Source organism: Streptomyces apocyni (assembly GCF_009739465.1).
In the GTDB taxonomy this organism is placed as follows: Bacteria; Actinomycetota; Actinomycetes; order Streptomycetales; family Streptomycetaceae; genus Streptomyces; species Streptomyces apocyni.
The window spans coordinates 113,520-171,190 of record NZ_WHOM01000055.1 but is presented as its reverse complement, the minus strand read 5'-3'; the positions used below and the strand labels follow the sequence as shown (position 1 = coordinate 171,190).

At 70.8% G+C, this 57,671-nt stretch carries 41 protein-coding genes and 1 pseudogene (2 of these 42 cut by a window edge); 11 read left to right on the top strand and 31 right to left on the bottom strand.

Annotation, left to right across the window (positions count from 1 at the left end; translation table 11 throughout):
• The 4 genes from xylB to exaC form a co-directional block, all read left to right on the top strand.
• On the top strand, positions 1–755 hold the 3' portion of the coding sequence (gene xylB, locus GCN81_RS15660; protein ID WP_156725218.1) for a xylulokinase. It extends 727 nt beyond the left edge of the window; only the last 755 of its 1,482 coding nucleotides appear in the window; its start codon lies beyond the left edge, outside the window; the stop codon is at positions 753–755.
• 61 nt (positions 756–816) lie between these two features.
• Positions 817–2,157 carry an ROK family transcriptional regulator gene (locus GCN81_RS15655; RefSeq protein WP_156725217.1) on the top strand — a complete coding sequence of 447 codons (1,341 nt, stop codon included), beginning with the start codon at positions 817–819 and terminating at the stop codon, positions 2,155–2,157.
• A 154-nt stretch (positions 2,158–2,311) separates the two neighbouring features.
• Positions 2,312–3,598, top strand: coding sequence for a GAF domain-containing protein (locus GCN81_RS15650; protein WP_156725216.1), 1,287 nt, complete (start codon positions 2,312–2,314; stop codon positions 3,596–3,598).
• A 53-nt stretch (positions 3,599–3,651) separates the two neighbouring features.
• A complete protein-coding gene (gene exaC, locus GCN81_RS15645) occupies positions 3,652–5,175 on the top strand; it encodes an acetaldehyde dehydrogenase ExaC (RefSeq protein ID WP_156725215.1) in 1,524 nt (507 codons plus the stop codon).
• A 459-nt stretch (positions 5,176–5,634) separates the two neighbouring features.
• Here exaC and GCN81_RS32745 read toward each other — a convergent pair whose 3' ends face one another.
• The 4 genes and pseudogenes from GCN81_RS32745 to GCN81_RS15620 all read right to left on the bottom strand — a co-directional run bounded on the left by GCN81_RS32745 (position 5,635) and on the right by GCN81_RS15620 (position 7,871).
• On the bottom strand, positions 5,635–5,766 hold the full coding sequence (locus GCN81_RS32745; RefSeq protein WP_267904590.1) for a hypothetical protein: 132 nt from the start codon (positions 5,764–5,766) through the stop codon (positions 5,635–5,637).
• A 615-nt stretch (positions 5,767–6,381) separates the two neighbouring features.
• Entirely contained in the window at positions 6,382–6,825 is a 444-nt protein-coding gene (locus tag GCN81_RS15630) for a peptidoglycan-binding domain-containing protein (RefSeq protein ID WP_156725214.1), read from the bottom strand.
• Positions 6,826–7,569: 744 nt separating this feature from the next.
• Positions 7,570–7,707 (bottom strand): annotated as a pseudogene (locus GCN81_RS15625) (mycothiol transferase); the annotation flags it as partial.
• Positions 7,704–7,871 carry a Tc toxin subunit A-related protein gene (locus tag GCN81_RS15620; RefSeq protein WP_156725213.1) on the bottom strand — a complete coding sequence of 56 codons (168 nt, stop codon included), beginning with the start codon at positions 7,869–7,871 and terminating at the stop codon, positions 7,704–7,706. The gene GCN81_RS15620 and the pseudogene GCN81_RS15625, both read right to left, overlap by 4 nt.
• Before the next feature lie 256 nt (positions 7,872–8,127).
• On the opposite strand from GCN81_RS15620, the gene GCN81_RS15615 reads away from it, so the two are divergent.
• Positions 8,128–8,511 (top strand): ACT domain-containing protein, encoded by a 384-nt coding sequence (locus GCN81_RS15615; protein ID WP_231626744.1) that lies wholly within the window; start codon positions 8,128–8,130, stop codon positions 8,509–8,511.
• Between the two features lie 8 nt (positions 8,512–8,519).
• Here the strand turns inward: GCN81_RS15615 and GCN81_RS15610 are convergent, their stop codons facing one another.
• The 5 genes from GCN81_RS15610 to GCN81_RS15590 form a co-directional block, all read right to left on the bottom strand.
• Entirely contained in the window at positions 8,520–9,767 is a 1,248-nt protein-coding gene (locus GCN81_RS15610; protein WP_156725211.1) for an MFS transporter, read from the bottom strand.
• Positions 9,768–10,266: 499 nt separating this feature from the next.
• Complete coding sequence (locus GCN81_RS15605; protein ID WP_197287659.1) at positions 10,267–11,166, bottom strand: alanine racemase; 900 nt, start codon at positions 11,164–11,166, stop codon at positions 10,267–10,269.
• Entirely contained in the window at positions 11,163–12,275 is a 1,113-nt protein-coding gene (locus GCN81_RS15600; protein ID WP_156725209.1) for a SagB family peptide dehydrogenase, read from the bottom strand. Before GCN81_RS15600 ends, GCN81_RS15605 begins: the two co-directional genes overlap by 4 nt.
• A gap of 373 nt (positions 12,276–12,648) precedes the next feature.
• On the bottom strand, positions 12,649–18,030 hold the full coding sequence (locus GCN81_RS15595) for a non-ribosomal peptide synthetase (RefSeq protein WP_197287658.1): 5,382 nt from the start codon (positions 18,028–18,030) through the stop codon (positions 12,649–12,651).
• Positions 18,031–18,075: 45 nt separating this feature from the next.
• Positions 18,076–25,236 (bottom strand): amino acid adenylation domain-containing protein, encoded by a 7,161-nt coding sequence (locus GCN81_RS15590; protein ID WP_156725207.1) that lies wholly within the window; start codon positions 25,234–25,236, stop codon positions 18,076–18,078.
• Positions 25,237–25,371: 135 nt separating this feature from the next.
• Between GCN81_RS15590 and GCN81_RS15585 the strand changes: the two genes are divergently transcribed.
• Complete coding sequence (locus GCN81_RS15585) at positions 25,372–27,678, top strand: M20/M25/M40 family metallo-hydrolase (protein ID WP_156725206.1); 2,307 nt, start codon at positions 25,372–25,374, stop codon at positions 27,676–27,678.
• A gap of 70 nt (positions 27,679–27,748) precedes the next feature.
• A complete protein-coding gene (locus GCN81_RS15580; RefSeq protein ID WP_156725205.1) occupies positions 27,749–28,486 on the top strand; it encodes a sulfotransferase-like domain-containing protein in 738 nt (245 codons plus the stop codon).
• On the opposite strand, the gene GCN81_RS15575 is transcribed toward GCN81_RS15580, so the two are convergent.
• Entirely contained in the window at positions 28,473–30,020 is a 1,548-nt protein-coding gene (locus GCN81_RS15575) for an amino acid adenylation domain-containing protein (RefSeq protein ID WP_156725204.1), read from the bottom strand. The two genes, GCN81_RS15580 and GCN81_RS15575, sit on opposite strands and share 14 nt — an antisense overlap.
• Positions 30,021–30,186: 166 nt before the next feature.
• Between GCN81_RS15575 and gntD the strand changes: the two genes are divergently transcribed.
• Genes gntD through GCN81_RS15565 form a run of 3 tightly spaced genes read left to right on the top strand, consistent with a single transcriptional unit; the run spans position 30,187 to position 33,013 of the window.
• Entirely contained in the window at positions 30,187–31,278 is a 1,092-nt protein-coding gene (gntD, locus tag GCN81_RS15570) for a guanitoxin biosynthesis L-enduracididine beta-hydroxylase GntD (RefSeq protein WP_231626743.1), read from the top strand.
• A gap of 41 nt (positions 31,279–31,319) precedes the next feature.
• On the top strand, positions 31,320–31,760 hold the full coding sequence (locus GCN81_RS31880; protein WP_197287657.1) for a VOC family protein: 441 nt from the start codon (positions 31,320–31,322) through the stop codon (positions 31,758–31,760).
• Positions 31,757–33,013, top strand: coding sequence for an MFS transporter (locus GCN81_RS15565; protein WP_197287656.1), 1,257 nt, complete (start codon positions 31,757–31,759; stop codon positions 33,011–33,013). The genes GCN81_RS31880 and GCN81_RS15565 overlap by 4 nt, the downstream gene beginning before the upstream one ends.
• 71 nt (positions 33,014–33,084) lie before the next feature.
• Here the strand turns inward: GCN81_RS15565 and GCN81_RS15560 are convergent, their stop codons facing one another.
• The 10 genes from GCN81_RS15560 to GCN81_RS15515 are packed head-to-tail and all read right to left on the bottom strand — an operon-like array spanning position 33,085 to position 45,451.
• Positions 33,085–34,698: a condensation domain-containing protein gene (locus GCN81_RS15560; RefSeq protein ID WP_156725202.1), complete on the bottom strand. Its 1,614-nt coding sequence runs from the start codon at positions 34,696–34,698 to the stop codon at positions 33,085–33,087.
• A gap of 12 nt (positions 34,699–34,710) precedes the next feature.
• Positions 34,711–36,051 (bottom strand): M20/M25/M40 family metallo-hydrolase, encoded by a 1,341-nt coding sequence (locus GCN81_RS15555; protein ID WP_197287655.1) that lies wholly within the window; start codon positions 36,049–36,051, stop codon positions 34,711–34,713.
• Positions 36,044–37,138: an acyl-CoA dehydrogenase family protein gene (locus GCN81_RS15550; protein ID WP_156725200.1), complete on the bottom strand. Its 1,095-nt coding sequence runs from the start codon at positions 37,136–37,138 to the stop codon at positions 36,044–36,046. The genes GCN81_RS15555 and GCN81_RS15550 overlap by 8 nt, the downstream gene beginning before the upstream one ends.
• The gene (locus tag GCN81_RS15545; RefSeq protein ID WP_156725199.1) at positions 37,135–38,292 is read right to left on the bottom strand and encodes an acyl-CoA dehydrogenase family protein; all 1,158 of its coding nucleotides are present in this window, start codon (positions 38,290–38,292) and stop codon (positions 37,135–37,137) included. The genes GCN81_RS15550 and GCN81_RS15545 overlap by 4 nt, the downstream gene beginning before the upstream one ends.
• Positions 38,289–41,558 (bottom strand): non-ribosomal peptide synthetase, encoded by a 3,270-nt coding sequence (locus GCN81_RS15540; protein ID WP_156725198.1) that lies wholly within the window; start codon positions 41,556–41,558, stop codon positions 38,289–38,291. Before GCN81_RS15540 ends, GCN81_RS15545 begins: the two co-directional genes overlap by 4 nt.
• Complete coding sequence (locus GCN81_RS31875; RefSeq protein ID WP_197287654.1) at positions 41,558–42,586, bottom strand: amino acid kinase family protein; 1,029 nt, start codon at positions 42,584–42,586, stop codon at positions 41,558–41,560. Before GCN81_RS31875 ends, GCN81_RS15540 begins: the two co-directional genes overlap by 1 nt.
• Before the next feature lie 16 nt (positions 42,587–42,602).
• Positions 42,603–43,625 carry an N-acetyl-gamma-glutamyl-phosphate reductase gene (gene argC / locus GCN81_RS15530; protein WP_156725197.1) on the bottom strand — a complete coding sequence of 341 codons (1,023 nt, stop codon included), beginning with the start codon at positions 43,623–43,625 and terminating at the stop codon, positions 42,603–42,605.
• Positions 43,622–43,783, bottom strand: a complete 162-nt coding sequence (gene lysW, locus GCN81_RS15525; RefSeq protein WP_197287653.1) for a lysine biosynthesis protein LysW — start codon at positions 43,781–43,783, stop codon at positions 43,622–43,624. The genes argC and lysW overlap by 4 nt, the downstream gene beginning before the upstream one ends.
• 2 nt (positions 43,784–43,785) lie before the next feature.
• Positions 43,786–44,874 (bottom strand): BtrH N-terminal domain-containing protein, encoded by a 1,089-nt coding sequence (locus GCN81_RS15520; RefSeq protein WP_231626746.1) that lies wholly within the window; start codon positions 44,872–44,874, stop codon positions 43,786–43,788.
• Positions 44,864–45,451 carry a hypothetical protein gene (locus tag GCN81_RS15515; RefSeq protein WP_156725194.1) on the bottom strand — a complete coding sequence of 196 codons (588 nt, stop codon included), beginning with the start codon at positions 45,449–45,451 and terminating at the stop codon, positions 44,864–44,866. Before GCN81_RS15515 ends, GCN81_RS15520 begins: the two co-directional genes overlap by 11 nt.
• A gap of 54 nt (positions 45,452–45,505) precedes the next feature.
• Between GCN81_RS15515 and GCN81_RS15510 the strand changes: the two genes are divergently transcribed.
• A complete protein-coding gene (locus GCN81_RS15510; RefSeq protein ID WP_197287652.1) occupies positions 45,506–46,282 on the top strand; it encodes a GNAT family N-acetyltransferase in 777 nt (258 codons plus the stop codon).
• A gap of 5 nt (positions 46,283–46,287) precedes the next feature.
• Here the strand turns inward: GCN81_RS15510 and GCN81_RS15505 are convergent, their stop codons facing one another.
• The 11 genes from GCN81_RS15505 to GCN81_RS15455 form a co-directional block, all read right to left on the bottom strand.
• The gene (locus tag GCN81_RS15505) at positions 46,288–47,274 is read right to left on the bottom strand and encodes a transketolase family protein (RefSeq protein ID WP_156725192.1); all 987 of its coding nucleotides are present in this window, start codon (positions 47,272–47,274) and stop codon (positions 46,288–46,290) included.
• On the bottom strand, positions 47,271–48,110 hold the full coding sequence (locus GCN81_RS15500) for a transketolase (RefSeq protein WP_156725191.1): 840 nt from the start codon (positions 48,108–48,110) through the stop codon (positions 47,271–47,273). The genes GCN81_RS15505 and GCN81_RS15500 overlap by 4 nt, the downstream gene beginning before the upstream one ends.
• The gene (locus GCN81_RS15495; RefSeq protein ID WP_197287651.1) at positions 48,107–49,435 is read right to left on the bottom strand and encodes a DegT/DnrJ/EryC1/StrS family aminotransferase; all 1,329 of its coding nucleotides are present in this window, start codon (positions 49,433–49,435) and stop codon (positions 48,107–48,109) included. Before GCN81_RS15495 ends, GCN81_RS15500 begins: the two co-directional genes overlap by 4 nt.
• Positions 49,428–49,766, bottom strand: coding sequence for a hypothetical protein (locus GCN81_RS15490; RefSeq protein ID WP_156725190.1), 339 nt, complete (start codon positions 49,764–49,766; stop codon positions 49,428–49,430). Before GCN81_RS15490 ends, GCN81_RS15495 begins: the two co-directional genes overlap by 8 nt.
• A complete protein-coding gene (gene lysX, locus GCN81_RS15485) occupies positions 49,763–50,644 on the bottom strand; it encodes a lysine biosynthesis protein LysX (RefSeq protein ID WP_231626742.1) in 882 nt (293 codons plus the stop codon). Before lysX ends, GCN81_RS15490 begins: the two co-directional genes overlap by 4 nt.
• Positions 50,641–51,738: a M20/M25/M40 family metallo-hydrolase gene (locus GCN81_RS15480; RefSeq protein WP_156725189.1), complete on the bottom strand. Its 1,098-nt coding sequence runs from the start codon at positions 51,736–51,738 to the stop codon at positions 50,641–50,643. Before GCN81_RS15480 ends, lysX begins: the two co-directional genes overlap by 4 nt.
• The gene (locus tag GCN81_RS15475; RefSeq protein WP_156725188.1) at positions 51,735–52,478 is read right to left on the bottom strand and encodes a 2OG-Fe dioxygenase family protein; all 744 of its coding nucleotides are present in this window, start codon (positions 52,476–52,478) and stop codon (positions 51,735–51,737) included. The genes GCN81_RS15480 and GCN81_RS15475 overlap by 4 nt, the downstream gene beginning before the upstream one ends.
• Before the next feature lie 280 nt (positions 52,479–52,758).
• Positions 52,759–55,464, bottom strand: a complete 2,706-nt coding sequence (locus GCN81_RS15470; RefSeq protein ID WP_156725187.1) for a helix-turn-helix transcriptional regulator — start codon at positions 55,462–55,464, stop codon at positions 52,759–52,761.
• A gap of 122 nt (positions 55,465–55,586) precedes the next feature.
• Positions 55,587–55,787: an MbtH family protein gene (locus GCN81_RS15465; protein ID WP_156725186.1), complete on the bottom strand. Its 201-nt coding sequence runs from the start codon at positions 55,785–55,787 to the stop codon at positions 55,587–55,589.
• Between the two features lie 269 nt (positions 55,788–56,056).
• Positions 56,057–57,208, bottom strand: a complete 1,152-nt coding sequence (locus GCN81_RS15460) for a hypothetical protein (RefSeq protein WP_156725185.1) — start codon at positions 57,206–57,208, stop codon at positions 56,057–56,059.
• A 56-nt stretch (positions 57,209–57,264) separates the two neighbouring features.
• Positions 57,265–57,671, bottom strand: partial view of a trans-sulfuration enzyme family protein gene (locus tag GCN81_RS15455; RefSeq protein WP_156725184.1) — the 3' portion only. 877 nt of this gene lie beyond the right edge of the window; only the last 407 of its 1,284 coding nucleotides appear in the window; the start codon falls outside the window, past its right edge — the gene reads right to left on this strand; its stop codon occupies positions 57,265–57,267.

Sequence of the window (57,671 nt, the reverse complement as noted above, 5' to 3'; positions counted from 1 at the left end):
CCGCGCTCGGGCTCGGCCTGCGCCCCGGTACGCCCGTGCTCAGCCTGGGCACATCGGGCACCGTGTACACGGTGTCGCGGCAGCGCCCCGCCGACCCCACCGGCACGGTCGCGGGCTTCGCCGACGCGCGCGGCGACTGGCTGCCGCTGGCCTGCACCCTGAACTGCACGCTGGCCGTCGACCGGATCGCGGCCCTGCTCGGCCTGGACCGCGAGGCGGTGGAGCCTGGCGGCGGCGCCACCCTGCTCCCCTTCCTGGACGGCGAGCGGACGCCGAACCTGCCGAACGCCACGGGCCTGCTGCACGGGCTCCGGCACGACACCAGCGGCGGACAGCTCCTGCAAGCGGCGTACGACGGTGCGGTGTTCGCCCTGCTCCAGGCGCTCGACCTGGTGCTCGGCGGCGAAGGCCACGGCGACGGCCACCGCGAAGGCACTGACGCGGACCTCGCCCGGCCCGAAGCTCCGCTGCTGCTGATCGGCGGCGGGGCGCGCGGTACGGCCTGGCAGCAGACCGTACGCCGTCTCAGCGGCCGTGCCGTCCAGGTGCCTGACGTCGACGAACCGGTGGCGCTCGGCGCCGCCGCGCAGGCCGCGGGCCTGCTGACCGGTGAGGACCCGGCCGCCGTCGCGCGTCGGTGGGGCAGCGCGCGGGGGCCCGTACTCGATCCGGTGGCCCGGGACGAGGAGGCGCTGCGGCGGATCTCGGCTCTCCTGGCCGACTCGGGCCCGCTTCTCGGCAGACTGGCAGACTGACGGCGTGAACGCGCCAGTCCCTCCGACCCCACCGACCCCACCGATTCAAGGGGTCCCGCCCATGCCACCCATTCCACCGATCCGTCAGGGCTCCGAGCTCCCGCACACGCAGCAGGGCATCAGACGCCGCAACCTCTCCCTGGTCCTGCGCACCGTCGCCGCCCAGGGCCCGCTGTCCCGCGCCGCCGTGGCATCCCGTATCGGGCTCACCCGGGCAGCCGTGTCCACGCTCGTGGACGAGCTGGTCCGTACGGATCTGCTGGTCGAGCCCGGCCCCGGGCAGCGGTCCACCGCGGTGGACCGACCCGGCCGACCCGGCCGCCCCGGAAGCGCGCTGGCGCTCAGCGAGCGCGGCCCCGTCGGGATCGGCGCGGAGGTTGGCGTGGACCATCTCGCGGCGTGTGCCGTGGACTTGAACGGCACCGTACGAGCCAAGGCCGTCCTGGCGGGCGACAACCGGGGCCGCCCCCCAGAGCCCGTGATCAAGGAACTCACCCGCCTGATCCGGGAGGTCACCGAAGCCGCGCGCACGGCGGGGCTGCGACCCGCCGGACTCGGCGTGGCCGTACCGGGCCTCGTCGGCCGTGACGCCCGGACCGTCGTACGCGCGCCCAACCTCGGCTGGACCCAGGTCGATCTCGGCCAGCACCTGGGCGACGCGCTGCCGCCGTACGTCGACAACGAGGCGAACCTTGGGGCCCTCGCCGAACTCTGGCTCGGCGGCAGCCCGACGCGACCGACGCCCGACAGCGAACCGGCGAGCGAGTCGGCGGCGGGCGGCGCGATCGACGCGGCGGCAGACGGCACGACCGACGCGGCGGCAGGCGGCGATCTGGCGCCACGGGACTTCCTGCACGTCTCGGCCGAGATCGGCATCGGCGCCGCCGTGGTCGTGGACGGCCGACTGCTCCGCGGAGCACGCGGTTTCGCGGGCGAGTTGGGCCATGTTCCCGTACGCCCCGAAGGCCCCGACTGCCCGTGTGGCGGGCGCGGCTGCCTGGAGCAGTACGCGGGCGCCGAGGCGGTACTGCGGGCCGCGGGCCTGCCGCCGGGCGAGGGCCGCGTCGGGCAGCTCGCCGCACTCGCCGATGGCGGCGATCCCCGGGTGCGCCGGGCCCTTCGCGGCGCGGGTTCCGCGCTGGGCATCGCTGTCTCGGGCGCGGTCAATCTGCTGGACCCGCAGACCGTGGTACTCGGCGGCGCCCTGTCCCGCCTCGCGCCCTGGCTGCTTCCGGCCATGGAGCGGGAGCTGCGGCGCCGTACCGCCGACCCGGAACGCCCCTCGGGCGCCTCGGTGTCGGTGTCCCGGCTCGGCTCCGACGGGCCGCTGCTCGGTGCGGCGCACGCGGTGGTCCAGGCCGTCCTGGACGATCCGGCGTCGGCTCCGCCACCTCCGGCCTGAAAAGGGACGGCAGCACACCGCACACCTTGTCGGCGCGCGCCGCTCACGCCACGATGGCCATCCAGGCAGTCACCGGCACGCACGGGCACGCGTCGGAGCGCGCGTCGGAGCACCCGCCCGCAGCAGCCCGCAGCAGCCGCACCAGGAGGTCCAGTTGACGGATTCATGGGTGGCCCTGGAACCCGGCACCGACCCCGCCGAACGAGCGAACCAACTACGCCGCGCGCACGCGGACTTCACCACGTCGGGCGCGGTCGCCAGACCGGTGCGCCCCGTGGTGGCCGCCTCCTGGCGGCGCTCGGCCCGGGCCAGGGTCAGCCCGGAAGGCACCGCGCGCGTGGAGCTCGTCGACGGCGAACTCGGCAGCTACCGGGCCGAACACCCACTCGCCCGGGTGATGCCGCTGTTCCGCGAGTTGATGAGCACCTTCGCGATGGACGGTGAGCACCTCCTCGCGGTGTGCGACGCGCACGGCAGGCTGCTGTGGGTGGAGGGTCACACCGGGACCCGTACGCGCGCCGGGCGGATGAACTTCGTCCCGGGCGCGCGCTGGGCCGAATCCGCGATGGGCACCAACGCGCCGGGCACCGCTGTCGCCGTCGACCGCCCCGTACAGGTCTTCGCGACCGAGCACTTCAGCAGGCCCGTCCAGCCCTGGACCTGCGCCGCGGCCCCGCTGCACGATCCGCACACCGGACGGCTGCTCGGCGCCGTCGACATCACCGGCGGCGACCGCCTCGCCCACCCGCACAGCCTGGCCTTCGTCCAGGCCGTGGCCCGCGCCGCCGAGTCCCAACTCGCCCTGGACCGCGGCCGGGCACCGGGCGCGGGCGTCGAACTGCACGCCCTGGGCAGGAATGAGGCGCTGTTCGTCGCGCACGGTCGCAAGACCCGCCTCAGCCGCCGCCACAGCGAGATCGTGGTCCTGCTGGCGAGTCACCCGGAGGGTCTGACGGGCGATCAACTCCTGCTCGGCCTGTACGAGGACGAGTCGATGTCCCCCGTGACGCTGCGCGCGGAGCTGTCCCGGCTGCGGATACTGCTCGGCGCCGAACTGCTCGCTTCCCGCCCCTACCGGCTCACCGCGCCGGTGGACGCGGACTTCGTCCACGTCCAGCGACGGCTGGCCGCGGGCGCGGTGTCCGGCGCGATGAGCGCGTACAACGGACCGCTGCTGCCGTGCTCACAGGCGCCCGAGGTGGCCAGGGTGCGCGAGCGCCTGGCGGGGGCGCTGCGCGGCGCGCTGATCGACCGCCGCGATCCGCAACTGCTGGCGGACTGGGCGCACAGTACCTGGGGTGGCGAGGACCTCGACATCTGGCGGGCGCTGGTGGCCGCGACCGAGCCCGGCGCACCGGAGCGCGCGCCCGCCGAGGCCGCCACCCGCGCCCTCGACCAGGAGCAGTCGGCCGCAACGTGGTTGCAACCTCCCCGCCCCTAGCCTCCCCGGGAGCGCTGCCCAACGGCGGGCAGCCGTCCTCGGGAGGCCCAGAGATGACCCGATACGCCGCACCCGGCACCGAAGGCGCCCTAGTCTCCTACGCCGCGCGCTACGACCACTTCATCGGCGGGGAGTACGTGGCTCCCGCCCGCGGCCAGTACTTTGAGAACCCGAGCCCGGTCAACGGCCGCCCCTTCACCGAGATCGCGCGCGGCACCGCCGAGGACGTGGAGCGAGCCCTGGACGCCGCACACGCCGCGGCCCCCGGCTGGGCCGCCACCTCGCCCGCCGACCGCGCCGTAACCCTCAACAAGATCGCCGACCGCATGGAGGCCAACCTCGAACTCCTCGCGGTCGCCGAGGCCTGGGAGAACGGCAAGCCGGTACGGGAGACCCTGGCTGCCGACATCCCCCTGGCCATCGACCACTTCCGCTACTTCGCGGGCGCCATCCGCGCCCAGGAGGGGACGCTCGGCGCGCTCGACGACGACACCGTCGCGTACCACTTCCACGAGCCGCTCGGCGTGGTCGCGCAGATCATCCCCTGGAACTTCCCCCTCCTGATGGCGGCCTGGAAGCTGGCCCCCGCCCTCGCCGCGGGGAATGCGGTCGTCCTCAAGCCCGCCGAGCAGACCCCGGCCTCGGTACACGTCTGGCTGAGCCTGGTCACCGACCTGCTGCCGCCGGGCGTGGTCAACATCGTCAACGGCTTTGGCGCCGAGGCGGGCAAGCCACTGGCCTCCAGCCCTCGGGTCGCGAAGGTCGCCTTCACCGGGGAGACCACCACGGGGCGGCTGATCATGCAGTACGCCTCCGAGAACATCAAACCCGTCACGCTGGAGCTGGGCGGCAAGTCCCCCAACATCTTCTTCGACGACGTCTGGTCCGCCAACGACGACTTCCGCGACAAGGCACTCGAAGGCTTCGCCATGTTCGCCCTCAACCAGGGTGAGGTGTGCACCTGCCCCTCCCGTGCGCTCATCCAGCGCGGGCACTACAGCGAGTTCCTGGACGCGGCGATCGCCCGCACCGAGCAGATCACCCCGGGCCACCCGCTGGACACCGACACGATGATCGGCGCCCAGGCCTCCAACGACCAGTTGGAGAAGATCCTCTCCTACCTGGACATCGGCCAGCGCGAGGGCGCCAAGGTCCTCACCGGCGGCCAGCGCGTCGAGTACGACGGCGAGCTGGCGGGCGGCTACTACGTCCAGCCCACGATCTTCGAGGGCAACAACCGGATGCGGATCTTCCAGGAGGAGATCTTCGGCCCGGTCGTCTCGGTGACGTCGTTCAACGACTTCGACGACGCCATCACCATCGCCAACGACACCCTGTACGGCCTGGGCGCCGGTGTCTGGACACGCGACATCAACACCGCGTACCGGGCGGGCCGTTCCCTCCAGGCGGGCCGCGTCTGGACCAACTGCTACCACGCCTACCCGGCCCACGCGGCCTTCGGCGGCTACAAGCAGTCCGGCATCGGCCGCGAGAACCACAAGATGATGCTGGACCACTACCAACAGACCAAGAACCTCCTGGTCTCGTACTCACCAAAGAAGCTCGGCTTCTTCTAAGAGCCCGAAGAAAGGCGCCTGACCTGGGCTTTTACCCGTCAGGCGCCGTCCACTCGACCTATGCAGATCCAGGCTCGATTCACGCCGCAACTCCCCACTTCTCCCACCGCTATCCCGCTCCTGACCAGCCGTTCCGGACCAGTGGCGGACCAAAACCCCGACGCCGCTCAGGCGCCGTGCCCTGGCTGACGCGGTCCCACTCCCGCGTGGACTGCTCGATGAGGCAGTTGGCCTGCCTCCGGACGCCGTCCAGGAACTTGGCGAAGTGGCGGAAGCCGGTTGGCCAGCCCCGAGGCGAGTTCCGTGCGAGTGAGGACGTACTTGTACTTGCGCGCCCACGCCGTGCTGGCCTGGGTGGTGTGAACTGGCCCCAGCAGGGCGGCCCGCGCTGGCACCACCTGGAGACCGTTCCGGATCGTCGATCCCGGCCCTGAAACGCTCCAGTCCGTGCTCGTGGGGTCAGTCAAGGTTGATGCTTGGATCACGGTCACCTGCGTCCTCGACGAACAGGGCCCGGCTGCATTCCACCAGACCATCCACGTCCGCGGACTCAGCCGAACGGACGACCACCTCGCGCTGTTGATCACTCATGGAATGTGACCCTAACGGCCCTCACTGACACTGCCGCTGCCCGCGATGGCTGCGCAGAGCCGGGCTCGGTGAAGGTCTTGGTCCAGCCATCTGGGGCTGGCGCTTGTTCTCTCACAAGGGTTGCCGCTACCACCTGGCCGTATCCCGCTCCTGGGGTCCTCGTTGGTTCTCGTCGTGGCACGACAACGACATCGGCCTGCTGGAGCGGACGCTCCACGTCCGCTTCGGCAAGGGAGCCCACACGTCCGAGGACGTGCGGCCCAAGTTCCCCGACTCGTCTGTGCTCTTCGCCGACGAATCCGGCTGCAGCCTGCACCGCGGGACCATCCACAGCCGTCTCCGATATCTGATGGAACTCGAAGGACGTCCGGCATCCGAGCGGTTCAGCCCGCATGCTCTGCGAAGAGCATGCGGGCCGCACAACTACGAACGTGGAGTCGATCTCGTCGCATCCAGCGAATGCTCGGTCACTGGACCGTTAGCAACCGGCTGGAGGAAGGAAGGCGCCTCGGCGGGGACGGCTGACCTCGCCAAGCGCATAGCGGACGAGACCACATCAGCCTGGCGAGGAACTTACTAGAATGTAAGGGTGATTCGGCTAGATCAAACGCCCTCTCAGGTCACGTTGGCCATCCGCTTGAACGCCGCCGTGGTACCCGAACCGGCGACTCCATCAATCGCGCCGGTGTAGTTGTGCCACTGCTTCAGGTAGCGCTGCAACGCCTTCACCGTGCCGGTGCCAACGATTCCGTCGATCGAACCGCTGTAGCCCCAGTGCTTCCTGAGGAAGTACTGCATCGCCTTCCAGCTGTTGGGGCCGAGTTGCCCGTCGATCGCGCCGGTGTAGCCCCAGTGCCTCAGGTACTTGTACTGAAGACTCTTGGCTTCACTCGTGGTCAGACCGAGGTTGACCACGGCGAGTGGGGCGAATGCCTCCGCGCTCGCCACCGCCTTCGTGTCCGGGGTCGCCGCGAAGCTGGCACCTGCGGCGACCAGGCTTCCGGCGGCGATCCCGACGGCGGTTGTGACACTGACGAGGGTCCTCGTCATGGCTCGCATGCGTATCCCTTCCGATGGCGGGAGCCGCCCGCTGCGGGCGGCTCGGCGATCAGTCTGCGGACGGCGGGCCACAGACCGCCATAGTCGCCGCCCAAGTGACGTGCGAGCGGGACGTCCCAGGCACTGACCTGCGGAGACTTCGACCCCGGCGGGAAACGGTGGGACGGCCGCAACAGCCGTTCCGCTACGGCCCGGGCCCATCACGACGCTGCCGGGATGCACGTGGACGAGAACGTCCTCACCGCCTTGGAGGAGGCTGCCGCCGAGGCCGAGAGGGCCAGGACAAGGGGCCGACTGCGACCAGTGAACCGGGCGGGAGGCACGCGAGTGGGCTGTCGCTCTCTTCGAAGACTGCGCCAAGTACATCCTGGCCAACTACGGGCACACCGCCATGGACGTCCTGCGAGGCAGCCCGCCCACCCGGCCCCTGGACCACCCGCTCCACGACGTGCTGCCCGCTCGCCTGGGTGAACTGGCCCGGAACCTCACCACAGCTGGTCTACTGCGCCACCACACCTGCCACCTCGGCATGAGCAGCGCCCAGTCGCCAAGGAACCATCCTCCCCAAGCCAGTGGTCACCGCCTGGCTCGCTGGCGCCCCTCGTCACGCCCTCCCGGCTCCTGCGCTGCGCCCCAGCCCTGCAGATGTCCGAAGACGTCCTGCTCGCCGCGCTGGAGGGCAGGCGGGATACGGCGTACTGGCGGCGGCCAGCTCCCAGAGTTCATCAGGAACCAGACGCTTCGACCGAGGAGGTTGGTCCCGGTCACTGTCAAAGGTCGGCGGGCGTCGTATGCGGACAAGCCGTCGAGTTTCCAGAGCAGCGCCTCGCGGTCCCGCCGCAGTCTCCCGTGCAGGTAATCTTCAGCGAATTCATCGATCATGCGGCGTGAGCCTGCCATGGGCTGCTCGTCGTCTCAGGATCCCGTACGTGGTCCGCTGATAGTTCGAGCCGCCATCGGGAGATCGCGCCTGCGCGCTCGAAGGACAGGTAGCTGTCCTCGTGGAAGTCGAGCGCGAACACCCCGCTGTCGTTCTGACCGAGCAAAGGCGCCTGGCCTGGGCTTTCCCCCCGTCAGGCGCCTCCAGTCGACCGGAACGAGCGCGTCTGAGCGGGAGAGCCACTCAGGCGCCGATGTGCACGCCGGGGCCCCGGAATCTCGGGCTTGCGCCCACCGACCGCCGGGAGCTTTGGAGCCAGGTGAGTGGAAGCCGCCTTACCCGCAAATCTGATCAGCGAGCGTGTCGCCCTGGAGGATGCCCGGATGCCAGGATGGCCGGGGCCGACGACGAGGGGGGCGGAGTTGGGTACAGGTCATCGGCAGCGCCTGCGGGTGCTGTCCACTCGGCTGACGGTGGAGTTGCTTCCGGAGGGAGACGTCGGGTCCGTCCCGGCGCAGGCGTGGTGGGCGCTGATACGGGGCCCCGAGGGTCTCACGGTGATCCGGGAGGCGCCGGACCCGTCGGGCGACATCGAGCAGTGGGCCGCGCTGTACGGCGAGAACGCCCATGAGCTGGACGAGCCGGGAATGCTCGCGGCGCTCCTGGAGCCGCTCGCGCGCGCCGGGGTACCGGTATTCGTGGCCTCCACCTTCTCCAGCGACTTGGTGCTCGTGCCGGTGGCTCGGCTCGGGGAGGCGGCGCGGGCTCTGGAAGCGGCCAGGCACGAGGTCGTCGGCGGCACGTGACGGGCTCCTCAGCTCGCCGTCTCCTCGGCCACGTCATGGCCCCTCTCATGGGCGGGCTTCGTAGCGGGGAGGCGGCGAATGTCCGGCAGAAGCAGCAGCGAGACCGACATACCCAACATGGCCAATCCGCATGCGTACAGCACCGGCTCGGGGCCAGCGCGCGTCGCGACGATGGGGACCAGCACCATGCCCAGCGGCTGGCAGGCCATGGAGCCCAGCCATTCGTATGCGCTGATCCGGGAGAGGCGGTCGCCGGGCACGTTGCTCTGCAGTGTGGTCTCCCAGAGCGTGTTGAAGACCATCAGCCCGAATCCGCCGAGGCAGGCGGCCACCGCCAGGGACGGCGTGGCCAGTTGCAGCGCGAGGGCCAGGATCGGCAAAGAGCACAGGAGGTCGGCGTAGAGGGCGGTACGAAGCGGGAATCGAGCCCTCAGCCAGAGCGTGGCCAGTCCGCCCACGCAAGCACCCACGCCGTAGCAGGAGACGATGACTCCCCACGCGGTGGCGCCGCCCAGCCGTTTGTCCGCCATCACGGGGCCCAGGACCGAGTAGGCGGCCTGGAGGGCGTTGGCCAGGGACGCGGCGCCGACGATGGCCCAGATCCAGCGCCGTCCTGTGAACTCACGCCAGCCCTCGCGCAGGTCAGTCAGCATCGAGTGCACGGTGAGCTTGGGCGGCATCACGCTCTTGGGCAGCAGCCACAGGAAGTACGCGCTGACGGCGAAGGTCGCGGCGTCAACGGCGATGGCCCAGCCGGAGCCCACCGTGGCGACGAGCACGCCGGCCAGCGCCGGACCCGCCACGTTCCCCCCGGCCCGCGCCAGACTGCACAGTGAGTTGGCTTCCTGCAGCCGATCGGCGGGCGCCGTCTGTCGGACGAGACCGCTGATGGTGGGCATGAACAGCGCCGAGGCCGTGCCATGCACGACCTGCAGGGCGACCAGGTGCCAGATGTCCGCCGTACCGGTGAGCAGCAGGACGGCGAGCAATCCCTGCCCCGCGCCGCGTACCAGATCGGACCAGACCATCACCAAGCGACGCGGCAATCGGTCCGCCAGCACCCCGCCGAGCAGCATGAACGCCACCAACGGCAGGACCCGGGCGGCAAGTACGAGCCCCAGGTCCTCGGCGCCCCCGATGTCGAGCACGGCGAAGGCCAGCGCGACGGGCGCCATGAAGTCCCCGACGACGGAGGTGAGGCTGCCGAGGAAGAACAGGCGGAAGTCCCGTACCCGCAGGACATCGAGCTTGCTCATCAGACGCGAACCCTCTCTCGTTCAGCCGTCGGGAGGGTGGTGTCCTCGCGGTCCCAGCGGGTGCACGGCCAAGGTCGCGAGCCGCTCGTCGGCCAGTATGAGTTCCGTCGGACGTGCCGGCCCACGGCGTGACCGTGGGCATGACCCGTGTCCAGGTCCAGACGGTCCGTGCCCTGCTCGCCGCCATCCGGGAGCGGAACACGGCGTTCAGGACCGCGCCCGCGGACCACCCGTACGCGCAGCCGCCGGGCCGCATGCCCCGCGTCGGTCAGGTCGGCCTCGGTCAGGTCATCGGCGAGATCGGCCCGGTCCTCGAACGAGCCGCATCCCGCGAGCAGTTCATCGTCGAGACCGGTGCTGTCGCCCGCGCATGGCTGCGCGTGATCTGGATCCGCTGGCGCAACGGAGTCTGGTACCGCTCGGAAATCCAGCAGGCCAACGGGAAGATCAAGACCGCCACCGGCACGCCCCTGGCGGCACAGAGGTTGACTCAGGAGACTCATGCGGTGACCGGAGCGACGACGGGCCAGCGCTCCCCCGCGTCGGTGTGGAGTTCGCTCACGTTGAGGAGCAGCGGACAGATGTGGGTCGGGACCAGTGCGCCGTCCAGCCGTCGCACCCAGGGGTCCGGGTGCCACGGCTGTCCGCACTCGGCCATCAGGGGTTCGCCGCCGGGTTCGATCCGTACGGCGATGTCGTTGTCGGTCAGTACGCCCAGCGCGACGAGCCCGGCGTCACCCAACGGATAGGCACCCGCTCCCAGTTCGGTGATGCCGGGCACCACGGCGTCGACGCAGGGGGTGCCGCCGAGCGCGACGGTGCGGCACGGATGCCCGGCGGCGCGCAGGCGGTCCGCCGTCTCCACCATCGAGGCGGCCAGGGCCAGGGCCAGTTCCTGACGGTGCGTCGCCTGCTCGGTCGTCTCGATGTCGAGGTAGCCGACGATTCCCTCCAGGGTGAGGTTGCGGGCCCGGTCCACGGCCCAAGCGATCCTTGCGACATCGATGCCGCCGTCGATCTGCACACGGACGGCGGCCCGGGTGCCGTAGCGGCGGGCCGCGGCGTCGAGGCTGTCCACCGCTGCCACGTCGTCCAGGTGCACGGACAGCGTGCAGTCGGCGGCGAGTTCGGCGAACTGCTCCAAGATCTGCGGATCGCGCCACGGCCAGGCGGCGACGAGGTCGGTGAACCCGTCGGAGACGTAGTGCCGGGCCACTGCGGGCCGGGTCACGGCGATGCCGCAGGACCCCGCCGCCCGCTGCATACGGGCGATCTCCAGCGTGCGGTGGCCTTTGACGTGGGCGCGTACGGGAGCCGCGGACCGCGCGTGGAAAGCTGCGATGTTGGCGGCGATCTGGGTCGTGTCCGCATGGACCCGCGCCTCCCCTGCCCCGTTCACCCGAGGCCGTCCCACTCGTCGTGAGGGTACGAGAAGCCTGGTGGTCCGCCCGCTGCCATCTCCCGCAGGCGGGCCGCCTCCTGGGGATGGGGCACTCCAAAGCCGTTGATGCCCAGCGGGATCTCGGTCCGCCAGTCGAGCCCGAAGACCTCCTCGATGGGCTCGTCACGCATCGCCGCGGTGAAAAACACCCCGAGCCCGAGCGCGGTCCCGGTGAGGTAGGCGGTCTGGCTCACATGGCCGAGGTCGGCATAGATCGCTCGATAGGTGCGCCCTGTCGGGTACTTCCAGGCGGACCGCTCCAGCATCGCCGTGTAGAGGAACAGCACACCGGCCCGGGCCACGAACGTCTGGTCGCCGAACCAGTGCAGCAGGGTCTCGGTATCGGGCGCCGCGCCGGGCAGCGCCTCCAGGGCATGGGCGTCGGCGGCGTAGTGGTAGAGGCCCGGGGCCAGACCCCCGACGTTGCGCACCACGGGGTAGATCTCGACGGGGTGCCGGGAGCCGCCGGACGGGCTGGCCTTGAGCACCGCCTCGCCGAAGCCGGGTATGTCGAAGCGGTGCTGGACGCCTCCGGTCCAGTGCAGCGCTGTGCTCAGCTGCTCCAAGGTGACCGGCGCGGTATCGTCGAACCGGCGGATGGTGCGGCGTTCGCGTAGCGTCCGGTCCAGCGCGGGCGTCAGCTCCATAGGGGTGGGCAGCGCGAGGGAGTGTGTGCCGTACCGCTTGAACGGGTCGGGCTCCGGCTCCTGTTCGGCTTTCTGCCGCAGCCGTGACGTGTCGTCGACGGCCGTGACGAAGTGCTCGCCGTCGAGCGTGCGGGTAGCGAGGTGGAAGTAGGTGGCGGCGGTGCCCCAGGAGCGCCAGGGGCCCATCTCCTCCTCCTGGCGGTGCTCAGCCGAGCCTTCCGCGATCAGCACCCCCGCGTCCAGGAGCTGCTTGACCAGGGCTGCGTCCTCGTCCCGCGGCTCCGCCCAGCGCGTGTAGTGCGTCAGCAGCAGCCAGGCCGCGGGACGCAGCCCGAACTGCCGGTGGCGGGCCGGGACATCGCAGACGAGCTGTCCGTTCCGGCTGGTGAAGACGGCCAGACGCGTGACACGTACCCGCATCGGACTCCCCCCGGGAAAGGGGGCCCGCCACCCCGCGGAGTGGCGGGCCCGGTTCTTCGTCAGACTCAGGCAGCGCAGACCGGCATCTTGCAGAACTGCGGTGTCTCATACTCGTCGTCGAGGAGAACCTCGAATGCGTCCTGCATCTCATTGTTCTGCATATTCACTCCTTCAGGAATGCGCAGCGAACTACGCGATCGGAATGCTCGACCCCAGAAAATCACATGACCCTCGATCAACTCAACCGTTCAGGAGAAACAATCCCGCACATTTCCAAGAATTTTCCACGGCCCTATTTCCGGGCAGCCGAAGGCGCATAAGCCCAGCTAGAGCAGAATAAACAAAGATGGTTACGGCTTCGAAGTCCGCTTCGTCAGGTGGGCTTCTCACGCTTCCGCACCGGCTCCCTCGGGATTCTCCTGAGTGGCGTCATCGTTTGAGATCTCGGTTTCGCATGACGCACCGCTTCGATGAATTCACCGAGCGTGGGGCATTCAAACACAGAGTCGATCTCGAGCTCCACGGACATTTCCTGTCCCACTTTGTCGATCATTCGCAGAGCGAGCAGGGAATGGCCGCCGAGGAGGAAGAAATTGTCCTGGAGAGCCGGCTGCGTGCCCTCTAGCAGATCCGCCCAGATCGCCCGCACCGCGAGGGCGATCGGGTCCGTTGGTTCCGACCCGGCGGGTTCCCGTCCGGCGGGTTCCCGTTCGCCGGGCCGGTCCGTGCTCGCGGCCGGCCGGTACTCCAGCGCCCCATAGTCGATCTTACCGTTGCCGAACCTGGGTACGGTGGCGATCCGCTGGAGCACGGTCGGGATCATGTGCCGGGGCAGGCGGCTGACCAACTCCCTTCGGAAGGCGTCGTGTTCGGCGGGCGTGAGAGGTCCCGGCTCATCGGTGCCGGACAGCAGCAGATGGGCGACAAGCGACATGCCCTGCGCGGTGTCGTGTACCTTGACCACCGCCTCCCGCACTCCGTCCACCTCACGCAGGGCGGCCTCCACCTCTCCGGGCTCGATCCGCAGTCCGCGCAGCTTCACCTGCCGGTCCACCCGGCCCAGGTACTCCAGATCGCCATCGGCCGTGTACCGGGCCAGGTCGCCCGTGCGATAGAGCCGGGCGCCCGGCGGGCCGTAGGGGTCGGGCACGAAGGATTCCGCGGTACGGGCCGGGTTGCCCAGGTAGCCGCGTCCGACCCCGGTCCCGCCGACCCATAGAGCGCCAGTCATGCCCTGGGGCACCATCTGGAGCCCGTCGTCGAGAATGTAGGCGGTCATGTTGGCCAGCGGCGCGCCAATCAGCACCGGGCGGGAGCGGTCCGATTCGGCGGTGACGCGGTAGATGCTGACGTCGTCGGCGCATTCGGTGGGCCCGTAGGCGTTATACAGCGGCACGTCCGGGCAGGCGGCGAGCCACCGGTCGGCGGTCTCCCAACTCAGCGCCTCACCACCGGAGATCATCGTGCGCAGCGCGTGCGGGGCGTCCCCGATGCCCGCCTCGAGGAGGGCGGCCACCACGGCGGGGACGACCTCCATGAGGGTCGTCCTGCTCTCGGCGACGGCCTCCCGCAGCCGGGCCGGGGACAGTGCGTGCCGGTCGTCCACCACCCGGAGCCGGCCGCCCACCATCAGCGGCGCGAGGAACTGCCACAGCGAGATGTCGAACGTCGCGGGCGCGGTCTGGCCCACGCAGTCCTGTGCCGTGACGTCGAAGTGCTCGAGCATCTGCCACAGATGGTTGGTCAGGCCCGCAGCGGTGACGGTCGCGGCCTTCGGTACGCCGGTGGAGCCTGAAGTGTGGATGATGTACGCGGCGGAGGCCGGCCGGACCAGGGCCCCCGGGTCCGACGCGGCCCACCCGTCGCACACGGTGACGAGGTCGAGCACGGGCGGGACCGGTGTCTCGTCCGCGGCCTGCGCCACCCGCTCCATCAGGGACTGGCCCTTGGTGTCCGCGACGACCGCGACGGCACGCAGAGTCCGCAGCATGTCCACGATCCGGCGCGGCGCCTCCCGGGTGCCGATCGGCACGTAGCAGGCACCGGCCTTGTGGATGCCGAGCAGCACCGCGAGGAAGGAGGCCGAGCGCTCGGCGCACAGCACGACGTTGGTCTCGGGGCCCGCCCCGGCCGCCCGTAGCCGCCGCGCGACATGGTTGGCCCGGCCGTCCAGTTCGGCGTAGGTGAGCCGCTCGGTGCCGTCGTCCACCGCCTCGGCCTCCGGAGTCCGGGCGACCTGACGCTCGATCGTCGCGATGTAGTGCTCGGCTCGCGGGACCGAGGGACCGGACGACATAGCGAGGAGGTCCTTGGTCCCCTCCGCGTCGACCAGCGGCAGCAGTGCCACGTCCACGCCCGGTTCCGCCACGGCGGCGGTGAGCAGCGCCTGGTACGCGTCGAGGAGGCGCACGGCCTGCGCACGGGGCAGCAGCGTCGTGTCGTAGGACAGTCCGAAGAGGAGGGAGTCCGCGAACTCGGCCACGTTGAGTCCGATGTCGGACTGGGTCGTGCGGTCCGGCACGGCTTGTGCCCGCACCGTGGCACCGTCGAGGCCGAGCACCGCGGCGGGATCACCCAGGACGACCCCGGCGGCGGCGCCATCGCCGGGCAGCGTGGTGGTGTAGTGGCTGAACATCGCCTGGAAGACCGGCGGGGCGCCCCCGGCGCGGTCCGGGTTGAGGTGCCGCGTCAGTACGGGGAACGGCATGTCCTGGTGATCGAGGGCGTCCAGCATCCTGTGATGCGTCTGGGCGGCGAACTCCACGAGGGGTGTGCCGGTGGCGAAGCCGGAGCGGACCGGCAGCACGTTCACCAGATAGCCGACCTGATCCACCAGCGCCGTCCGGGTCCGGTTGTTCACCGGGACGCCGACCACCAGATCCGGCTGGCCGGTGACCCTGTGCAGCAGCACCTGGAACGACGCGAGCAGCAGGTTGTGCAGCGTGGTGCCGGAACTCCGGCTCAACCGGCGTAGCCGGTCCAGGAGTTCGGGTGAACCCTCGAACGAGACGGTGGCGCCTTCCAGGCCGCGTCGCGAGGTGCTGCCGGGAAGCTCGAGGACGGGCAGCTCACCGGTCAGCTGCTCCTTCCAGAAGGCGAGCAGCTCCGCACCGCGTGAGCGGAGTACGGCCTCCTCCAGGGCGGCGGGCGAGGGCCGGGCGGGCTCAGCCTCGGGCCAGTCCGCGCGGCTGTCGTACGCCTCCTTCAACTGGTCAAGGATGATGGTCAGGGAGGTGAGGTCGCAGACGACGTGGTGCAGCGAGAGCACCAGGACGGCGCCCTCGTCCCGGCGCAGCACCGCGGCCCGCACCAGCGCGTCGTGCTCCAGGTCAAAGGGGCGGGCGGCCAGTTCGTGGGCCCAGTCCCGGACCCGCTGTTCGCCCCATCCTCTCGCGTCGACCCGCTCCACGCGCAGGTCCCGGCCCCGCGCCACGGACGCCTCGGGGACGCCCCCGGCCGAGCGGAGTGTGAGCCGCAGGGCCGGGTTGCGGTGGACCACCGAGCGCAGCGCGCTGGTCAACCGCTCCGTGTCGAGGTCGCCGGTGAGCCGGAAGGCACGCGTGACGTTGTAGGCGTACGAACCGGGGGTGCTGCGCTGGAGGAACCACAGCGCCCGCTGGGCGTGGTTGAGCTCGTAGTCGCCGGTTCCGCCGTCCGGCCCCGCCCCCTCCTCGGCCAGTGCCGATCCGGTGGGGACGGCGCCGGCGGGCTGCTCTCCGGCCCGCCCGGCCTCCGCGAGTGCGGCCTGGGCCAGAGCGGTGACCGATTCGGCGCGAAGCACCAGGCTCGGCCGCAGCCGTACGCCGAGGACGTCCTCGATCTCCTGCAGGATGCGCATCGCCGTGAGCGAGTCCACGCCCAGGAACGTGGGGGCCATGCCAGGATCCACCTGGAGTCCGGTCAGTTCGCCGAGCCGCGCGCACAGCGCGTGGGTGAGCAGCGCGGGCCGCTCCGCCTCGGGCGCCGCCAGGACGGCACGGGCACCGGGCAGCCCACCGCCCGGAGCGCGGGCGTCGGTCCCCGTGGCCGTCTGCGACCACAGGACGGGCAGCTCCCGCGCGAGGAACCGCTGCCGTGCCAGGTGGCGTTGAACCTTGCCGCTGGAGGTCTTGGCGATCGCTCCGTGCGGCAGCAGCGCCACGGTGCGGACTGTCACCCCGTACTCGCGCGAGAGCACCTGCCGGATGCGGCCTGCCAGTTCCGGGTGGTCCTCGGCGGGCGTACCCGCCCGGACCTCCTGGCACACGACGAGCGCCTCATCGCCCACGGCGTCGGCGGGCAACGCGAAGACCGCCCCACAGCCGGGCCGGAAGGCAGGGTCGGCGGCGGCGATGTCGATCTCCAGGTCCTCGGGGTGGAGGTTGCGGCCCCGGTAGATCACCAGGTCCTTCATCCGGCCCGTCACCTGCAGGGAGCCCTCGTACAGGAAGCCCAGGTCGCCGGTGCGTACATAGGCCCCCCGGTCCGGATCGGCCGCGTCGGCCAGCTCGGCGCGGAACGTGGCGTCGGACGCCTCCGCGTCGCCCCAGTAGCCAGCGCCGTTGCTCTCGCTGGCCACCCAGATCTCACCGATATGCCCGTCGGGGAGCGGTGTGCGGGTGGTCGGGTCCACGATCCGTACGGCCGCGTGGTCCAGGAGTCCGTAGGCGATCAACTCGCGCCCGTCGTCCCCGGTTCCGCTCGTGTCCGCCGACTCGGTGGCGTGGCCCTGCTCCAGGCCGGACACCTCGTACGTCCGGCTCTCGCACTCCGCGACGGCATCGGTGCTCGCCACAAGGAGCGTGGCCTCGGCCAGGCCGTAACAGGGCGTGTGCGTGGTGGGACGGAAGCCGACCTCCGCGTACGCCTCGGCGAAGGCCCGCAGGGTGCGGGGTGCGACGGGCGCGGCGCCGTTGAAGGCCAACTTCCAGCAGCTGAGGTCGAGTCGTGCCTTGTCCTCGTCGGTGACCTTGCGCAGGCACAGGTCGTAGGCGAAGTTCGGGCCGCCGCTGATTCCGGCGCGCTCCTCTGAGATCGTCTCCAGCCAGACGGCCGGGCGCCGCAGGAAGGCCAGCGGGTCCAGGATGACGGAGCGGGCTCCGGTGCACAGAGGTTGCAGCAGCGCACCGATGAGCCCCATGTCGTGGTGCAGCGGCAGCCAGCTGACCACCGTGTCCTCGGGCGTGACGCGGAAGCTGCGGCGGATGGCCGTCTCGTTGTGCATGAGGGCTCCGTGCGTGACCATCACACCGCGCGGTGCCTTCGTGGACCCGGAGGTGTACTGGAGGAAGGCCACGCTCTCCGGGCTCAGCGGTTCGTCTGGTACGCCGTCGCCCATGGCCTCGACCAGGTCCACGTCGATCCAGGGGATGGAGCCGCCCAGCTCCGCAAGGCCGGGAATCTGCGCCAGGTGCTCGCGCAACGGCGACAGCGAGAGCACCACCGCGGGCCCGCAGTCCCGGGCCACGTTGAGGACCCGCCGGACGGACGACTCGTCTACCGGTACCGGCAGCGGTACGACGATGACGCCCGCCGCGAGACAGCCCAGGAAGGCGGGCACGAACTCCGCTGCCGTGGGCATGATGAGCAGGGCCCTGTCGCCCGGCTTCAGGCGCTGCCGAAGCAGCCCGGCGACCGCCCGCGTGCGCACGTCGACGTCGGCGAAGGTCAGGTCCGTCCGGGCCGGCGCCAACGGACCGGGCAGGAACGTCAGGGCGAGCTTCGTGCCCTGCGCGGCAGCGTGCTCGCGCACCGCTGAGGGAAGGTCAGTGAACACGTGCAACCCCGCTCCGTCGGTGGGTGGTCCGCAAGGCCCCGCGCGTCATCGGGCGAGCCGCTTCGCGAGCAGCGATCCGATCTCGGCCAGCGGGGCGGGGCGGACCATCTCGGCGTGTGCCGCGTCGATCGGGTGCACCTCAAGGTGGCCCTTCACGTAGGGCTGCCAGGCCTCGGGCTCCGGCGCCCCGGGGAACCGGTCCGCCATGGCGGCGAAGTAGAGCACATCACCGTTCAACTCCTTGGGATCATAGGTAGGTTGCAGCCCACCGTTGATGGCGAACGCGCGAGCTACGGCCTCCGCGCCGTCCTGTCCGAGCTCCTCGGACATCCGCTCGGCGGTTCCGTAGCCGAGCGAGGCAGCCGCCTCGGTGAGCAGCTGCGGATCGTCCGGTGACGGCGCCCGGTCTCCGGGGGCGAAGGGGTAACTGTCGAGAAGGGTGAGGGAACCGATCTCCTGGCCCTCCTCCTGGAGTTGACAGGCCATCAGGTGGGCGACCATTCCACCGAAGGACCAGCCGAGCAGGTGGTAGGGCCCCTCGGGATATACCTCGCGGATCTGAGTCCGGTAGTCCTCGGCCACCTCGGTGATGGACAGCGGCCGGTACCCCGGGTCCCCAAGGCCCCGCGACTGGAGCGCGTACACCGGCCGCTCCGGCTCCAGATGGCGCAGGAGCCCCACATACCCCCAGCCGATTCCCGCCGCGGGGTGTACACAGAACAGCGGAGGCAACGTGCCGTGCTCGCGCAGCCGCAGCAGCACGGGGAAGCCGTTCCGGTCCCGGCCGCGGGAGCGCGCGGCAAGCGCGGCGACGGTCGGTGTCTCGAAGACGGCGCGCATGCTCAGGTCCAGGCCGAGCTCGTGCTGGGCACGGGCGACGAGTCGGGCGGCGAGCAGGGAATGTCCGCCCAGGGCGAAGAAGTCGTCGTCGATGCCGACCTCCGGCAGGACAAGCGCCTCGGACACCAGCCGACACAGGTCCCGTTCCGTGGCGTTGCGGGGAGGACGCGCGGCGACGGCGAAGGAAGGTGCGGGCAGTGCCCCGCGGTCGAGCTTGCCGTTCGGGGTCAGCGGTATCCGCTCCACGCTCACCAGGACGGCGGGAACCATAGCGTCCGGCAAGGCGAGCCGGAGCTCGGAACGCAGTGCCTCCAGGTCCGGCTCGGCTTCTTTGGCGGGGACGACGTATCCCACCAGCTGCCCGTCGCCGTCGGGGGTGCGGCGCACCACGACGGCCGCCTCGACGACGTCCGGGTCGCGGCACAGGACGGTCTCGATCTCCCCGGGCTCGATCCGGAAGCCACGCAGCTTGAGCTGACCGTCGGCGCGGCCCAGGTAGCGCAGCTCGCCGTCCCGGCCCCAGCGGACGACATCCCCCGTGTCGTACATGCGGGTCCCCGGTGGCCCGTACGGATCCGGCAGGAACCGCTCGGCGGTGAGCCCTGGCCTGTCCAGATAGCCGCGCGCCACTCCGGTCCCCGCGACGTAGAGCCTGCCGGGCACCCCGGCCGGGGCCGGGCGCAGCGCGGCGTCGAGGACGTACAGGCAGGTGTTCCAGGCCGGGATGCCGATCGGGACAGGCCCGTCGTCGATCTCGGCGCCAGGCGCGATGGTGTGCAGGGTGCAGCCGACCGTCGTCTCGGTGGGGCCGTACTCGTTGAAGACGGTGATCTCGGGGTCGGCCGCGCGGCGGTGGCGGAGCGCGCCGCCCGTCAACTGTTCACCGCCGACCACCAGGCTCGCGCCGGGGTTGAGGAAGGCGGGCAGCGTTTCGAGAACCGCGAGGTGGCTGGGGGTCACCTTCAGGAAGTCCACGCCCTGTCCGGGTCCGGCGGCGGCCTCTTCCAGCGAGGCGACCCGGAGGCAGCCGCCGGACACGAGCGGGCCGAACAGCCCGGTGATCGTCAGGTCGAAGGAGACCGGCGAGTGCAGCAGCACCTGGCCGCTCAGGCCACGGTAGTGCGCGCGGGCCCAGCTCAGGTAGTCCGTGGCGGAGCGGTCCGACACGACGACCCCCTTGGGGCGGCCGGTGGAGCCGGAGGTGTAGATGACGTACGCCGGGTCGTCCGGATGCGGCACCGCGGGTGGCTCTACCGGTGTCTCCGGCTCCCCGGCGGCATTCTGTGACAGCACCCGTTCGATGCCCTCGGGCAGCACCGCCGCACAGTCCGCGGTGGTGAGCACGCACACGGGGGCAGCGTCCCGGAGCACGTCGCTGATCCGCGCGGCGGGGTGGTCGGGCTCCAGGGGGACGAAGCCCGCGCCCGTCTTCAGCACCGCGCAGACAGCGGTGACCAGTTCGGTCGAGCGCGGCATCAGGACGGCCACCAGGCGCCCCGGACCGGCGCCCTTGCGGATCAGGGCGCGGGCGAGCCGGTTGGCCGCGGCGTCCAGGGCGCGGTGGTCGAGTGTGGTGACACCGTCGCTGACGGCGGGCAGGGTGGGGGTCTTTCGGGCCTGGTCCTGGATGAGGTCCGCCAGGCGCCACGGCGGCCCGGCCGATGTCGCGGCTGCCCCGCGCCCCGCCGTGCGCAGGTAGTCCTCCTCGCCGGGTTCGAGCAAGGGCACCGCACCGATCCGCTGCGTCGGATCGTCGGCGACGGCGCGCAGGAAGCGGACGAAGCGGCGGCTCAGGGCCTCCGCGGTGGCCCGGTCGAACACGTCGGCGGCACTGTCCAGCAGTCCGGTGATCCCGGCGGGCCGCCCTCGGGCGTCCTGGTTCTCCGCGAGTGACAGCGTCAGGTCGAACTTGGTGGTGACGGAGCCGACAGGCTCCACCGCGGCGTCGAGCCCGGGGAAGGTGAGATCAGGCTGATCGTTGTTGTCAAGCGCCAGGCTCACCTGGACCAGTGGGTGCCGGGCCAGGGAACGGGCCGGCTGAAGCTTCTCCACGAGCCGCTCGAACGGCAGGTCCTGGTGCGCGTACGCGCCGAGGTCGGTGCGGCGTACCCGGGCAAGGAGTGTGTCGAAACCGGGGTCGCCCGAGGTGTCGGTCCGTAGCACCAAGGTGTTGACGAAGAAGCCGACGAGGTCGTCGAGAGCCTCATCGGTCCGCCCGGCGACCGGGGTGCCGACGGGGATGTCCTCGCCGGCTCCAAGGCGGGTCAGGAGGGCTGCGAACGCGGCCTGCAGCACCATGAACAGGGTCACGTCGTGAGCACGCGCCAACTCCAGAAGCCTCGCGTGGAGTTCGGCGTCCACGGCGAGTTCGACCGGCTGCCCGCGGTAGGTCGGCACGGCCGGGCGCGACCGGTCGACGGGCAGCGACACCTCGTCCGGCAGCCCGGCCAGGGTCTGGGTCCAGAAGGCGAGTTGGCGTGCGACGACGCTGTCCGCGTCCTCCTCAGACCCCAGGTAGGAGTGCTGCCAGCGGGCGTAGTCCGCGTACTGCAGGGGCAGCGGCTCCCAGTCCGGCCCCCATCCGGCGATACGCGCGGCGTAGGCCGCGGAGAGGTCGCGGGTGAGGGGGACCGTCGACCAGGCGTCGGCCGCGGCGTGGTGGACCACGAGGAGCAGCACGTGCTCGGTGGGCCCCAACGCGAACAAGTAGGGGCGGAAGGGTAGTTCCGTGCTGAGGTCGAAGCCGCCTGCGACGGCGTCCACGAGGACACCGGGCAGCTGCTCCTCGGTGACCGCGCGCTCCGCCAGCTCGCCGTCGAACTCGACCCGCTCCTGGCGGGGTTCACCGTCCACGACGGCCAGGACCGTGCGCAGTACGTGATGCCGCTCGACGACGTCGGTCAGGGCCGAGCGCAGCGCCGCCCGGTCCAGCCGTCCGCGCAGCCTCAGGGCCATGGGGAGGTTGTACGCGGCGCTGTCCGGCTCGAGCCGGTTGACCACCCACAGACGGCGCTGTCCGTACGAGAGTGGGGCATGGCCGGAGTCCTCGACGCGGCGCAGCCGCTCCCGGGCGCCGCCCGCGGACTCGATCCGCACCAGGAGTCCGGCCGGGGTGGGCGCCTCGAACAGGGCGCTCACCGGAAGTTCCACCTCGAAGACCGACCGCACCTTGCTGATCAGGCGGGTGGCGAGCAGCGAGTGGCCGCCCATCGCGAAGAAGTCGTCGTCGAGACCGACGTCTGGCAGGCCGAGAAGCTCCTCGTACATTCCGCACAGCAGGAGTTCGCGCTCGGTGCGGGGCGCCCGGGTACCAGCGGCGCTCGCGAAGTCGGGTGCGGGCAGGGACCGGTGGTCGAGCTTGTCGTTCGCCGTCAGGGGCAGGGCGTCAAGGAGGACGACGGCGGCGGGCACCATGTGGCCGGGCAGCACCCCCATCAGATGGGACCGCAAGGCCGTGGCCTGCGGCGGCTCCGCCCCAGGCTGCGGTACGGCATAGGCGACGAGCTGTTCACCGTGCTCGCTCGCGCGCGGCACGACGGCGGCCACGGCGACGCCGGGGTGGGCGCTCAACGCGGCTTCGATCTCGGCGGGTTCGATGCGGAAGCCACGGATCTTGACCTGGCTGTCCGCCCGGCCGAGGAATTCCAGCTGCCCGTCCTCCTGCCATCGGACGCGGTCACCGGTGCGGTACATCCGGGTACCCGGCGGGCCGAACGGGTCGGGCAGGAAGCGGTCGGCGGTCAGAGCGGGATCGTTGAGGTAGCCGCGGGCCACGCAGGATCCCGCGAGGAACAGCTCACCGGGCACGCCGACGGGGGCCCGGCGCAGCTGCGCGTCGAGGACGTGGACGCGGACGTTCGCGATCGGACGGCCTATGACGGGCCGCTGCGACGCACCGAAGTCGGCCGAAGTGGCGAGCACGGTGCCCTCGGTCGGCCCGTAGAGGTTGTACGCGCGTACCCCGGGTGTCTCCCGTAGCCGCCGCCACATGCCCGGACTGATCTGCTCCCCGCCGAGGGCGAACACCGAGGGCTTGTGCTCGGGGTCGTCCAGGACCCCGGCGGTGAGAAGTTGCTCCGCGAAGGACGGGGTGGTGGTGATCGCGTCGAGGCGGTGGTCGAGTATCAGCCGTGCCGTGGCCGCGGGGTCGCGCCGGGTCTCGTCATCCGCCAGGTGCACACTGTGCCCGCCGAACAGCCACAGCAGTCCCTCCCAGGAGCCGTCGAACGAGAGCGAGAGCACGTGGCAGGTGCGCAGTCCGCGTCCGAGCGCTTCCTGGGCAGGGTTGTGGACGGAGCGGTGCTGGTTCTCGAACAGGTTGAGCAGGCCACGGTGTTCGACGAGGACGCCCTTGGGCCGGCCGGTCGAGCCGGAGGTGTGGAACACATAGGCAGGATGGGCGGGGTGCAGCGGTGTCGTGCGCTCCGCGTCCGTCGGGGTGGTGGGGGCCCGGGTGGCGAGGTCGGCTCTGGTCTCCTCGGCGTCGAGGACGATCCGCGCGGCGACGCTCTCCGACGGGGCGGCGCCCGCCGCGGCCGCGGTGGTGGTGGTGAGGAGCAGTACGGGGCTGGTGTCGGCCAACAGGTAGGCGATGCGTTCGGCCGGATACTCGGGGTCCAACGGCACGTAGGCGGCGCCGGACTTCAGGACCGCGAGGACACTCACGAGGAAGTGCTCGCCGCGGTGGGCGAGGAGCGCGACCCGGTGCCCGGGCCCGGCGCCTCGCGCGATCAGCAGGTGGGCCAGCCGGTTGGCCCGGGCGTCCAGTTCGCCGAAGGTCAGCTCCGTGTCGCCGTGGACCAGCGCCTGGGCGTGCGGTGCCGCCCGAACGGTCTCCTGGAAGACGTCGACCAAGGTGCGCCCGCTGTGCTCCCGTTCCGGACCGCTGCCGTACAGCTCCAGTTGTGCGCGCTCGGCCGCGGGCAGTACCTCCAGCTCACTCAGCCTGGTGTCGGGGCGGCGGACGGCCGCGGTCAGGAACTCCCGGAAGTGATCGAGCAGTCGGACGATGCGGGTGGCGTCGAACAGCTCGGCGGAGTACTCGGCGGTCAGCCCGATCCCGCCGGCCGGATCGTCGGCGAAACCCAGGCCCAGGTCGAACCGGGCGGAGCTGAGCGCGACCGGCAGCTCTTCTACGAGGACCTCGCCGAGCCGCGAACCGCTGCGGTCCGCGTCGGCCTGGTAGAGCGCGTACTGGAACAGCGGGTTGCGGGAGGGGTCCCGTTCCCCGCCCATGGCCTCGACCAGCTGGTCGAACGGAAGGTCCTGATGCGAGTGGGCGTCGAGCACGGTGTCGTTCGCTCGGGTGAGGAGCTCCAGGAACGTCGGGTCGCCCGAGGTGTCGCAGCGCAGCACCACGGTGTTGGCGAAGTAGCCGATCAAGGGTTCGATCTCGGGCCTGCTGCGGCCGGTGAAGATCGACCCTACGGGGATATCGTCCTGGTCGGTCCAGCGGCTGAGCAGCGCGGCGAACCCGGCCAGCATCACGGGCAGGGTCCGCACCCCGGCGCGGTCGGCCAACGCGGCCAGGTCACGGCGCAGTTCCTCGGGCCAGCGGGCAGACACGTGACCGCCCTGCCAGCTGCGCTCGGTCGGCCGCGGCCGATCGGTGGGGAAGTCCAGTACCGGCAGCGCGGCCAGGCGCTCGCGCCAGTGGGCGAGGTCCGCCTGGGCCGCACCGGCCGCGAAGCGGTGCCGCTGCCACACCGCGTAGTCGGCGCACTGCACGGGCAGCCTCGGCAGCTCGGGCCGTCGTCCAGCGCGTACGGCCTGATAGCACTCGGCCAGCTCGCGCATCAGAATCGGAACGGACCAGGAGTCGAGGACGATGTGGTGCATGGACAGCACCAGGACGTGGTCGTCGTCCGTGAACCGGGCCAGTGTGACGCGCAGCAGCGGCCCGGCGGACAAGTCGAAGGGGCGGGTCGCGACGTCGGCCGCGAGCGACCGGGCGCGTTCACCGCGGTCCCCCAGCGGAACGTCGCCCAGCTCCAGGCTCTCCAGGGCCAAAGGGCCCGCCGGTTCGACGATCTGCTCGGGATCCCCCTCCTCGGCGACGTACCGGGTTCGCAGCACCTCGTGCCGGGCGACCACGGTGTCGAGGGCCGACAGGAGCGCCGCACGGTCCAGCGGACCACGCAGCCGCATGGCGAGTGGGGTGTTGTAGAGGGGCAGACCGGGTGCGAGCCGGTCCATGACCCACATCCGCGACTGCGCGAAGGTCAGCGGCAGTCTGCCGTCACGGGGGGCCACGGGGATCGCGTCCTGGGTGGCCGACCTGACCCGTCCAGCGCGCAGCTCCCGCAGGAGCCGGTCCCGCTCGGCGGGTTCCAGCAGGGCTAGCCTGCGTCGCAGATCCTCGCGCATCCAGCCCCTCCCGCGTCGATGGCTCACCGGGTACAGGGTGCAAACGGGGTGGTCGACGCGGGCAGTCGGGGATATGACCGACAGCCGCGGGGCAGGTCGCGCCAGCAGAATGGCGGCAGCTGCGAGGAGGGGAATGTGCTGACCAAGCTCATCTCACGGACCGGGGTCAGCACCCTGCTGCTGGTCCTGGCCCTTGGTGTCCTGGGTGCCCTCGCGTTGCTGCCGCTGCGCGGTCCGGCCCCCGCCGCCGCGGACGCCGCCGCCCGCGAGTTCTCCGCCGAGCGAGCCAGGCCGGTGATCGAGAAGATCGCCGCCGAGCCGCGGCCGATCGGTTCGGCTACCGGGGACGCCGCCCGGGACCATCTCGTCGCGAAGTTCCGTGAACTCGGGCTCGAACCAGAGGTGCAGCGGGCGACGTCGGCAAGCGACGAGCCGGGCCAGACCGCGGTGGTTGGCAGCGCGGAGAACATCCGGGCGACGCTTCCCGGCACCGATGGCACGGGCCGGGTCCTGCTGGTCGCCCACTACGACTCGGTCTTCACGGGGCCCGGCGCGACGGACGACGGCATGGGCGTGGCCGCGCTTCTGGAGGTGGCGCGGGCGCTCAAGGAGGGCCCGGCGACGCGCAACACGGTGGAGTTCCTGCTGACCGACGGTGAGGAGATCGGCTCCCTGGGCGCCCGGGTTTACACGGAGTCGAAGGACGCCGCCGATCCACGGCACACGGTCGTGCTGAACCTGGAGGCGCGGGGCACGCACGGACGCGTGGTGATGTTCGAGTCCGGAGCGCACACCGGGGGATTCGTCCCGGCGCTCGCTGGCCGGCCGCCGTTCGCGACGTCCGTCTCCGATGAGATCTACACGCTGCTGCCCAACGACACGGACTTCACGGTGTTCCAGGACGCCGGGTACACGGGCATGAACTTCGCCGTCGTCGGCGGCTCCGCCCACTACGACATGGAGCTCGACGACCTGGCCCACCAACGTCCCGAGACCCTCCAGGACATGGGCGCCACGGTCCTGGCGGCGACGCGGCAGCTCGCCGGCCAGGATCTGGCCGTCGCCGGCGCTGGAGACCTCACCTGGTTCACCCTCTACGGCCTCCTCGTGCGCTACCCGACCTGGCTGGGTACGGCGCTGGCGGGAGTCACCGTGCTGGGTACGGCAGGAGTGCTGTGGTGGGCCCGACGGCGGGACGCGATACGTGGCCGAGGCGTGGCCCTGGCCGCGGCGACCCTCCCGGTGCCGCTGCTGGCCTCCGCGGCGGTCGGCTTCCTCGGCTGGGAGCTGCTGGTGCTGATCCGGCCGCACTACGCCGGCTTCCTGTTCGGGGACCCCTACCGGCCGGGGCCCGCCGTCGCCGGGCTCGTGGTGCTCACCGCGGTCATCTGCCTGTCCTGGCTGGTATGGATGCGGCGCGGCAGGGACGCCACCACGATCGCCGCGGCGGTGCTGTGCTGGTCGGCCGCGCTGACCGTGCTCACCGCCGCCTTCCTGCCCGGTGCCGGATATCTGTTCCTGTGGCCCACCGTCTTCGGGGCGGCGGGACTGGCCTGCGCAGTCCGCCTTGAGGACGGCTCCGCCTGGCTCCCGTGGGCCCTCGCGGCGGGAGCGGTGCCGGCTGTGGCGCTGTTCACCCCGCTGCTCGCCGTGCTGTTTCCCACGGCCGGACTCGCTTTCTCCGGCGCGGTGCTGGTGTTCGTCGCCCTGATGCTGCTGCCCGCGCTCCCGGGACTGCGCCTGCCGGTGCGCCGTACCGTGCCAGTGGCGCTGGTGACGGGCGCGCTGCTCGGCTGTCTGCTCGTTGGCACCGGGGGAGCCTTGGACGGCGTGGACGAGCGGCATCCCGCACAGGCGGATCTGGTGTACGTGCACGACGCGGACACCGGCGAGGACACCTGGTACGGCGGGGCGGGCTCCGACAACGACTGGGTCGGGCGGCATGTGCGCGGTGAACGGACGGACGTGACCGAGGAGGTGCCCGGGCTCGCGCAGCCCGGCGGCTATCGGAAGGGTCCGGCGAAGGGTGGGACGACGCCCGTGCCGGTGGTGCGCGTCGAGGAGGGCCGACAGAGCGGCGGAGTGCGGGAGGTGCGGGTGCGGCTGAGTGCCGAAGGCCCCACGGCGACCGGACTTTCGCTGTACGCCGCCCCTGGCGCCACGCAGTTGCTCGATGTCACGGTCAACGGCCAGAGGCTGTCGGGCGGAACAAACCGCCCCTCTGTCCAGCGCTGGACGTGGGGCTGTCACCTGGTCGCGCCATCGGACGGTCCGTTCGAGGTTGTGCTACGGCTGCGCGGCACGCGGAAGCTGCCGTTGCGCGTGCTGGCCTACGCCGCCGATGCCCCCGCCGATGCGTTCGTCGCCCCCCGGCCGAAGGACCTGGCGTGGGCGCCTTCGGGGTTCGGGCACTCCGTCGGTATGCGCGGTGTCGACGTCTGACATCGACACCGGGCGTCCGACGGCGGCAACCTACCTGCTGCGACCATGAGTTTCGACAAGGAGACATGACGTGAGCGAAGCCGACAGCGGCCCGCGGGTGATCGCCCTGTGGAGCGCGCCCCGATCCCGGTCGACCGCCTTCTTCCGGTCAGTGATGGAGCGGGGGGACCTGACGGGACTGCACGAGCCGTTCTGCAACATCGTGGATTTCGGTGAGACGACGGTGGACGGCGCGCCCGTGCGTTCGGCACCCGCGCTCATCAGCGCGGTCCGCGGACTCTCCGCCCGGCAGCGGGTGTTCCTCAAGGAGACGATGGATTACCGGTACGCCGAGGTCCTGGCGGACGAGGCCTTCCTGCGCGAGGTCCGGCACACCTTTCTGATCCGCCGCCCGGCGGAGGTCGCGGCCTCCTATTACGCCCTGAAGCCGGACATGTCCCGCAAGGACATCGGCTTGGAGCACATGCACGAGTTGTACGAGGCGGTCCTGGCGACGGGGCAGCACCCAGTCATCCTTGACTCCGACGACGTCGTGAGCCGCCCGGCCGAGACCCTGGCCGCCTACTGGGCCGCGGTGGGCCTTGAGCACCGCGCGGAAGCACTGAGTTGGCAGCCGGGCGAGCGCGAGGAGTGGGCCCGCTCAGACCGCTGGCACGCCGATGTCAACCGCAGCAGTGGCTTCACAGCTGTCGGCACCACGTACGACGTCACCGTGGAGAACAACGCCACACTGGCGGAGTTCGCGTCCCACCACGAGCCGTACTACCGGAGCCTGTACACCAAGCGGCTCACCGTCACTCCGGCCTGACGAGGTTCCGCAGCGTACGCCGGTCCACCTTGCCGTTGGTGGTGAGAGGTATCTCCTCCACCACGACGGTACGGGCCGGGATCATGTACGTGGGCAGGTGTGCGCGGGCATGCGCACGCACCTCCTCCGTCGTGGGGGCCTCGCGGTCCACGACCAGGAAGGCGACCAGCGTGGGGTCCTCCGCGCTTCCGATGAGGTCGACGACGGCCTCCCGGACCGCGGGGTGGCGGCAGAGCACGGCCTCGATCTCCCCCGGCTCGACCCGGTGACCGTTGACTTTCAGCTGAGTGTCGATCCGGTCCAGGAACTCCAAGTGCCCGTCCGGGCGCCGCCGTACCAGGTCACCGGTGTGGTAGAGCCGCGCGCCGGGCGGTCCGTAAGGGTCGGGGACGAACCGCTCCGCGGTCAGGGCCGGCCGCCCGTGGTAGCCGCGGGCCACGCCCACCCCGCCCATCAGGAGCTCGCCCGGCTCGCCCAACCGGACCGGGTTCCCGTCCCCGTCCACCACATGGGCGGTCAGGTTCGCGATGGGCCGGCCGATCGGCGGCCGTGCCTCCCCGAGTCCGGGCGGGCAGAGGTAGTCGGTGGAGGTGACGGTGACCTCGGTGGGGCCGTAGGTGTTACGGACCTGCCGGTGCGGCGCCTGGAACCGGTCGGCCAGCTCCCCCGCGAGGGCCTCTCCCCCGATGTGCGCGGCCCGCAGGTCCGGCAGCTCGGACGTCTCGAGGAGACGGGCCACGGCGGGCGGGATGTCCATGACGGTGACCTTCTCGTCCCGGATCAGCGCGGTGAGCGCACGGGGATCGAGCAGGGTCAGCCGCGAGCCCTGGACGAGGGTGATGCCGTTGCACCAGGCGGCGAAGAAGTCGAAGACGCTCACATCGAAGCTCGGGCTGGCGAACTGGAGTATGCGGTCCGGGGGCTCGAGCCGGTACTCCCGTCGGCAGTACTCGGCGAGGTTGACCACCGAACGGTGTTGCACCAGGGTGCCCTTGGGCGCTCCCGTGGTGCCGGAGGTGTACAGCAGGTAGGCCAGGTTGTCCGGGTGGACGGGAAAGCCGGGGTTGTCGTCCGCCAGCGCCGTCAGCGCGGCGGCGACGGAGGCGTCGTCCAGGCGGACGGGCAGTACGTCGTCGGGGAGCTTCGCGTGCGCGGCGCCCGCGGTGACCACCACCTCGCACGCGGCGTCCCGCACCAGATATTCCAGACGGCTCCGCGGATGCTGAATGTCCAGCGGTAGATACCCCGCGCCCGCTTTGAGGATGCCGAGCAGGGCCACGGGCAGCTCGAGACCGCGGTCAAGCAGCACGCCGACCACCGACTCCCGCCCGACGCCGAGCCGATTCAGGTGCCTGGCCAACCGGTTGGCCTGCGCGTTCAGTTCGTCATAGGTCAGCTGCCGCCTCTCGAACCGGCATGCGGCGAGTGTGGGCCGTTCCTTGACCCAGCGCTCGAAGACCTGGTGCACACACAGGTCAGCGACCTCGCCGTACTCCTGGACCGTGATGTTCCAACCGCCTTCGTGGTCGTACACAGCTCACCCCTCGCACCCGGTCGTCGCGCCGATGGTGACAGGGCACGGCCCGCGGCAGCCATCGGGAATCCTCCTGACTGTGTGCCTGCCACCGCCTCGCACATGCTCGGAACCGACGTTGTCCGGCAACCCCGCACGGATGCAGGACCAGGGCAGGGAGGATGAAGTGGGCGGTAGCCAGACACGGCTCGCCGAGGGGGCGCTGAGTCATGAGGACGGCATGCCCTATCTGCGGCTGAACACGGCGGAGCACACCGAGCTGCGCTCCTTGGCAGAGACCTTCGTCAAGGAGCACGGGGTGGAGCATCCGGGCACCTTGGAGGAACTCCTTGGCGAGCTGGCGGTATTCGCGCACCGGCTGCCGGAACGGCTCCGGGCAGTGCTGACCGAGTTCCGGCTCACCGGGCGGCCGCACGGCGGTCTGGTGCTGGCCAACCTTCCGGTAGACGAGACAGCCGTGGGTGCCACCCCGGTCGGCTACACGGCGGAGCCGGAGGGAGCCGAGGTCACGAACGTGACGGCCGTACTGCTGCTCATCGGCTCGCTCCTGGGCGCCCCGTTCTCCTATCTCTCCCAGCAGCGCGGCAAGTTGGTACTCGATGTCTTCCCCATCGCGGGACACGAGGAACAGCAGCTCGGCTCCAGCTCCGCCTCCCTCCTGGAGTGGCACAACGAGGACGCCTTCCATCCGAACCGGGCCGACTGGGTCATGCTGCTGTGTCTGCGCAACCCCGACGCGGTACCCACGATGTTCGCGCCGGTGACGGATCTGAAGGTGCCCGCCGAGCAGCGTGAGGTGCTCTTCCAGGAGCGCTTCATCATCCTGCCCGACGAGTCGCACACCGCGGAGTTCAACTCGGAGACCACCGGCATCGACCCGAACAGCCGCCATGCGGAGGCGTTCGAGCGGATCCGGCGCATGAACCAGACACCGGAGCAGATCTCGATCCTCAGCGGGGATCCTGACGCACCGTATGTGCGCATCGACCCGGCCTTCATGCAACATGATCTGGATGACCCCGCCGCGGAGCGGGCCCTGGAGGCGACGATCGAGGCGTTCACCGCGTGCATGAAGGATGTCGCGCTGGCCACCGGCCAGCTGCTGATCATCGACAACAAGCGCGCGGTGCACGGTCGCCGCCCCTTCCGGGCCCGTTACGACGGCACCGACCGCTGGCTGCGGCGGATCAACGTGACTGCGGATCTGAGGAGTTCGGCCGGACGCCGCTTCGGCGGCCATGGGCGCGCCCTGGTCTGAGCCGGTCAGCGCCGCGCCGCCCTGCTGAGAGGAGTTCATACGTGCCCACCTTCATCCGGCACATCACGATCGACTGCGCGCCCCCGTACGAGCCGTACCAGGTGGCATGGTTCTGGAGTCAGGTCCTCGCCCTGCCAATCGAGGAAGACGACGAACCGGACGAAGACGAGAGCTGCGTGCTCACGCCGGAGGGGCACCCCGATCTGCTGTTCGTGCGCGTGCCGGAGGGCAAGACTGTCAAGAACCGCATCCACTTCGACCTTGGTCCCGAGCTTGCGCGGGACGAAGAGGTAGAGCGGCTGACAGCGCTCGGCGCGAAGATCCTCGACGATCGCCGCAAGGCGAACGGGCGTGGCTGGGTGATCATGGCCGACCCGGCGGGCAACGAGTTCTGCATCGAGGGCAACCCCGCGGAGTATGCCGCGGCCAAGGAGGCGTACGAGGCCGAGCAGGCTCGACGAAGGGCTGCCGAACCGTCGTGACGTCACTCACCAAGCCGGCGGGCAAGGAACGCAGCCTCATACACGATCGCGACTTCCGGCTGTTCTGGGGTGGCGATCTCATCTCCCAGCTCGGTGCGGAGATGATGCTGTTCGCCCTCCCGCTGGTGATGGTGAGTACCCTGGACGCCTCCGGTACCCAGATCGGGTTGCTGGAGGCGTTCTACACGCTCCCGTTCTTCGCCTTGCCGATCTTCGTCGGCGTGTGGCAGGAGCGCAGGGCGCGCCGTCCGGTGATGATCGTCAGCGACTTCCTGCGGGGGGCACTGGTCCTCACCATCCCGCTGGCCGCGCTCGTGGACCGGCTGTCGCTGGCACAGATATACGTGGTCGCGGTACTCGTCGGCGCGCTGACCGTGGTCTACGACATCGCCGCCAAGTCGTATCTGCCGCGTTTCGTCCCCGACGCGTCGCTGGGCTCGGCCAACAGCAAGCTCACCACCGACCAGGCGCTGAGCGCGACGCTGGGTCCGGGACTGGGCGGCTGGCTGGCCGGGCTGTCCAGTGCGGCCAGCGTGATCTTCCTCAACGCGGTGGGGTACTTCGTCTCCGCGCTGGCGCTGCTGCGGATGCGGCACCGCGAGCCGGCTCACGAGCAGGTCCCGGCCGAGTCACGGAATCTACGTCGCGAACTGGCCGAGGGCTTCGCGGCCGTCTTCAAGAACCCTCCGGTGCGCGCCATCGCCCTGCACGCGACCATCTACAACATGGGCGGCGCGCTGGTGAACGTCGGATTCGTCGTGTACTTCGTGCGTGATCAGGGGCTGAGCCAGTTCTCGTTCGGCATGGTGGCCGTGGTCGGCGGCATAGGCGCCATCTGCGGCGCGCTCGGCATCCCGCTGCTCTTCGACCGGATCGGGTACGGGAAGGCGCTCCTTGTGGCGCTGTTCTTCGGCACGTTCGCCTACTTCCTCCTGCCGGCCTTCACTGGGTCCGAGTCGGCCGTGCACGGGGCTTCGGCTGTCGGTTTCTTCTTCGGCTTCGGCGGATCCGCGGCGGGCAGCGTGATCGCTGTGACGGTGCGTCAGAAGGTGACGCCGCCCGAGTTGCACGCGCGGATGAACGCCACGTACCGGCTGATGAACTTCGGCAGCATTCCGTTCGGCGCGGTGCTCGGAGGCGTCATGGTGGACGGGATCGGCGCCCGCGAGACGCTGTGGGTGGCGCCGCTCTTCCTGCTCGCCTCCGTGCTGCCTGTGGCCACCCGCACGATGTGGACGCTGCGGCTCAACTGAGCTGCCCTGAGCTGCCTTTGATCGCCCCCGAACCTGTCGAGGGCGGCATGGCGGTGGCAGCAACAGTCCGCTCAGAGCAGTTCGGCCAGTTCGCGGATGGTGTGCTCGCCCAGAACCCGCTCCACGGGGAGTTCCACGCCCTGCTCACGGGCCCGCATGACGACGCGTACGGCACGCAGCGAGTTCCCCCCTGAGGCGTAGAACTCCTCGTGCACACCGACCGCGTCCCGCTCCAGGACCTCGGCCCACAGCCGGGCCAGCATGATCTCCGTGGCCGACCGGGGAGCTTCTGCCTGTCCGGTCGGGCGCGAAGGCATGGCCGGTTCGGCGTCGTACTCCGGGGCGGCCTCGCGCTGCTCGGCCAGCGGGCACGGCAGTGCCGAGATCCTGCTGCCGGGGGCGGTGGCGGCGCCCCGCAACACCGAGGTGACGGAGCGGGCCAGGAGGTCGGCGGTGTCCTGCGTGAAGAGGTCGGCCTGCAGCACCACGGCGCCGGTGAGCTCGTCACCGCTGCCGTCCAGGTCGATGGTGATCTCGAAGTGGGCGCGCTCCTGGAGCAGCGTGGTCGGCTCGATGACGACCCCCGCCGCCTCCGCGGTGTCCGGGAGCCAGGTGTTGTTGACGGCGAGCATCGTCTGGGTCAGCGGGGTGCGGCCGGTACGCCGGTGCGGTTTGAGCGTGTCCACCAGCAGCTCGAAGGGCACCTCGGCGTTCCGGTACGCCTCTACGCACCGGCTGCGGACCTGCCCGAGCAGGGCGGTGAACTCCGGGTCCGCCGAGAGATCCAGACGCACGGGTACGGTGTTGACGAAGAAGCCAACCAGGGACTCCAGTTCCTCCTGACTCCGCCCGGCGAACGGCAGGCCGACCACCACGTCGGGGCGCCTGGTCCAGCGGGCGAGCACCACCGCGTACGCGGCCAGGGCCACCATGAACGGGGTGACGTCTCCGGTGTCCCCGGCGACCGCGCGCAGCTGCCGCACCATCGCCGCGGGCAGCCGCAAGGGTGCCCGTACGGTGCTGCGGCCGGGAGCTCCGGCGGGGGCCCGATCGGCCGGCAGACTCGCCGGTGCGATGTCGGCCAGTTGCTCGCGCCAGTGGTCGAGCTGGTCCTTCAGCTCGCCCGTGTCCAGGCGCTCCTTCTGCCATGCCGCGAAGTCGGCGTACTGGACGGGGAGTTCGGGCAGCACGGTGGAGAGATCCTCGCGCCGCACGGCTGCGGCGTACAGCCGAGTCAGCTCCTCGAGCATGACCCCAAGGGACCATCCGTCGGCGACGGCGTGGTGCACGACGACGGTGAAGAGGTGCTCCTCGGGTCCGGTGCGCGCAAGGCGGCACCGCACGAGAGGGCCGCACGCCAAGTCGAAGGAGACAGCGGCCAGTTCGCGGGCCTGCTCCAGAGCCTGCTCCTGGCCGTCCGCCTCGTACACGGGCAGCTCCAGCGGCGCCGGCTCCCGCACCACCTGTACGACCTCAGCGCCCTCCAGCTCCAGGGCGCTGCGCAGCACCTCGTGCCGGGCCACCACCGCGCTCATGGCGGCGGCCAGCGCCGTCGGGTCGAGGGGGCCACGCAGCCATAGCCCCACCGCCTCGTTGTAGAGCGGGGTGTCGGGGTCGATCTGTTCCAGCAGCCAGAGACGCTGCTGGCCGTACGAGGCGGGCAGAACGTACAGATCCTCGGTCATGGGTGTCCTCGCTCAGCGGTAGTCGCGCAGCAACTCGGTCAGGAGCGACGTGCCGAACTCCAGCGCCTCCACGGGCATCCGCTCGTCGGCCGTGTGCAGGAGGGTGCGGTGCTCGGCCCCGGCGGGCAGCTTCATCGGCAGCCAGCCGTAGCAGCGGATGCCCAGCTGGGCGAAGAACCCCGCATCCGTGGCGGCCGGTGTCATCATCGGCAGCGGCACGGCCCCGGGGTCGGCCTTGCGGGTGAGATCCGCGATCTGCTCGTAGAAGCCGCCGAACATCGGCTCGGCGATACGGTGCTGACGTACCGCGAGCCCTTCGACCAGCAGCTGCATCTCGACATCGGAGCCGATCAGGGAACGGATCTCGGCCTCGAACTCCTCCCTGGTGTGCTCACCGGGGAGGATGCGCCCATCCAGCTCCACGCTCGCCTCGGCCGGCACCACGTTGATCTTGTCTCCGGCCCGGATCACCGTCGGGTTCACGGTGTTGCGCAACACGGAGTCGAGTTGCAGTGCCGCCGCCTGCGGAAGCCCGCCCGCGGGTGCGTCGGCCGGGTCGTCGCGCAGAGTGCGTACCGCGGTGGCCAAGGGGGGTGGGAGAGCGTCGGCCAGCTCGGTCAGCATCCGCTCCGCGGCGGGCCCGAGGTGACGCGGGAGCCGGGTGCCAGTGAGCCGGGTCAGCAGCGTGCCGAGCCGTCCCACGGGCGCGCCCGGCGGGGAGAGCCTGGAGGCATGCCCGCCCGGGCCGCGCACGGTGGCCCGGAACCAGCAGGCGCGCTTCTCGGCGACGACGACGGGGTGGATGCGCAGGCCCGCCAGGTCGAGCCCGGCGCCGCCCTCCTCACCGATGCCGTATCGGATACCGGTGAACAGCTCGGGATGCTCGGCGGTCAGCCAGCGGGCGCCATTGATGCTGCCGTGCTCTTCGTCCGCGACCACGGCGAGTACCACGTCTCCCGCGGGACGCTGACCGGACTCGTGCAGCCGGGTGAGGGCGGTCAGCATCATCGCCAGGCCGCCCTTCATGTCCACGGCGCCGCGGCCCCACACCTCGCCGTCGATCAGCTCGGCGGCGAAGGGAGGGTGCTGCCACTGCTGGCCCGTGACGGGGACGACGTCACTGTGGCCGTGCAACAGCAGCGGTGGCGCGAGGCCCCGGCCGGGGAAGCGGACGACAAGGTTGGGCCGGTCCGGGACGCGTCCGAGGACCGTGACCGCCAGATCCTCGCGAGGGGCGAGCCGGGCGGTGAGGTACTCGACACAGGCGCGCTCGTTGCCCGGCGGATTGGTGGTGTCGATCCGGATGAGGTCCCGCAGCAGGGGCAGCGGGTCCGTCGTCAGTCGTTCACTCATCGCGTCGATCTCCCAGGCCATGGGGGCGGGCGGCGAGCAGGGCCGCGACCTCGCGCCGCAGGGCCGTCGGGCTGCCGAAGCGCAGCGTGTCCACCGCGGCACGGCGGTGGAACACCGAGATGTCCTGCTCTTCCGTGAGTCCGGCGGCGCCGTACAGGTGGACCGCCTCGGCCGTCACGTCACGGGCCAGGTCAGCGGCGAGGAACAGGGCCTGGGCGGCGGTGGGCCCGATGTCGTGCCCGGCATCGGCGTCCCGCGCGACGGACCGCACGAAGCTGTTCACTACGGTGGCCTCGGCGGCGGCCGCCGCCAGCCGGTGGGCGAGTGCCTGGTGCTGGGCGAGCGGCTTCCCGAAGGCGCTGCGGCTCCTGACGCGTTCGACCGCCAGCTCTAGTGCGCCGCGGGCCATTCCGGTGAGGTAGCCCGCCTGCACGACCCGGGCGCGGGCCAGTGCCGCGGCGTACGACGATCCGTGGGGCAGCAGGCCGCCCCGGATGGGTTCCGCGCGCTCCAGGATCACCCGGTGGAGGTCGCCGCGGCCGATCTCGTCGTGCCGACGCAGGGTCACGCCCGGGGCTCTGGCCGGGACCAGCGCGTGCTCACGGTCACCGGCCACCAGGATCAGGTCCACGTCGGCGGCGAAGGCGACGAAGCGTCGGGTGCCGCTGAGCCGACCGCCATCCGTCGCCAGCGGCAGCGGGTACGAGGGTTCGTCCGTGCCGCGTTCGCGGACCGCGAGGGCGATGGTGCGGGTGCCCGCCGCCATCCGGTCGAGCAGCGCGTCGTGGCGCCCGTCGGCGGCGAGCAACGCGGCGGCGAGGACCGTGTCCTGGAACGGGCTCTGGAACAGTGCCGGGCCCATCAGCTCGGCGGTCCCCACAAGTCGGGACAGGGCGTCCGCGGGCCCGCCGAGCCGTACCGGCAGCAGCGGCCGGAGTTCGCCCAGCTCGGCGAGGGCGGCCCAGACCTGCTCGCGGGCGTCCGCGTCGGCCGCGCTCGGGGGTTCCTGGCCAGCGCCCTTGGGCCGGTCACCGAGGCGGCGCAGGACCGGAATGAGTTCGTCGTCGAAGAGTTCGGTGAGGCTCACAGCAGACCCAGTCCGTTGGTCGCGATCAGATAGAGCATGATCTCGGAGGTTCCCGAGGCCAGTCGGTGAGCCGGACCGAGGCGTACGTTGGCCTCGAGCACGCCGTCCGCGGGCGCCTCACCGTCCCAGGAGGTGAGCACCCCACCCATGCCGTCGACCTCCAGGCCCGCCTGCAGGACGGGGCGGAACTGTTCGCCCGCGTACCACTTGGACATGGCCGAGGCCACCGGATCGGGGGCACCGGTGGCGAGGTTCTCGACCATCTGCCAGGCCATGGCATGGCTGGCCCGGAGCCGCGCGTCGAGCTCTGCCAGCCGGGCCCCGTGGACCGGGTCGGCCAGCCGCCCGGTCTCGGCGGCCCGCCTGATCACCACATCGAGCAGACGGCGCGCCTTGCCGTGGAAGTCGATTCCGGTGCGTTCCAGTTGGAGCAGATCGTTCAGGCTCCGCCAGCCGTCGTCGACTTCTCCGACGACGTCCGCAGCCGTCAGCCGCACGCCGTCGATCACCACGAGGTTGAAGCGGTCGTTCTGGATGCTGGGAACGGGCTCGATGTGCACGCCGGGTGAGCGCAGCGGCAGCAGGAAGAGGGTGATGCCGTGCATGCCGATCACCCCGTCGCTGGTACGGGCGGCACAGAGCGCGACATCCGCGAACTGGGACTTCATGTTGAACACCTTCGTCCCGTACAGGCGCCAGCCATCGCCGTCGGGTTCTGCCCTGGTGCTCAGGGCGGAGAGGTCGGAGCCGGCCTCCGGTTCGGTGAACAGCACGCTCGCGGCCCGCTCGCCGCGGGCGAGTGCGGGCAGGTGGTGCTGCTTCTGCTGTTCCGTGCCAGCGGAGAGGAGGAACTTGCCGACGATGTCGATGCTGAGTACGTGGACGTCGTCGGGGACTCCGGCGAGCGTCATCTCCTCGGTGACGACGGCGGCTTCGCGTGGACTCAGGCCAAGCCCGCCGTACTCCTCGGGCCAGTCGACGGCCAGCCAGCCGCGCTGCCCGAGCGCGTGGTACACCCCAAGCCTCGCGGGTTCCTCGCCGGGTGCGTAGGTGGCCACCTCCGCGAGGACGCGGCGCACCAGGTCGCCGGCGAAGAAGGAGCGCACCTCCTTGCGGAAGGTCTCGTGGTCCGTGCGGAGCGGCGTCCGGCTCACGGGGACTCCTCCAACTGGTCTAGCAGATGGTCCAGTTCGTCGTCGGGCACGCCAGCCAGCTCGTTGACCTCGACCAGCTCGGCGAGTTGGGCGATGGTGGAGCGCACGAAGAGCTGACGCAGTTCCACCTCCACGCCGAAGGCCGCGCGGATACGCGAGGCGAGTTGGGTGACCTTGAGGGAGTTGCCGCCGACCGCGAAGAAGCTCGCGTGGACGTCGATGTCCAGGTTCGGATCGAGCAGTTCGTGCCAGATCTCCGCGAGCTTCCGCTCGGTCTCCGTCGAAGGCGGCGCCGCCCGGGGTGTCAGCGGGGCGCCGGGCTCCGGCAGCCTGGCCCGGTCCAGCTTGCCGCTGGCGGCCCTCGGCAACTCCGGCAAGGCGACGAATTCGGCGGGTACCAGATGCGTCGGCAGCCGGTCGACCAGATGGTCGCGCAGTGCCGCGCCGTCCGCCTCCGCCTCGGGGACCGTGGTGTAGTAGCAGACCAGGCGTGCCGCGGCTCCCATGCCACGGGCGACGACGACCGACTCGGTGACGGCCTCATGTGACGCGACGGCGTGCTCGATCTCGCCGGGCTCGATACGCAGGCCCCGGATCTTGATCTGGTTGTCCGCGCGACCCAGGAACGTCAGGTTCCCGTCCCGGCGTCGCACGACGAGGTCGCCCGTGCGGTACAGGCGCGCCCCCGGCGGTCCGAAGGGGTCGGGCAGGAACCGCTCGGCGGTCAGCGCGGGTTGGTGGGCATACCCTCGGGCCACTCCCGCGCCGCCGACGAACAGTTCACCGGGAACCCCGTCGGGCACCGGGTTGCCGTAGCGGTCCATGACGTGCGCCGTGTAGTTGGCCATCGGCGTGCCGATCGGCGGCATGCTCTCGTACGGCCCTTCGGGGCACAGGTAGTCGATGCAGGCCACGGTGGCCTCGGTTGGACCGTAGCCGTTGTGGAACTCCCGGCCCGTGGTGTTCCAGCGGTTCACCAGCTCCCCGGGGAACGCCTCCAGCCCGACGAACAGGGCCCGCAGGTCGGGGAACCGCGTTTCGTCGAGCTGGCCGAGGACCGCGGGCGGCAGGTCGGTGACGGTGACCCGTTCCTCCCGCATGAGCCGGGTCAGCCGATCGACGTCCCAGAGCACCTCGATGGGGGCGTGCACCAGCTGCGCCCCGGCGCACAGCGAGCTGAAGAAGTCGAACAGGGAGACGTCGTAGGCCGGGTTGGCGTACTGGAGGACACGGTCCCCCTGCCCAAGCCGGAACAGGTCGATGCTGGCATGGGTGAAGTTGACGATGGAGCGATGCTCGACCTGGACACCCTTGGGCTTGCCGGTGGAGCCCGAGGTGAAGATGAGATAGGCGAGGTTCTCCGGCCGGACTCCGAAGTACGGCCGCTCGATGGGTCGTTCCTTGAGAGCCGGGTCGTCGACGCGGATCGCGGTGACCCCGTCGGGCAGTTCTTCCATCAGGTCCTCAGTGGTGACCACGACCGTGCAGCGCGCCTCGGTGAGCACGGTGGCCCAGCGGTCCGCAGGGTGATCGGGGTCGAGCGGAAGATACGCCCCGCCCGCCTTGTGGATCCCGAAGAACGCCATGGGCAGCTGTGGGCCCCGCCGCAGCAGCACACCCACCACGGTCTCCGGACCGACCCCTGACTCGTGCAGCACCCACGCGAGTTGGTTGGCCCGCTCCTCCAGCTGCCGGTAGCTGAGGTGCTCCCCCGCGTAGGAGGTCGCGGGCGCCTCGGGCGCGCGGTCCACCACGGCCTCGAACATCTCGTGCAGACAACCCTCCGGCACCGACTGGGGGTTGCCGCTGGCCACAGCCAGTCGTTGCTGCTCTGCGGCGGTCAGCAGGGGCAGTTCGCTCACCCGTAGCCCAGGGTCGGCCACGACAGCCTCAAGGACCGCCGCATAGTGCCCGATGAGCCGCTCGACCGTGTCGGCGTCGAACAGGTCGGTGGAGTACTCCGCCCAGAGCCGGAGCCCTTCGGGGATCTCGGTGAGCTGCACGGCCAGGTCGAACCGGGCGGTGTCGCCCGCCAGCGGATAGGCGCTCACGTCGACACCGGCGATCCTCGCGGATTCCACGCCGGAGTGCTGGAGTGTGAAGGATGTCTGGAAGAGGGGGTTACGGCTGGGGTCGCGCTCGGGGGCGAGCTCTTCCACCAGCCGCCCGAAGGGGAGGCTCTGGTGGAGGTGGGCGCCGATGACCCGGTCTCTGGTCCGCTCGAGCAGTTCGCGGAACGAGGGGTCGCCAGAGGTGTCGCAGCGCAGCACGACGGTGTTGGCGAAGAAGCCGATCAGCGGCTCGATCTCCGGACGCTCACGGCCGGAGAACACCGAGCCGACGACGATGTCGTCCTGCCCGGTCCAGCGGTCGAGCAACGCCCCGAACGCCGCGAGGGCCACCGTGAGGAGCGTGACCTGCTCGGCGCGGGCCAGCTGGTTGAGGCCGTCCCGCACGGTCTGCGGGAGCAGCCTGTCCGTCTCCGCCCCGGCTCCGGAGGTGACTGCGGGCCGGGGGCGGTCGGTCGGCAGGTCCAAGGTGGGCAGCGCCGCCAACTGCTTCTTCCAGTACGTCAGATGCTCGTCCAGTACGGCGCCGGTCATCCGGCCGCGCTGCCACACCGCGTAGTCGGCGTACTGGACTTCGAGCTCCGGCAGTCCGGCCGGCCGACCGGTGGTCCCGGCCTCGTAGAGACTCAGCAGTTCGCCCACGAGAAGGGGCATAGACCAGCCGTCGCTCGCGATGTGGTGCAGCGCCAGGACGAGGATGTGGTCGTGCTCCCCGGTGCGGACCAGGTTGGCGCGCAGCACGGGGCCGTGCTCCAGGTCGAACGGCTCCTGGGCGAGGCCGAGGACGAAACCGCGCACCTCGTGCTCAGGTACCCCTGTCAGGTCCGTGACGGGCAGGGGTACGGCGCTACCGGGCGGGACGATGTCCTGGTAAGGGACGCCGTCACGTTGAGGGTAGCGGGTGCGCAGGGTCTCGTGCCGGTCGGCCAGGGCGGTCAGAGCGTGCCCCAGGGCCGCGGTGTCGAGCGCCGCGTGCAGCGACAGCACGATCGGGGCGTTGTAGACAGCCGTCCCCGGCGTCAACTGATCGAGGAACCACAGGCGTTGCTGGGTCGCGGAGAGCGGCAGGTCACGGTCTCGGGCAACGGGGACGACACGCTCACCGGTGCCCCGTACCCCGGCGCGCTGCCGCTCACGCAGGGCCAGGAGGCTCTTCCTGGTCTCCGCGAGGCTCTTTCCGCGTGACGGTTCCGGCATCAGACGCTCCCGCTCCCCACGATCGCTGCTTTCTCTATCCGCGTACCGGCTCCGGCCAGCGCCTCGCGCAGCGGGTGCGCGAGACGACCGTCCGCGACGACCACCTCGGCCACGCCGTCGTCCAGGGCTTGCCTGGCTGCCTGGAGCTTCGCCGTCATTCCGCCACGGCTGTCGGCCTCCCCCAAGGAGTCTCTGGAGACCATGAGGTGGGGCAGCAGGGAACCAGGGTCCTCCGGGTCCCTCAGCACACCGGGTGCGGAGGTCAGCAGGACGAGCCGGACGGCCCGCTGTCCGGCTAGGTCGTGTCCGCAAAGTCCCGTCGTCCGCCCAGAGGGCGGGCCCTGCGGCGTCGGGTGCGTGCTCTCGGCGTGCCGGGCGTCGGCCCTCGTACTGGATGTACTTGGGTCGTCGCCCGGTGCGGCGAGAGTGCGTGCCAGGCGTCGCGGGGCAGGCGGGACTTTGCGGACACGGCCTAGCGCCCCGGCCACCGCCGCCGCGATCCTGTCGGCATCCACGTTGACGGGCTCCCCATCCGCGCCGAGGGCGGGCGGAGAGAGAACGGGGAGCAGACCCGCGTCGAGCAGGAGGCGGAGCGGGCCGGGGTCGACGGCGTGGATCCGGCCGCTGTGGTCGTCCCGGATCATCCGGGTACGGCCGTCGAGGACCGCCTTGTGGGCGCCGACGCGGCGGGCGGTGACGACCCCCGCGTCCATGCCGGTGAGGCCCACAGGCCGGGCGCCGTGCCGGCTGAGCGCGGCGACCAGCGCGGGCTTGACCCGTCCGGCCATGGCCATCAGGAGCACATCCAGCGTGGCGGGATCGGTGTAGCGGCTGGACGAGCCGCTGGGGGTGCTGATCCTGCGTTGCGCCACCCCCAGCTGCGCCGCCAGTTCGTCGAGCTGGGCAGCTCCGCCGTGCACCAGGACCACGGGGCCCTCGGCCGCCGCTGCCGCCAGGTCCTGGCAGATGGTCTCGCGGTACGCGGAGAGTCCGCCGCCGCACTTGACCACGGTGATCTCGTCGGTCACGGTGCTCCCCCGGGGCTCAGATCGGGTGCAGGCCGGGGAAGTCGAGCCCGAGTGACTCGTCCCAGCCCATCCGGATGTTGAGGCACTGGATGGCATTGCCCGCGCCTCCCTTGACGAGGTTGTCGAGCGCCCCGCACAGCAGCACCCGGCGAGTCTCCGGGTCCATGGCGAAGCCGACGTCGCAGTAGTTGGAGCCGAGCAGGATCTTCGGCTCGGGCAGCCGGTAGTTACCCCGCTTCTGGGCGATGACGCGGACGTGCGGCTCAGCGCCGTACACCGCGCGGTAGAGCCGCCGCACCTCCTGCTCCGGGATGGGCTCAACCAACTTGGCGTGGCACAGGACCTGGACCCCGCGCACGGCGTCCACACCGGTGGCGGTCATCATCACGTCGAGGCCGGTGGCCTGGGCGATCTCGGCCTGGTGCCGATGGTTCAACGGGGCGAACACCCGGAGCACGCCGCTTCGTTCGGCGTGCAGGTTCATCTCACCGGCCGAAGCACCCGATCCGCTGGAGCCGACCCGGCCGTCGACGGTGACCGCCGGCTCCAGGAGTCCCGCCTCGCTCAGCGGCCGCAGCGCCAGGATCGACGCCGTGGCCATACAGCCGGGGACACTGACCAGATCCGCCGTGCTCAGCTGCGCACGGTACAGCTCGGGCAGTCCGACGACCGCGCTGCCGAGCAGGTCGGGCGCCGGATGCTCGCCGTAGTGACGGCGGTAGACGGCGGGATCGGCGAGTCGCAGATCGGGGCTGAGGTCGTAGACGACCTTGCCCCGGGCCGTCAGCGCGGCCCACTGATCCCGGTCCGCCACGGTTGAGCTGGTAAGGAACAGCGCGTCGCACTCGGGCAGTTCCTCTGGCGGGAGGTAGACGAGGCCGGTTCTGCCCCGCAGATTCGGGTGGCTGCCGTCCACGCGCCGACCGCTCAGTCGGGACGAGGTGACCGCCGCGATCTCTACTTCCGCATGCCCGGACAGGAGACGCAGCAGTTCTCCTCCGATATAGCCGGCACCGCCTACGATCCCGACCCGGATCACTCGCCCCAGTCCTCCTCGACCTCAGGCGCCACCGCGACCATCAATGGGTCCAGTGAAATCACTTCGAGTTCACCGGCGCATTCTCCGCATTCGAGGATTTCATTGAGCTCGGGCTGTTGCGCGACTTTCACTTCCGCTACGCATTCGGGACAAGCCACGTTCACTGCGCCACCTCCGCCGGAAGTCCATCCGTCTGACGCTTCGAGGTTCGCTCAGGCCCGAAGGAGTGGGCAGTAGGGGAAAGCCCCGACAGGTGTCCGTGCAGCGCGGCAAGTACCTGCTCGTATGACACGATGACCCGGTCCGAGCGACGGCGTAGGGCGGGCAGGGCCGCCGCCCGGTCCGTGCGTGCGGTGGCCACGGCGATCCGCAGGGCCGACCAGTGGTGGGTGACGCGGGCGACCAGCCGGGCCAGTTCACGCAGCCGCCGGTCGCCGAACTCCCGCCCTGCGCGATCCAGGAAGTCGCCGTGCAGTCCGCTCACGGCCAGCACGGGACCGGCCACGATGAAGACCTCGTCCACCACGTCGGGCGCGTCCGGCAGCCGTTCCCAGGCTCCGTCGAGGTAGGCCCGGAGCCCCGGCAGTCCCGAGGTCCGCCGGTCGGCCGGATCGGTCAGTCCCCGGACGTTGCGGGCCACCACTTCGGCGACGAACTCCGGGGTGAAGGGCGGCTGCGGGTCCGTCGCCTCCCAGCTCAGCCAGCGGTTGCCGATCGGGTTCGCGGTGAAGAACATGTCCCGGTCATGCCGGACGGGGTTGCCCGAGTCCCGGGCCGCCGTCAGGGCCGCCAGCGGCAGCGGCCCCTGGTAGGCGGGCGGTACCGGGTCGGTGACGTACGCTTCGCCCGCCTCGTCGTCAAAACCGTGCACCACCATCAGGTGGTTGGTGTGCACGTCCCGGTAGGCGGGACGGAACGGCAGGTGGAAGTTGTCGGCGGCCACGGCCACCGGGCGCCCCGCGCACAGCTCCGCGCGTACCTCCTGCCAGCCTTCGTCGGGTCCGGCAGGGGTGTGCCAGCGAGAGTGCAGTCCGTGGTGGGGGGCGAGCCCGGCGAAGAGGTCCTCGGCGTGGCCGGGCAGGTAGTACTCCTCGCGGCGCAGGTCGCCCGGGTAGTGGAAGCCCCAGCCCGCGCCGAGCACGATCTGCGGGTCGAGGCCTCGGTGGGCGAGCAGCACTCCGGCCGTGGCATGCAGGCAGTGGCCCAGCTCGTGCCGCCAGGGCGCGACGGGTGCCAGCTCAACTCGCATCACGCACCCCCGGTTCCCTGACGGCGGTGAGCGCGAAGACGTGCATCGCCGGGTTGTCCGGCAACCGCAGCGCGGTCAGCTCGCCCGCCACCGTGACCGGGATGCGCTGCTGCCAGATCGCGGGACGGTGGCCGTCGTGGGTGTGGCGCGGGTAGCGCAGCCCCGAGGTCCGGAACGCCTCGGGCTCCCCGAACCAGGCGGCGGTCTCGGGCCAGAAGTCGGACATGCGCAGCCAGGCCGTACGCACCGCGCCGTCCGCGTAGTGGAGTTCCACCTCGTCCTCGGTGCGCCGCTCGGCCGCGCCGAGGAGGTAGAGCCAGTCGGGGCGGACGGCGGGCAGTGGCAGGAGCTGGCCGCGGCACCGGATGTTGTCGCCGCGACCGCTCTCCCTGGCCGGGAACTCGAACGTCACTCCCGCCACGGCCACCGATGAGCCGGGGGCCGGTAGGCTCTCGGCGGGAAAGGTGTTGCGCCAGATGTTGAATCCGTAGGACTCGTCGGCGCCTGATTTCGCAATTCCGCGATTGTCGCAGGCTTCTGAAATATCGACGACCGTGCTTACCATGCGTGAATGCATGTGGACCTCATCACTTCCCTTTCCCGGGAACACGCTGAGCGGATATCCCAACTCGTGCGGACTGCCTATGCGACGGGGGATCTCCTACCCGGACTGCCAACCGCGGACGGCGCCCTGGCAGACGCGAAGGAGGTCCACCGGGACCTGGCCGCGGGCCAACCGCTGTGGGTGGCACGGGACGCCGGACGGCTGGTGGGCACGGTGCGGGCCGTGCGGGTGACGCCGGAGCTGTGGGAGATACGGCGGCTGGCGGTCGACCCCACCTGTCGCCGCACCGGTGCGGCGACGACGTTGGTGCACCGGCTCGAAGCCGCCGCCGCGGCCGCCGGCGCCCGTGAGGTGGCGCTGGACGCGGTGGTGGAGCGGGGCAACCCGGCGTTCTACGCACGCCTTGGCTACCGCACGGTGCGACACTTCGGCGCGGCCGACAAACCGCTCTCCGAGGTCCACATGCGCCGCGCTCTGGGTGCCCGGCTCATGCCCGTGCCGCACGATGCCGCACCGGTCGGGCCCGGACTGCTCCTGGAGTGGCGGGCGGTGGCCGGTGGCACCTCTTGCTGGTCGCGGCTGCTGGCCTCCGGGGAGCAGGTCCCGGCCCACCCGAAGGCGATCGGGGCGGACTTCTGGCCGGGTGCGACGTCCGCCGAACTCGCCATGGTGCAACGTGCCTTGACGTGCCACGACGGCGGCGAAAGCGGCGGAGCCGGAGGCGAGACGCTCTTCGTCCGCCCCGCCGTCGCCGTGGACGCCTTCTGCCGCCCCCGGCAGCGCCATCCCCGGTTGCTGGCCTGGTGGCGCCGCCCGCCGGCGCGGACGTCCGTGGCTGTCTGAGCAGCTCACTCCCGGCCCCGGGCGATACTGAGGGCCGCCGCCGCGATGGACTGCGGGTGCACTCCCGCGTACTCGAGGAGTTGGCGTTCGTCCGCCACATGGTCGAGGTAGCCGTCAGGCACGCCGATCCGGCGCACAGGACAGGGATGATCCTCCGCGACCGTCTCGCAGACGGCCGCTCCGAGTCCACCGACCCGCACATGGTCTTCGACCGTGACGATGCCACCGGTCTCCCGGGCGGCACGGCCGAGCGCCACGGTGTCGAGCGGCTTGATGGTGTGCATGTTCAGAACCCGCGCCGAGTACCCCTGCCGGGCGAGGAGTTCGGCCGCCTCCAGGGCCATCACCACCGGGTAGGGGCCGGTGGCGACGAGGGTGACGTTCTCGCCCTCGCGCAGCAGCCGGGCCTCACCGAGGCGGAAGTCGTAAGGACCCTCGTTCACCAGCGGCGTCGCACCGCGTCCCAGCCGCACGTAGAGGGGGCCGGGCAGGTCGGTGGTGGCCCGCACGACCGCCTCCGTCTCCGCGGCGTCGCACGGCACGACCACCGTCATGTGCGGCAGCGTCCGCACGATGGCGATGTCCTCCAGTGCGTGGTGAGTGGGGCCATAGTGACCGGCGGAGAGCCCGGCGTGCGTCACGACGACCCGGACCGGCAGGTTGTTGCCCGCGACGTCGACCTTCAGCTGCTCGCAGGCGCGTGCCGCGGCGAAGCTGGCGATGGTGTTGGCGTAGGGCCGCAGCCCGGAGTGGGCGAGCCCGGCACAGACACCAAGGAGGTTTGCCTCGGCGATGCCCACGTTGACGTACTGCGCGGGGAACTCCTCGCCGAAGAGGGTCTCCAGTCCGCCCATGTCCGAATCGACGCAGAAGATCCGTGGGTCCGACCGGGCCAGATCCACCAGGGTGCGGCGGTAGGCTTCCCGCGCGGGTACGGCGTACCGCTCGGCCCACCCCTGCTCGGGCGGTGCTTCGGTGCGTACGTCGCTCATGTCGTCCTGCCTGACCTCAGGTCCTTCTTCGCCCGCTGATAGAGCCTCGGGCTCAGCTGTACGGAGTGGCTCTTCTTCTTGCCCTCGAAGAGCGCCACGCCCCGGCCCTTCACGGTCCGGGCGATGATCACCGTGGGCTTCCCGGTCCGCGCGGGGAGCGCGGCGAACGTCTTTTCCAGCACGGACTCGTCGTGGCCGTCGATCTCGACGGCGGACCAGCCGAAGCTGCGCCAGCGGTCCGCCAGGGGTTCGAGGGCCACGCAGTCCTCGGTGCTACCGGTGATCTGCAGGCCGTTGCGGTCGACGATGGCCACCAGGTTGTCGAGCCGGTAGTGGGCGGCCGCCATCGCCGCCTCCCAGACCGAGCCCTCCTGGAGTTCGCCGTCCCCGAGCAGCACGAACGCCCGTGCGGGGCGGCCTAGTCGGCGCATGGCCAAGGCGACGCCGGTACCGAGAGACAGGCCATGGCCCAGCGACCCGGTGGGGAACTCCACCCCGGGCACCCGGCTGAGCGGGTGGCCGGCCAGTCGGCTGCCGGGTTGTGTGTAAGTCTCCAGCTCCTCCACCGGCAGGTACCCGGTCTCGGCCAGCACCGCGTACAGCGCGGGCGCGGCGTGGCCCTTGCTGAGCACGAAGCGGTCCCGGTTCGGCCAGTCGGGCTCCTGAGGGCGGCCGTCGAGCACCCGTGTGTAGAGATGCAGCAGCACGTCCGCGCAGGAGAGGCTGCCGCCGATGTGCGCGCCGTGCGGCGAGGCGCCCATCTTCAGGATGTGCTCCCGGATCCGCAACGCCTGCTCAGCGAAGGACGGTTGGGCTGTTTCCGTGGACGCTGTCATCGCGCTGCTCCTCCGTTAACAGCCGTGTGCCAGAGCGGGCGGTGCCGGGCTGAGGCGATCACGGGTGCCAGGGTGTCGAGTTGGCCCCATACCTTGTCGAACGCGGTGGCACACAGATCGAGTACGGGTCCGCAGGCTGGGTTGAGGTGCCAGCGCTGGAGCGTGACCGACTCGTCGATCACGGCCAGACTCACGGGGAAGTCCCCGATGTCCGCGCCGACATCGTGGAAGGCCTGCTGGCCGGGGAGCGGCACCACTTGGTAGGGCTGTACGGGCACTCCCTCGGCGCGTAGCGCCCGCTGGACCACGGCCCGAAACGCTCCGGGCGCCAGCTCGGGGTAGCCTGCGGCAGCCGGGTCGAACCTCAGCCGCAGGATGTGCCATGCGTGGGTGCGGTCCTCGGGACAGCCAGGGACGACGACGCCGGGCAGGGCGTCGAGGCGGTCGAGGAAGCGGCGTACGACGGTATCGCGAGCGGCACTGTCCGAGTCCAGGCGCTCGAGCTGGCAACGGGTGAACGCGGCCTGCACGGCGCTGAGTTTCTCGTTGCCCGCGGGCACCCTGGACAGGTAGTCACGGTCCCGGCCGGGCTTCAGCTCCTCGCCGAATTGACGGTGCAGCACGACGCGTTCGTGCAGCGCCTCGTCGTCGGTGGTGACCAGGCCGCCCTCGCCGCAGGTGGGGAGGTTCTTCACGACGTTGAGACTGACCGCGTTGATGTGCCCGAGCGAGGCCGCCCGGCGACCCTGGTAGGTGGCGCCCTGAGCCTGGGCGGCGTCCTCGATGACATAGAGGCCGTGGCGGTCGGCCAGCGCCGCGATGGCCGTCATATCGCAGGGCAGTCCGTGCAGATGGACGGCGATCACGGCTCGGGTGCGGCCGGTGACGGCCTTCTCGGCGGCCGTCGGGTCGATTGTGTACGTCCAAGGGTCGATGTCCACGAAGACCGGCTTGAGCGCTCGCTGGATGATGGGCACGGCGCTGCCGACGAAGGTGAGCGCCGGCACAAGCACCTCGGCGCCCGGCTCCAGGTCGAGGGCGGCGAGGGCCAGTTCCAGGGCCGCGGTGCCGTTGGCAACGGCCGCGCAGTGCCGGGTCCCGACGTAACGAGCCCACTCCGTCTGAAGCTTGCTGACCTCGCCGCGCCCTCCGTCATTGGAGGTGAACAGGCCGCCGTCCAACACGTCGCGCAACGCGGCGTGTTCCCGCTCGGTCACCACGGGCCATCCGGTCAGTGCCTTCGTCACGTCCTGCTTGGTGACGGTGCGGGCGCCACCGAGCATGGCGAGTTTCCCTTGGCCAGCCATGCGTGTCCGATCAGTCATGCGCGTCGCCTCCGTCGGGTCGGAAGGTGCGGGCGTGTGAGGGCACCGGCGTCACGCTGGATACCGCCAGTTCCGGCTGGCCCGGCAGACGTACGCTGTGCAGGACGCCGCGACGTGGCACCGGAAGCCAGGCCACGGTCGACCCGGCCGTGGCGACAAGGAATTCCGGGTCGACGACATCGGCGAAGTGCAGCCAGGCGACACCGGAGGTCTCCTGGCGGGCCGGGTGGCACAGCCGGACCCGCAGCCAGTCGTAGTACCCGGGAGGCAGCTCCAGCAGCCCGTCCGGGCCCACGGCCGCTTCCGCCACCGGTTGCTGAGGGTGACTCATCGTCCGGCTCCCAGCGCGAGTGCGCCGAGTACGTAGTCGACGTAGGCGCCGACCAGGTCGGTCTCGAGCACTTCGATCGCGCCGTGGAACTCCGGAGTGTGGTTGACCTCGTTGACGTACATCCGGCCGTCCCGGTGCTCGATGACGTCGACGCCGAGCACTCCGGGGCCGACGGCCTCGGACGTGGCCTGGAGCAGTTTGGCGAGGTCGTCGGTGAGCGGGCACTTCTCCGCCCGGCCGCCGCGCGCGGTGTTGGTGCGCCAGTGGTCCTCGCGCACCTTGTAGATCGCGCCGATCACCTCGCCGCCGAAGACGTACGCCTTGATGTCCCGGTCCGGCTTGTCGACGTACTCCTGAACGAACGTGATCTGGTGCTGTGGTCCGGTCAGCGCGGCACGGTGTTCCAGCAGTGCCTCGGCCTGCTCATGGTCGTGCATGCGGGCAGCGAGCCGCCCCCAGGAACCGGTGAGGGGCTTGACCACCGCGGGGTAGCCGAAGTCGTCCAGCTCGTCCAGCGCCGCCTCGGGGCTGAGCGTGACCAGAGCCCGGATGGTGGGCAGCCCTGCGTCGCGCAGGGCGAGCGTGGTCAGAAGCTTGTCTCCGCACACGGAGATGACTTCGGAGCTGTTGACCACCGGCACTCCGGCGTGCTCGAGCAGTCGGGTGGCGTGGAGGTTGCGGGTATGCGATATCTCCCGGCTGAGCGCTCCCGCGTACGGCAGGACGAGGCGCTCGGAGGTGTTCAGACGCACGGTCAGGCGCCGGACGTCGACGTGCTCGAAGTCGATGCCGCGCCTGCGGAGTTCGGCCAGGAGGAGTTTCTCCTCCAGCCGCGTCCTGGAAGCGAGTACAGCCAGTTTCTGTCCCCTTGCGGTCACTGCAGGACCCTCCCTGGGAGATGCTCGGCGACGTCCGTGGACCGGGCGCGGCGCAGTGCGTGGGCGAGCCGGGGCAGCGCATCGGTCAGCACGTCGATGGCCGCCAGGTACTCGGTGAGGTTGATGCGTTCGTCGACGCTGTGGCACACGTGGGAGTCCCCCGGCCCATAGGCGGCCGTAGGGACGGGCCAGTGGGGGGCGACCACGTTCCAGTCGGAGGTGCCGAGCTTCAGCTTGGGGACGGGCCGTCCCCCGCGCGACGCGATGGCCCCGTTCAGCGCGGCCACGGCGGGATCGGTGCGTCGGGATCGGACGGCGGGCACGTCCTCGACCACAGTGACGCGGCAGTCGGAGCGCATCCGCTCGGTCAACGCCTCCGTGTCGAAGCCCATGGGCAAGCGGCAGGAGATGTCGAGGGTGGCGTGTTCGAGTCCGCCAGTCATGCCGACGAGAGTGGGCAGCGCACGCTGGAACAGCGGCGTGTCATCGGTGAGGCCCTTGGCCAGCGAGGCCTTCAGCTCCTGCCAGAACGCGACGGCCACCTCGGCCGCGGTCGCCTGGCTGGAGCTGGTGTGGGCGGGCGGCTGCGTGAAGTCCGTACGGAACCGGAAGACTCCCTTGTAGCCGATGCCGACGGCGTGCACCCCGCTCGGTTCGCCGATGAGCAGCGCGTCGGGCGGTGCGAGGTGGAGCAGGTGCCGGGCACCGTGCGAAGCGGCCTCCTCCCCCACGGCCCCGATCACCGTCAGGCGGGCCGGGGCGCGGTCCGCGAGCCGGGCGGCGGCGCAGATCATGACGGCGAGCGGGCCCTTGGCATCGACGGTGCCGCGGCCGGTGAGGACGTCGCCCTCCCGTGTCACCGGCAGGTCGCCGGGGACCGTGTCGATGTGCCCGAGCATCCGGATCTCGGGGCCCTCCGGGTCACCGACGGCTCCGTGGACGTTTCCGGCCGCGTCGATGTGACTGTCGAATCCGGCGGCGGCCATCCGTTCGGCCAGCATGAGGGCCAGCTCGCCCTCGTCGCCGGACACGGAGGGAATCTCGACCATGGAGCGCAGGAGTTCGGTCTCATGGCCCGGGGCCGGCCAGGTCACCGGGCCTCGCCCCCGGGGTTGATGTCTACCAGGAGCATGTCGCGAATACCCGTGTGCTGGATGGGCTTGGTGGGCGACACCTCGTGCGTGACCTGCCGGTCGTCGACGAACACGGAGTCGAGCGGGGTCCGCAGGGTGAACTTGGCCGGCTCGCCCTGCTCCGGGTAGATCGTCGACTCGCCGCCCTGACAGTCCTCGCGACTCAGCAGATGCATCCCTATGTACCAGTGGCCGTCCCGGTGACGGCCCTCGGGCGTGGGCAGACCGTCCTCGTCCTGGCCTGCGACCATGCGGATTTGATGGATGCCCAACTCCCAGCTGCGCCGACCGCTGATCGCGGTGGCGAGAGCCGTGTCGAAGCCCGTCAGCGCCGCCATGCCCGGATGCAGCAGCGCCTTCTCCTCGATGGGCGCGAACTCTCGTTCCGCGCCGCGCCACAGCGGAATGCCGTCCTGCCGGAAGGTGGTGTGGGGAAGAACCTCGAACGACGGCTCTTCCGCACCGACCTCCACCCGAACGCGTCCGTAGCGCCGGTACCGGTATCCGCCGCCGCCCGTCAGCGCCTCATCCGCGGGCAGGTCGTTCCAGAACTGACTGAAGGTCTCGAGCACGTCCGCGGGCAGCAGAGTGCGGAGACGACCTCCGTCCAGCGCCGTGTAGCCGCTCCGGGCGATGTCCGCGGCAGCCTCCTCCAATGCGTGCTCCGTGAAGCCGTTCGCGGCCGGACCGAAGGCCCCCATACGCTCCTCCGCTGAGTGTGTGAACTATGAATGACGTCGGGCCCGTTACCAGGGTCAGAAAGGGCGTTCAGGCTCGCGACCACCTTGGCATCCCGACCGCCGCGGGACCTGTCGGTCATTGCCCTGACTAGGCCCGCCGGTCGATCACGCGACGACAGCGGGAGGCCAGTGGTTCACACGTCCACCGGTACGCGGGAGGGCTGTGGGAGAGCTGCGGGCAGAGGCCGTCGCATGGCGTCTCCCGCCTGAAGGCCGCCGTACGACGGGAGTGCCGCGGCTGTCAGCGCGCGGCGGCTGTGCGGCGGGGGCGGGCGATGACCGAGGAGCGTCCGATCATGCTGGCAATCTGCGCCCGTGAGGACACATCCAGCTTGGTGAAGATCCGTCCGAGGTGTGTCTCCACCGTTTTGTGGCTGACCTCCAGCTTGCGCGCTATCTGCCGGTTGGTCCGGCCCTGGCTGACCAGTTCCGCGATCTCGAACTCCCGCTGACTCAGCATGTGTTGCTCGACCGGCGGACGTGCGGCGGCAGCGCGGGAGGCGATCAGCTCGCGCAGCTCACGCGCCGCGGCCGGGGCCTCGCCCAGACCGCACCGGCCGGCTGTCGACTCGACGGCGTCCAGCTCTCGTGCTGCGCCATCGGCGTCCCCCATGTCCCACAGCGCCTTGGCCGCGAGCAGCCGGGCCGGCATCTCCAGGAAGGGATGGTCCTCGATCTCCGCTGCCCGCAGCGCGTGGCCGAGCGCCTCGGCAGGCTTCTCCGCCACCCGGGCCCGGGTTGTCGCGGCCAGGCTCAGCGCAGCGGGCAGTTGCAGCAACTCTGCTGCCGTCCAGGCCCGTTCGGCTGCCTCCTCGGCCTCGTTCCGGCCTCCGGCGGCCAGCGCGGCCTGGCTGAACAGGTCGAGGGCCCTGGGGTGGTCCCACATCGGCAGGTCGAGCAGACGGGCGCCACCGCCCGCGTCGACGACTGCGGCCATGCACGCCGCGGGCTCGCCGTGGGCGAGCAGCGCCGCAGCCTGTGCCAGCCGTATCTGACGCCATGTCGGGGTGTCCGGGGTGATCGCCTCGGCCGCCGCCCGGCTGTCATCCAGGCTCTGCAGCGTGGCACCGCCGGCCAGGGAGATTTCCGCCCGCAGGGCAAGCACCATGCCGAGCAGGTCCGCACGGCCGGGCCCCTGGGCCAGCTTCATCGCCTGGTTCACCTGTTCCCTGGCACGCTCGAGGCGGCCCCGCCGCAGCTCGACGGTGCCGTGACCGACAAGGAGTGGAATCATGGCCTGCCACTGACCATGCCGCCTGCTCACCCCTTGTCCGCGGGCGAAGTGACGGGCCGCCTCAGCATGGTGTCCCAGCCGCATCTCGGCCCAGGCGACGTGGCACACGGCATCGGTACGGCAGGCCAGCTGCTCATCGCTCTGCCAGTCGATCAGCTGCGCCGCCTCGCTCGCACTGCGCTCCGCGACGGCCCGGCGTCCCTCGGTCAGCGCGGCAACCGAGTGCACACCGAGCGCGAAGGCCTGGAGCAGGTGGTCCCCACTGCCTATGGCACTCAGGAGGGCGTCCTCGGACCACTCCCAGCCGGTGTCCCGGACGGTGGTGGCGGCGAGCACGAGTCGCAGCCGCCGGGAGTCGGCCGCCGGGACCCGGGAGGCGATGGCCTGGCGCAGCACGGTCCGGGCCTCGGTGTAACGTCCGGCGAACTGGGCAAGCCGGGCCCGGCATTCGATGGCGACGGCTTCCCCGTCAGGCCGGGCGACGCTGCCGGCGAGCAGTGCTTCGCGGCGGTCCAGGGCGGCCTTGCTCTCCTCGAGCCGCCCCACGACCAGCGCCCCCTCGGCGATGGCTGTCAGGAGTTCCACCCGTTGTTCCCGGCTGTCCGGGCTTTCCCCGAGCATGCGCAGAGCAGCGGTGTACCAGGCGGCGGCGGTCTCGGGGTCCTGAAGCTTGATGACCTTCCCCGCTGAGGTCAGCAGTTCGGCCGCCTCGGGCCCGCCCGCACCCGCCCGCTCCACGTGTTCCGCGATGCGCACGGTGGGCTGGTTGGGGACGCGGCTCAACGCCTCCACGGCCCGCGCATGCGCCCCCAGACGCCAGCCCTCGGGCGCCGAGCGATAAACCACACCACGCAGCACGCGGTGCCGGAAGCGGAAACTGCCGGGCACCATGTCCGCTTGAACCAGATCGAGGGCGAGCAGTTCATCGACGGCCACGAGCACGGTCGTACGGTCCAATTGGGCCACGGCCGCAGTGAGCTCAAGGTCGAAGGCGTCACCGATCACGGCCGCCGCGGAGCCGACGGTCCGCGCGATGGCGGAGAGGGTGTCCAGGTCGGCCAGGATGGACGCGGTGGCCTCCCGCGGGAGTTCGGCGGTGCCCCGGAGCAGCGGCTCGCCCCGACAGTCGTCCCCCTGGCACAGCGCGGCGAGCAGCTTCAGATACCGCGGATTTCCGCCACTCTCCTGATGCACGGTCATGTCATGCTGACCACACAGCTGATCCAGCAGCAACTCCGCGGCCGCCTCGGCGCTCAGCGGCCCGAGGGACAGGTCGATGACGTCCCACTGCGGCTGGGCCGCGCCGAGTGCGGCCAGGAGGCGGTTGGCGACCCCGTGCGGCCGGTAGGCCAGGACCACCAGGAGGTTGAGCTGCGGGGGGTTCCAGATGAGCTTCTCAAGGGTCAGGTTGAGGGCGTGCGATGCCTGGTGCAGGTCGTCGACGACGAGGACGGCCCCGCCGGGGTCTGCCAGTTCCGGTAGGTCTGCCAGAGGGTTCTCCCGCGGGCGCGGGTCGTCCAGGCCCGGCAGGCTGGAGAGAGGCCGGAACGTGCCGTGCCGGTCTTCGGCCGCCGTGCATTCCAGGGACCTCAGGGATGAATTCTTTGCGGCCCACGCAAGGAATTCCGTGAGTAGTCTGGTTTTCCCGATTCCGGCTTCACCGGGAATTTTGACCAGAACTGGCCGGTCGACCACACCCTCAACGATCTCCATAAGGGTGCTCAATTCACGCTGCCGCCCCACGACAACCCTGGACATGCCTTCCTACCCCCGTTCCCCGGCATTCCCGATCGCGCCGGGTAAGATTGAGCTTCTGGGCGAGCGGGCGCGCTCGGTTACTCCGTGGCGCGACGGAGACTCAGCGGGCGCATGTCCGTCCATACCTCTTCGATGTAAGCCAGACAGTCCCGCTTGCTGCCAGCCATTCCGGCCTCACGCCAACCGGCCGGGGCCACCCTGCCACGGGCCCAAATCGAGTACTGTTCCTCGTCGTTGACTACGACGACATAGGTGAGCTCGTCCGTACGCTCTGCCATGATCTCCCCGTTCTCTGGCCGTGTACACAACCGTCAAAACGTAAATCAAAGGTCAGTCGAAAGACAGCAGGAGGGGACAACATCACCGTCGGAGATGCCGCGTCGCGACGGGAAACCTTTGAAATCAACGCCGGTCACGCGAAGGATTTTCATCTGCCCCCGTTACAACCCCGTGTTGGCCACGACCGTAAATTGCCTCACCCCTCGAAGTCAAGGTTGAGCAACGAACTGCATGCGGAGGTCTGCACTTTGAAGATCTTCGACGATTCTCAGCCCTGTTGCGCTGCCTGTTGTCGACGGGTCACCTCGTCGCGCACAGCCTCCGTTTGAGCCAGTGTGGTCAGGCCGCCGGCCTCCTGACGGCCACCGCGGACCATCTCGACAGCCACGGTGAGCTGGGCCAGCAAGGTGGCAGGCAGCACGGCACGCGACAAGGCCGCGCCCAGCGCCGCCGCCAGCTTGTGGCCATGCCCCGGGTCGCACTCCACCGCGAGGTCGAGTCGTAGGTCGTGGAAGCGGCTGGGGACCTCCCTCACCACATTGAGCATCCCCCGGGTGTCGAGCCGGCCCGAGCCGAGGAGCCTGGCACCCTCCACCGGCGCATCCCTGAGCGCCGGCTCGTGCCGCAGCAGCCCCGCGACCTCGGCGGTGACGGCGGAGAGCAGGATCTCCTGCGAGTTGGGCCCCTTGTCAATGCCGAGCATCTGCTTGGCCTGGTCGACGACGAGCGGACCCGTCACCCGGCGTATGCCCCCTGTGGTGACTCGGGTCGTGTACGCCGACTCCGAGCCGTACTCCCAGACGACATCGGCCTCTACGGCGCAGTCGTCCGGCGACTCCTGCACGGCGGGGGCCCACACCACCGGGAACACCTCACTCCCGGTGGGACCCAGCACGGTGACCGTGGCCTCTGCCGACGTCGTGTCAAGGGCGGCCTGGTGGTTCGGGCTGAAAACCGCCACCAACTCGTTGATCGAACGCAGCGTCTCGGAGGGTGCGTCGCAGTCGATCTCCGTGCTCCACCCCAGGTCGTCGAGGACGGCACCGGCGGCCGGGGCGCCATCCGGGCCGAGCCGCAAGCGGGCGCGCGCAGTGGTACGCAGGGCGCCCAGGGTCACGCCCCGCGAGGTGAAACCGTTGACCTTGGTGGTGAGCACACAGGCCGCGACAGCGACGAGCATCGACTCCCAGGGGGTCGGGTCACCGGACCGGCTGTCCAGGGCGAGTCGGTGCCGCAGCGTGAAGTCGCGGGCGATGCGGTAGGTGCCGTCCCGGAGGGCGAGGGTACGGCTGACCGCGGTCTCCTCCCCGGGCGCGGGGAGCGGCGTGACGACCCGGAAGTCGGCGACGGCCTCCTCCGGGTTGTCCCGGTACTCGTGCACGCTCTCCGAGACACCGGTGATGTTCAGGCCGTTGCGCATGTTCTTGGTTCTCCCTGTCCCGCGTCGCTGTCCCGCGCTGGTCCCGCGCCCTTGTCTCACAGACCCGCGAGGGCCTGGTCGAGATCCTCGAGCAGGTCCTCGGTGTCCTCGATGCCGGCCGAGAAACGCACCAGCCCCGGCGCGATGCCGACCTCCACCCGCTGACGTTCGGTCAGAAAGCTGTGCGAGGTGTTGAACGGCAGGCTGACAAGCGACTCGACACCGCCAAGGCTGGTCGCCACCACCGGCAGACGCAGCCGGTCAAGCAGCTTGAGCGCCGCCTCGTCCCCGCCCTTCAGCTCGAAGGAGACCATGCCGCCCCAGCCTCCGGGGCACACCTCGTGAAGCCAGGTCCAGGGGTAGTCCGGACGGGAGGGGTGGTGAACCCGGTGCACCACGGGATGCTCCGCGAGCATGGCCGCGACCGCGGTCGCGTTCGTGTGGTGCTGCCGCATCCGGAGTG

What these genes read in the sequence shown, in the direction of transcription:
- GCN81_RS15520 (WP_231626746.1), bottom strand. Translation starts at nt 44,874, where the DNA reads ATGCGAGTTGAGCTGGCACCCGTCGCGCCCTGGCGGCACGAGCTGGGC.
- GCN81_RS15515 (WP_156725194.1), bottom strand. Translation starts at nt 45,451, where the DNA reads ATGCATTCACGCATGGTAAGCACGGTCGTCGATATTTCAGAAGCCTGC.
- GCN81_RS15610 (WP_156725211.1), bottom strand. Translation starts at nt 9,767, where the DNA reads ATGAGCAAGCTCGATGTCCTGCGGGTACGGGACTTCCGCCTGTTCTTC.
- GCN81_RS15465 (WP_156725186.1), bottom strand. Translation starts at nt 55,787, where the DNA reads ATGGCAGAGCGTACGGACGAGCTCACCTATGTCGTCGTAGTCAACGAC.
- GCN81_RS15500 (WP_156725191.1), bottom strand. Translation starts at nt 48,110, where the DNA reads ATGACAGCGTCCACGGAAACAGCCCAACCGTCCTTCGCTGAGCAGGCG.
- GCN81_RS15630 (WP_156725214.1), bottom strand. Translation starts at nt 6,825, where the DNA reads ATGCGAGCCATGACGAGGACCCTCGTCAGTGTCACAACCGCCGTCGGG.
- GCN81_RS15590 (WP_156725207.1), bottom strand. Translation starts at nt 25,236, where the DNA reads ATGCGCGAGGATCTGCGACGCAGGCTAGCCCTGCTGGAACCCGCCGAG.
- GCN81_RS15555 (WP_197287655.1), bottom strand. Translation starts at nt 36,051, where the DNA reads ATGAGTGAACGACTGACGACGGACCCGCTGCCCCTGCTGCGGGACCTC.
- GCN81_RS15560 (WP_156725202.1), bottom strand. Translation starts at nt 34,698, where the DNA reads ATGACCGAGGATCTGTACGTTCTGCCCGCCTCGTACGGCCAGCAGCGT.
- GCN81_RS15495 (WP_197287651.1), bottom strand. Translation starts at nt 49,435, where the DNA reads ATGACTGATCGGACACGCATGGCTGGCCAAGGGAAACTCGCCATGCTC.
- GCN81_RS15505 (WP_156725192.1), bottom strand. Translation starts at nt 47,274, where the DNA reads ATGAGCGACGTACGCACCGAAGCACCGCCCGAGCAGGGGTGGGCCGAG.
- exaC (WP_156725215.1), top strand. Translation starts at nt 3,652, where the DNA reads ATGACCCGATACGCCGCACCCGGCACCGAAGGCGCCCTAGTCTCCTAC.
- GCN81_RS32745 (WP_267904590.1), bottom strand. Translation starts at nt 5,766, where the DNA reads ATGAGTGATCAACAGCGCGAGGTGGTCGTCCGTTCGGCTGAGTCCGCG.
- GCN81_RS15475 (WP_156725188.1), bottom strand. Translation starts at nt 52,478, where the DNA reads ATGGGGGCCTTCGGTCCGGCCGCGAACGGCTTCACGGAGCACGCATTG.
- GCN81_RS15470 (WP_156725187.1), bottom strand. Translation starts at nt 55,464, where the DNA reads ATGGAGATCGTTGAGGGTGTGGTCGACCGGCCAGTTCTGGTCAAAATT.
- GCN81_RS15600 (WP_156725209.1), bottom strand. Translation starts at nt 12,275, where the DNA reads ATGCGGGTACGTGTCACGCGTCTGGCCGTCTTCACCAGCCGGAACGGA.
- GCN81_RS15540 (WP_156725198.1), bottom strand. Translation starts at nt 41,558, where the DNA reads ATGCCGGAACCGTCACGCGGAAAGAGCCTCGCGGAGACCAGGAAGAGC.
- GCN81_RS15460 (WP_156725185.1), bottom strand. Translation starts at nt 57,208, where the DNA reads ATGCGCAACGGCCTGAACATCACCGGTGTCTCGGAGAGCGTGCACGAG.
- GCN81_RS15655 (WP_156725217.1), top strand. Translation starts at nt 817, where the DNA reads ATGCCACCCATTCCACCGATCCGTCAGGGCTCCGAGCTCCCGCACACG.
- GCN81_RS15490 (WP_156725190.1), bottom strand. Translation starts at nt 49,766, where the DNA reads ATGAGTCACCCTCAGCAACCGGTGGCGGAAGCGGCCGTGGGCCCGGAC.